We start from the raw sequence: 57,671 nt of genomic DNA, 5'->3' as shown, positions 1-57,671 counted from the left end.
TGTGCTTAATTTCCAATCGGGACTGGCGACGTTAGTGACGCGCAGGGGTCCGACCACTTCCGGCTTGCTTGATACGCATACCAGAGCTTCAAGCTCATGACGGTTGGCCAAGCTCTCGCAGATATGCTTGAAATACGTATTTAAACCGCCGGGCTGAGCGGACGGCCAGCCCATTCCGGTGCACAGAATCCGCAAATTATTGTAGGGTTGCATAAGCTTTTCCCTCCTTGATCGGCCCGTCTTGGGACTGCTTGACACGTTTGCGGGCAAGTCCAAGCTCGTATTGTTTCATGCATATGAGGAATTCGTACACACCCCAGAAGAAAGCTACTGCAAATCCGGGAACCCCTTTCTTATACAGGCCATGAACGATATATTTCTGCACGAATCGTAAGGGAGGACGAACGAGCATCCGCAGCAAGCTGAATCTTTTGCCCATGGCTACCGAGCCTTCCGCTTCCAGGTCGGTATATTTATTAAAGCGCTGAAGATGATCGTGGATGCTGCGGAAACCGTAATGCCAGAGTACGCCCGGCACGAATATGATATCTTCGCCCGCCACATCCGGCGTTTCGTGTACCAAGCTATCCCTATATTGAATCTGCGTACGATTATACAGTCGGACAAGCTTCTCGCCTTTCCCCATCCAGCGTCCGAGGAAGTCTCCGATCCGCAGAACCGAGTACGCTTTGGACGGATCGGCCAATTCCCTCTTCAGCTTCTGAATCGAGGCCGACAGCTGTTCGCTCACCACCTCGTCCGTATCAATGACGAAGATCCAGTCATAGGCGGCACGATCGCTGCCGTATATACGCTGCTTGGCATAACCCGGCCAAGCGTTCACATACACTTTGCAGCCTAATTGCTTGGAAACCCGGACGGTTCCGTCCTTGCTCCCGCCGTCGACGACAACGATTTCGTCTGCAAAAGGCTTGCAGGAGGCGATCGCATTAGCTATTCTCGATTCATCGTCTTGCGCAATGATGACTACAGAAATTCGATTCACTCCCACAGCGTCACGATAGTGACTCATTTCGTTCGCCCCTCCCCCAATGTCCAATTACTTGGTTTTATACGCTGATATTGCTGATAGTAACCAACGAACATCCTCTTTATTCAGCCATAATCTTGGAAGTCTCGTTTTCAAAGTGAATTTAACGTTAATTAGAATAAAGATGAATCGCAGTATACCCGATGACAAAATGGCCATTCCCGCTCCGGCTAATCCGAACTTCGGAATCAGTACCGTTAACAAAGGGATGACGATGAGCAGCCCTAAGCCTTGCAGGATCGTAACAATCTTCGGCTTACCCAAGGCCATGAACGATTGAGCTAAGACCATGGTTCCGCCGGAGATGGACACTTCGAGCAGAAGCATGCGAAACACGCTGATAGCTTCTTTGAAATCAGGTCCATACAAGAGCGGCATGACGAAGGGAGCAACCAGCATAATCATCAGGGAGCAAAACAAAGCTACACAGGTGCTGATCCTATAGACACGGAACGTCATTTCAACCACTTGTTCTTTGGGCAATCCCGAAGCTTTCGGGAACAGCACGACGATAATCGATGTCGAGAAAATGTTCACCACACGCGACAAGCTCACCGCTACCGCATACAGCCCAAGTTCCGCCGGATTCAACAGGCCGATAATAACAATCTGATCGATGTAATAGGAGACATTGCCCATCAGATCGTTGCCGTAGGAACCAATCCCATATTTGATCAACGTCTGAAAGGAGTGAAAAACATCCTTAATCACCCATTCGTACTGTTTAAGCAAACGGACAGTCGTCCATATGTAAAAGGGAACCGCCGGAGCGAGATAAGCGACTGCTGACATGTAAGGCGTCATGGTCTTGGTAACAATTAGCAGGACAAGGCCGATGAGCGTACTTAGCGGAATAAGGAACCGCAGACGATTGAAAAGTTTATACTCGCCTCTTACCTGCATCATCGCATTATTAATCTGCGACAAGACGATCAGAGGTACGATCACCATGGACCATTGCGAGAAAAGTATGACGTTGTCCGAATATGAACGGAGCCAATAAGGCAGAACCAATATTCCTAAGCACATCGCCAGCAAGCCTGCTGACAGCCCCATGAGTACAGCGGTCGAATACAGCTTGGCGGAATCCTTCATGTTCTTTTTCACGTTGTAAATAATGGCGGAAGGCAAGCCGAAGGTGAAACTAAAAGCCAGGAATTGTGACCACAACACCATAGCCGCCTGCTCCCCCCGGCCGGACGGTCCAAGAAATCGTGCCGTAAGTATGCCCGTAAGCATATTGATCAATAAGATAAGCACACTGATAAACATCGTTTTGACGGAAGATGACAAATGACTTTTGCTCGAAAAGAAAGCCTTAATGAAGCCGAACAGTGGCTTTATGCGAACCAATTTCAAGTTGACTGGCTGCTGCATCTGGCATATGCCTCCTCTCTTGAACGACCGTTCGATGCGCCATGATGCCGATGCCTACGATCATCCACAGCAGAAAGCCTTTCAAGCCCGTATACCCATTCTCAAATACAAGACAAACGATACTTCCTTGCAAAGCGGAAAGTCCCAGCTTGCCGTAAGCGGTAATCCCACCCGGCTGATTCTTCTGAGCCAACAAATAACGGGTGACAAGCCATAACGCCCACAGGAAGACAAAGCCTCCTAGAATGCCAAACGTTAGAAAGATGGCAACAAATCCATTATCGAAAATCCCATATTCCCCTAATGCACCATCGTTGCTGAGCTTGGTTCCGACACCGATACTGCCCAGCCCTAATCCTTGCGGCGTAGAGAACATCATCGGGAATACCGTATGGAAGAAATCAAGTCTTTCATTATACGAGTGGTCTTCCTGGATCGCGGTCATCGTATCCAACCGGGCTATGAGCCCCTCAGCCCCAGGCAGCTTAGGAATAATGATATACATGGCAGCAATAACGGCCGTTAATTGAGCGATCAGCTTCCACTTCTGTTTGCCTGCCGACACGGCCGTATAAATCGCAATATCGATGAAAAGCATGACCCAAGCTGATCGGACTAACGTGATCAGCAGCCCGACCGTAACCAAGATGACGCCAATCCAGCCGAGCGGTCCCCGCCACTTTTTCTCCAGAATCATTGGCGCCAGCGCCGTACCCATATACATTCCCGCAGGTCCAGGGGAATTCAGCGTTGAGAACACCCTGATTTCTAAGGGAAAGGGACGCCCGATCGAAGTCATTTCCACGTGATTCATCCAGAACGAGTCCCAAGGGGGGACGACGATGTACTGAATAATGCCGTACACAGCAACTAAAATGGCTGTGTTAGAGAAGGTTACAACAAGTCGGTCCAGCGATTTGTTATCGAAATTGGATAAGGCGGCATACGGGATTAACAGCAATGGAATCACATAGTTCGCCAAATCATAGAAGGTTCCGCTCCCGTTCTTGGTGATGCCGATTAAACTTCCATACAGCAGCACGACCGCCAAATAAATCAGCAGCTTATACATTTTGGATTCCATCTGGTGAAACTTGGACAGAATCGGAATGATAAGCACAGCGCTGGTTAACAGAGGTGCTATGCTCAACAGCGAGACAGAATGATACGTGCCTTCCGCCCAATCCTGAATTCTTCGGATCTCCGGACAAATAACCCAAACCAGCAGCATATACGGAATTAAGCGCCGTGAATCCATTAAAGCCAGTACGAATGCAGGAAATAGCAGCGCAGACAGGATTGCAATTTGCATGCTGAGATCAGGATTCAGGTTTGCCGCCGCATAACCGATGACGACGGAGACGACCAACGCCATCCCGGCGAACAGCATCGTCATCCGATTGCTTCCTGACAGGATCCAGGGAAGCCTATTTATTTTGCCGAAATCATCCACTATTGATTCCCGTCCCCTCCCGTTTCAGCTTGAACTGCTTGACAATCTCTTGCCATAGCAGGACCGCAAACATCGCATCTTGAACCAAGTAACGCTTCCAGAGCCTTCTAGGTTCTTGCGCCAGCCGCCAAAACCATTCGAAGCCTGTCTTCTGCATGATATGCGGAGCCCGCTTGACCGTACCCGAGATGAAATCGAACGTGGCGCCGACGCCGATCGATATCGGCACTTTATACTGCAAATAGTTTTGATAGATCCACTTTTCTTGCTTTGGCGCACCTACGCCGACGAACACGATATCCGGCTGCGTATCGATCAGCATTTGCACAATGTGTTCATTCTCCTCTTTTTTGTTCTCGAAGCCATAGGAAGGAGAATAGCAGCCGACGATATTCAGATTGGGAAATACGAGCTTCAGATTTTTGACAGCCTGCTCCGGGATGCCGACGGCTGAGCCTAAGAAGAAAAGCCTATATTGCCGATCGGCGAAAGCTTTGCCTAATTTGGCGAACAAATCGGAGCCGGATACCTTCTGTTTCAGCGGTTTACGCAGCATCCTCGAAGCCCAAATAATGGGCATGCCATCCGCCACAATCGCCCCCGCATCCGAATATACTTTCTGAAACTCGGCATCTTTTCTGAGCTTCACTAAATGATCGACATTGCAGGTTAAAATGTAAGAATGTTGATTCTGGCGAATGACCTCATCCATGTAGGCTAATAAGTCCAGAAAATCATAATTGTCAAAATGAACATCGAACATAGTCACTCTACTCATCAGATCACTTCTTCTTTTTTCGAATTTGTCGTCGACAGAATATATAAACAATTCAAATACCAGCAGAACGGAATGATGAATTGAACGGTGGACAACGTGTTATCCGACAAGGAGTACAGGAAGAACGCCAGGATGAAGGCTCCGTAATAAACCTTGATTCTCTGCGGTATAATGCGGTGAATCATTCGAAATAAAACGAGCAAAGACAGGAACAACAGGATACAACCGATATATCCGGAATCATAATAGAAGCGTATGTATTCGTTATGCGGGACCACGAAGCCGGCATACAAGCTCCCGTCATTCGCTACAGTAACCGCACCGAGCCCTCTGCCCGTGAGCGGGTAATCTTGCACTCCTTTTAAGAAATAACTCCATGCTTCCGTCCTTCCCGATAGGTCGATGCCTGTGCCCGTTTGGCGTTCGAATGAACGTTTGGTCATATTATCCCACTGCACATAGACGGCCCCGCCAATCAGTACCAAGGAACAGAGCAGCGGAATCAATAAGATAAGCTTGCCCTTGATATAGTCCCGGACCATATCGAAGAAATAGTAGGCGGCCATGGCCAGCATGGCGAGTATAGGTCCTCTGGTGCCCGTCGCGATGAGAATGGCGAAGTTCGCCGCAAGCGTACCGTAATAAAATTTGGCGGTCAGCGGATTACGCTTGGTTTCCATTAAAGCAATGGTAATGCCTAGAAAAGCCAGCATCGCCAAATGGGGGGCAATATTCGCCCCTTGCACCCGAATCGCTCCCGTGAACTCCACATTGAGAAACGGATACAGATGGGCCAACTGAAGAATAGCCCCGGTCGCCACACTGACAATCGGAAGCAGGCAGATGATTCGGATGTGCTTTTGCGCCGTTGCTTCTTTCCATTTGATCATGAGAAAAAAGAAGGGAAGCGTAAGTCCGATGAATGCTTTCAACGTGATCGAAAGTGTCAGCCGTGGATGCCATTCCGAGAAAAAGAGCGTTAGGAACAGCATGCAGGCAATCGCCACAATCGGAGAGGCGAACTTCCATCGAAGCCCGTTCTGCAATAGGCCGGGAACCAGCAGTATGAGAATCCCAAGCTTGTAGAGCGAAAGGATCTCCAACCCGGGGACATTCGCTTCCACAATGTAATTCACAGATATGGCGGTTGAGAGCAGGACAAGATAACTCATCTTCTCCGGTTGGTAGACGGCATACAAACATAACACAAGCAAGCCTACTCCCAAGAAGCTGATGACAGGCTGATAGGCAGCTGCAATGCCCATCATCACTGCAAGCAGCACGTAGACCGCAGCGTAATACCACGGTTTCCGAAGCTGCAGGGAACGATCCGGCATCATGATTTTCACCCTGTCAATCGCACTTTCACACGATGACGCATCGTGGCTAGTGTCCCCTTAATACTTTGCATGCGGCATGCAAGCAGTAATTTACTTCCTTCCGTATGTGCTAATAAAGCACTTGCAGCGATATAGAGCATCCGGCAAGCAACGTTCCCGAGCAAGCTGAGCTGCCCCAACCAACCTTGACGCATGGAACCGTTCGTCACGCCTTGATAATAGTAACGCTGCAGGATCCATTCCTTCGTTAACCGGCTAGCGGGAATGAAGTGATCGACAACCATGGCGGGCTGATACAGAATCGTCTTCTTTTCCTTCTTCATCTGCTCGAAAAGCCATGACTCCTCACCGGACAACAGCAGCGTTCCCTTCCTTCCTAGATCTGTCGGAAATACATAGGCCTCATGAAACGACTTGCGTACGGCCATGTTCGCACCGAAAGGATGTTTGTTTACCGGAAATTCATGTACGGCTTCTCCCCGATCTACAATCGTATAGGGAAGTTCTAACGCTTGAATCAACCACGGCGGCCTCCCGCCTTCGAACCTCGGACGAATGATGCCGCCGATGGCATGAACATCCTGCCTTTGATCGAAGGTGTCCACAATCGTGCGAATCCACTCCAGACAAGGAACCGCATCGTCATCGAGATAGGCGACAATATCGCCTTTAGCCTCTCGAATCCCCCTATTGCGCGCAGCCGATAAGCCTTGGGCCGGTTCGAAAATATACCGAACGCGCATAACACCGGCATGCCGCTCCACGAACGACATGGAGATATCGCTCGTATGATCGGTGGAATTGTTATCCACAATCAAAATCTCGGCCAAATCTCTTGCAGCCAAGGCAGGCAGCGCATCCAACGTGATCCGAAGCAAATCCGCGCGATTATAGGTACAGATGACAATCGATACCCTTGGTTCCGGCTGAATATGCACCATAGCGGTACTCCTTTCCTATTTGTCTAAAAGGCGTCTTTGGAGCCGAGAAGGACCGTAACGGTCTTCGTCATGATTTTCAAATCAAAAAGAATGCTCCGCTCGCGGATATAAGTCAAATCCAGCTCGACCATTTGCTCGAAGCTGAGATTGCTTCGTCCGCTCACTTGCCATAATCCCGTGCAGCCTGGCGTTACCGCCAAACGCTTCTTGTCATACGATGTGTACTCGCTAACTTCGCTTGGCAAAGCCGGTCTAGGTCCGACCAAGCTCATATCGCCGAGAAGCACATTCCACAATTGCGGCAGCTCGTCGATGCTCGTTTTGCGCAGCACTCTGCCGATCCGTGTTACGCGAGGATCGTTTTTCATTTTGAACATGGCGCCTTCGACTTCATTCTGGCTCATTAATTGCTGCTTCAACTCTTCCGCGTTAGCTACCATCGAGCGAAATTTATACATGGGAAACAAGGTTTCATGCTTGCCGACCCGATTTTGTTTGAAGAAGACGGAGCCTTTGGGATCTTCCAACTTGATCATAATGGCCACTACCGCAAATAACGGCATCAAGCAGATTAGACCTGCCAGAGAGAGGACAATATCCATCACGCGCTTCATGAAGGAATAGGCGGTTATCCGCTTCCGTTCCTGTAATCTCGTGGCGGCGGAAGAATAGTAGCCAGATCTTGTTCCTACGTACTCATATTCCTCCGGCAGTTCGCGCAAGCTCATAATCTTCACCTCCCAAGTGCTTCAATACAGGTGCATATTGCTCCTTAATCAGCAGCGAAGCCATGGCTTCCAACACATCCAGCCGAAGATCTTTACTCTCTAATGCGAAAGCCATCGTTGTAAGAATATAACCGAGCCGCTCACCGACATCGTAGCGAACGCCATCAAATTGGTAGGCAAGGACACGCTCAATTTGGTTAAGCTTCTGAATCGCATCCGTCAGTTGAATCTCGCCGCCGGCGCCTTTCTCCTGGAGCTCCAGAAATTCAAAGATTTTGGGCGTGAACACATATCTCCCCATAATGGCAAGATTGGATGGGGCCGTACCTAATGCCGGCTTCTCGACAAAGTCCTTCACTTGGTATAGGCGGTTATTCTGTTCGCCCGGGTCAATGATACCGTAACGATTCGTAAGCTCCGGCAGCACTTTCTGCACACCGATAACTGAATTTTCTGATAATTCAAACTGTTGAATCAGCTGTTTCAAGCAAGGAACCTTCCCTGCGACAATATCGTCACCGAGCAGCACGGCGAACGGTTCATTCCCGATGAACCTTCTTGCGCACCAGACGGCATGCCCCAATCCTTTGGGTTCTTTCTGACGAATATAATGGATTTCTACTTTGGCCGACCGCTGCACTTCCTTCAAGAGCTCCAGCTTCCCGGTTTCCAGCAGCTTGCTCTCAAGCTCGAAAGCATTGTCGAAGTGATCCTCGATCGCTCTCTTCCCTTTACCAGTCACAATAATAATATCTTCGATGCCGGACTCTATGGCTTCTTCCACGATGTATTGAATAGTCGGCTTGTTGATGATGGGGAGCATCTCTTTAGGCATCGCTTTCGTTGCAGGAAGAAATCTCGTTCCTAAGCCCGCAGCCGGAATAATTGCTTTCTTCACCATTTTCATCCTTCTCATCCTCCTGGAAGTACGTATTCAATTATTGTTGGAAAACCATGCCCAGCATCCGGGCTCCGGACTGCTCGAGCTGGATTCTCGCTTGTTTCGCCCATTCCCGCTTTGTTTTACCATTCTTGGCCACCAGCAGTACGCCGTCGCTGTACTCGGCAAGCAAGCTGGCGTCTGTGTAATCAAGCGTTGCCGGCGAGTCGATGAGAATGACTTCATACCGCCGCTTCAGTTGGTTCATCAGGTCCGTCATCTGGGCGGAGCCCGCTAATTCCGATGGGTTTACCGGTTGGCCGCCAGCCACGATAAGATCGAGTCCGATGATCCCCGTCGGTGTGATGACATCGTCCAAGTCAAGCCCCTTTTGAAGGAAATGGAGCAGACCTTTGGTATTATTCATGCCGAATAAACTATGCAGCGCCGGCTGGCGCAAATTACAGTCCAAGATCACAACCGACTTGCCTTCCTGCGCATAAGTCACCGCCAGATTGGCAAGCGTCGTCGTCTTGCCTTCTTGCCCCTTGGGAGATGCCACCATCAGCACCATGCCCATCCCTTGATCGGCCGGCACTACCTTCTTGAAGCGCACCGCCGTCCTCAAGGAGCGATAAGACTCGGATACCGGCGACAGAGGATTCAATTCAGCCGCAAGCATATTACTTAGCTGTAACATAGGTTTGTTCCCCTACCTCTCTGCCACGCGCCCTCGAAGCTCTGGTTACGCCGCCCTTTTTGATCGTCCCGATCGAAGCAAGAACCGGCAGCCCCACAACAAGCTCGGCCTCTTTCTCAGAACGGATCGTATCGTTGATATTTTCGAAAAAGAAGAATACGCCAATGGCTGCCATCGCCGAGATAATAAAACTGAGCGCCAAATTGATTACGATGCTCGAATTCGCCGGCAAAGGCTTAACAGCCGTATCCGAACTGGAAAGTATTTTCACATTGTTCATATTCATCAACGCCGGCACTTCGCTGATAAATGTGTCGGCGAGAGCTTTGGTCACCGCCACCGCTTTCTCGTAGCTGTGATCTTCGAGCTCGATTTTGATAATTTGCGTTTTATCCGTAGAGGTCACCTTCAGATTCTTCAGCAGCTCCTTCTGCGTCATGCCGAATTCCGGATGACTCTGCAGAAGCTTCCGAACGATCTGATCCGACTTGATAATTTCTTTATAGCTTTCAACTAAATTCACGTTCATTGACACATCATTCAAATCAATCGTTTCTTCACTCTTAAACGTGCTGCTTACCAATACTTGTGTGTTCGCCTTGTAAACAGGCTCAACAAAAGTTTTGCTGACGTAGAAGGTGGTCAGACACGAGAGAAGAACGAACAGCGCAATCATCCACATTTTTTTGCGAATGAGCACAAAGTAATCTAGGATAGATTTCTCCATGGCACCCTCCCGAAAATAATAGTTCGCACTCAAGAAATTGTCTTGCTTTTGTCACAATTTTCAGTTAAGATGTTTGTAATGAAAGCGTTTTATTTGTTTCCTCCCCACCTATCGAAACGACATTCAATCACTCCTTTAATCAGAGCATTCTGCAATCTCAATTCGATGGCGTTAGCCTGGCATACAAGCCAATTGAGCACTCTACCATCAGAAAAGGAATGAAGAATGCCGCTTTTTGTCTTTTATTTGGTTATAGTCAAATACTAAATGAATTCCCAGAATTATGATATTACCCGATATTATAATTTTTGGGGTATATTTGGTGTATCTACCTGCGGCTATATGTAATAAAGCGATGGTATACTTTGGTACCAGAGGGGGTCGGAACGGCTTACTGAAAGCCGCTGACCAACCCTTTGGATTGCGCTAATAAAGCCGCTTGTGTACGATCGTTGACGCTCAGCTTGTTCAGAATTTGACTGACGTGCTTCTTGACCGTAAATTCCGTAACCATTAGCTTCTTGGCCATGCCTTGATTGGACAATCCCTCTCCGAGCCCGATTAACACTTCCCGCTCCTTCGGTGTTAGCTTGCTCAAGTTGTCTTCCTCCTCTTTCTTGAACAACATCTCCATGAGACCCGGATCGTAATACTTCTTCCCTTTGAAAATCAACTTAATAGCCAAGAGCAGTTCTTCCGGCAGCGCTTCTTTGAGCACATATCCGTCCGCACCTACTGCTTCCGCTCTTCGCACATCCTGCTCCGACGTCGATGAAGTCAGAATGATGCTTCGGCATGCTTTATCTTTAATATTCTCAACCACTTCAAGACCGGAGCGATTGCCCAGCTTCAGATCCACTATAGCCAAATCCGGTTTCGTTTGCTCGATTAACTCCAATGCGTGCTCCACCGTTTCCGATTCACCAGAAATTTCGATGTTTGCTTCAAGCCTTAGCACAGCTGACAATCCTTTACGTACCAACGGATGATCATCTACGATAACAACTTTCAAAGGTTCCACCTGCTTTCGTTAGAATGGGAATAGCCTGCTTGATCTTGTTAGCCCATCATCTCAAGCTCGCTGTATGCCTTATCTTCCTGTGGTTGAAATGGGAGGGACAATTGAATATGCGTGCCTTTTCCTTCCGTACTCTGAATACGGATCTTTCCGCCTAATGATTGAACTTGCAGCTGCATGTTATGGATACCTAGTCCGACTGCACTGTGCTCTGACAGCCGTTCTCTCACATTGAAGCCAACTCCGTTATCCGATATGGCAAGCTCCGCCTCCTCCGGCTTAATGCTGAGATCTACCTGGATGAGTGTGCTTCGTCCATGTCGAATGGCATTGCCGGCGGATTCCGAAATGATTCGGTACAACGCCTTCTGATATTGGACGCGCAGACATTGAGCGTCTCCTGTCACTTGCAGTTTCACTTCTACGGCGTGCAGTTTGGACATGCTGTCCAGGTGAGAGCGGACCGTTGCCATCCAGTCATCGGACCCATTTTTCCGGGTACTCAGACTATAAATCGTGGAGCGAAGCTCCTGAGAGGCCGCTACGGAAGACTCTTGGATAATTTGCAGCTGTTCCTTGATCTGGTCCTTGGTAATGTCTTTCCATTTGCGGCTCAGCGAATGCACGGCATAGACGATTCCGAACATGTACGGCGAAACATTGTCATGCATCTCATCGGCAATTCGATTCTGTTCCTCGGTAATCATCATTTGATGTTCCATCCGCTCCAGCTCGTGCCGCTCCAAAATGACGGAACATAGCTCAGATAGAAAGCTCAGCTGTTCGCCATGCCCATCCTTGTCCTTGCCCCAGCCGGACTGCTCCATGGTAACCCCCATCACTCCCCATAACCGGGTAGGCGACTTAACGGGAATGACAAGGAAATCACCATATTCCGCCAGACTTATCCCTGAACAGCCATCGAGCTGTCTGAGCTTGATCTCGTGCAAGTCAAGTACCTCAGATAGAGAAGAACCGGTAACTATGGGCGTGACACCTTGCGTGATTAGGCGGTTGTGCCGCTGGCTCCCGCCGGCATCCCAAAAGAAGGACATTTTAACCTTGGTCAATTTCAACGCGAATTCGGCAAACACAATCTTCAAATACTCGGAATCGCTATGCGTTGCCGCTTCCACGATCTGAAACAGCGATTTCATATGTTCCATGGTTTCTGTCGTCCGCGTGTTCGCCGCCTCCAACCTGTTGATGACATTGGCGACTAGCTGAACGATAAGCGTCATTAACAATAGTGCAAGATACATCCGATGATCGTTCAGTAACATCGTGTCTAAGGCATGCATTTGGTCATTGGTGACAAAGTAGGAATATGCGGTCATGAATGCGAAGTAGCTCAGCATCATCAACCAGCAGATGGCAGAGGATATATGGCTGGCAGCCATCCAGACTGGGTTGAATACGCACCACAGGAACGGGCTGTCCATACCGCCGCTTAGAAGATGGAGGACGATCATCCCTGCCATTTCCAAGCCTACGGTTATTTGAATTGTGCGAGAGGCTTTGCCGCTCTGGATATACCTGTTCGTCACCCATACAGCAAAGATGAAAAGCATCAGAATGATGCCGAACTTGGTACCTAACGGTGGGCCGCGATCTTCGATGGCGTACACGAACGAAGTTGCAGCAAGCGAAATAAACCTGTACAGGTAAAAGACACGACTCTCACCTGAGAACATCTTTACCATCTGTGCATTCATCCTTTAACCGAAATTTGTATGTGGTCTCTTCAACAATACCCAAGTTTACCATAATCATAGCAGTTAAATTCTTACAGTCAAAAGTGCACTATATGACTATACAGTTCGTTTCATTTGTAGTTTTGTGTCTCTTAATTAGGTAAAATATCGAATGACAGGAATTACGGTCTATGTCTTTTGATTACTTAGTCCTAGCCAAATGCACCAAAAAATTGTACAAGGGATTAGATAGACCATATTGAAAATCATTCTTAAGAACCATAAAATTCCTATGAAAATTTGAAAAGAAAAAAAATTAGCTTCCGCTTCCCTCCCCTGCAACCTTTTTTGCCTCCTACTCGTTTAGGATTACAAGAAAGCTCCTCTCAACCTAATGACATGCATGGAACACCATGAGAAAATATATGAGCCCGATAACATGGCTGCAGATGAAGCAATTCCATGCCAAAAACCGTCAGGATGCCCCTGACGGTTGCGAACTGTTAAGCCTATGAGGAATAAGACATCCGGATGCCCTTCTAACCGTACTGCTCCGGCAAAGCTTTAATAATCTCTTCATATTTCAGGGCGATGGCAATCTCCAGAATATGTACCGGGTTCTGATGTGCATAGGCTAACAACAGCTCTTTATTAAACTCGTCATCGTTCATTTTCAAACTTTTGCGTATTAACTCCATCATCGCTCTTTGGCTTCTCGTATTCAGCTGCTCGATTTTTTCCAAAGCCAAATTAATTTCACCTTCCATAGCCTACACTCCCAAGTTAGATTCATTTCGATGCTAACATAGTAATTCGGCTCCGCTTCGCGCTTTATGGCTTAAGCCATCGTCCGTCAGGAATTACTTTTGGGAATTAATGAATACAAATCATGATATTTAGAAACTTTTTCCTTTTTCATGCGTCCAAGTATGTGGATAAAAATGGTTAATGATTCCAGTATTACCCATTAAGGAGAGATGAGAAATTGAAATTTAGATATTGGCAGGTTAGTCAGCGTACATAAAAAAGGATAACCCCATGCTGCAGCATCAGGGTTATCCGCTCGCTTTATGCATACCGTTTATTTCCGCCAAAAGGTGGAACAGTCGGCTTTATCCGCAATATTAAACCGGATCATTTTCTCAAGCAATGAGAAATCAACCGGTTGATCCCACCGGATACGCACCAACTCCTTGGTGTACGTATAGCCTGCTTGTACGATGTCGGCCGAACAATGAATCATGCCCGCCTTCTCCGGCGCGACAGCCACATGTTGTTTGGCTACGCTAAAGCCGATAATGAATGTGCCGTGGTCGGTAAACATCGGCTGATTCCAGGCAATTTTGGGCATTAACGTTGGAAATTTCTCAGATACCCATGTCAAAATCTCTTCCGTTCTGGTCCGATGCTGCGGATTATCGATACGCGCCAAGTATTCTGCGAAAACTTCCATTGTTGTTTCCTCCTACAAGAAATATGAAGCTTATATGACCACACCCTATTTTTTATTGCAAAGCTTTAAGGACAAGTTCTTTCAGTGGTGTGTGAAATCCAATCAGCTTTTGCAAATCATCACTTGTTCTCTCCATCTTCCCATCTGCAACGGTCTTGTAAATAAAGGCCGATGCTTCAGCAAAAGCTTCCGGCATACCGGTATGAACAAGCTTGCTTCTCACTTCTTCATAAGAAACCGACTGATGGATAACTCTTTTACCAGTGACTTCCGAAAGGATGTTAGCCAAATCATCAAAATTCCACGGGTCGTTGGAAACGAGCGTGTATTCCTTATTTTCATGTCCTTCCTCGGTCAACACATGTGCCGCGGCCAGAGCCAAATCGCTGCGACTAACCGAATTCACTTTCCCGTTACTAGCATTTGTAAGGATTGATCCGTTCTTCATGTAAGTCTTTAGTAACGGGTTGACGAAAAATTCCATATAACCTCCATTACGCAAAAACGTGTACGGAATTTTCGTAGTGCGAATCGCATACTCCGTAGCCAGATGAACGTAAGCATATGGATTATCCTCGGCGAAAGCGAAGCTTGTATAGATAATATGCCTTAAATTAAGATCTCGGGCTGCTTTGACAACGTTGGCGTGTTGAACGACGCGCAGCGGGTCATCCTTCTCCGAACTTGAGATAAAAAGCAGTTTGGTTCCTTCTCTTAACGCATCGTGAAGAGAGTCAGGGATATTATAATCTGCCTGACGAATTTCAATTCCTAGTCCAGCAAGGGCTGCGGCTTTATCAAGACTTCGTGCAACCGCAATAATTTGACTTGCCGGCACCTTGGTAAGCAGATGTTGGATAACGCTGCTTCCTAATTGACCTGTTGCTCCTGTTACAATAATCTTCACCGACCGATCACCTCCAACTCATTTTTCTCAACTACTTGAGTTATAGATTTAACATAGTCTTTGTTTTCATGGGCCACAAGTGAGTTAATCACTATAATTAAACTTTCTACATAGCAGTCTATATCTTGCTTTACAATAAAAACAGAGCTGCCCGCCGGCAGCCCTGCATCCATTTATCTAATTTTCTTCTTTCTATGTTGAAAATCGATGACCAATTCCCGGTCGACATTGAACTGCAGCCTGTTACCTTGTAACAGATCAACGAATCCTTTAGCAAGAATCGCAATAAGCACCAATACGAAGAACGACTTCCAATAGGACCAATTCACCAGCTCATACATGTCAAGAGCGACAAAGATCGGTTCGCCGACGTACGAAATGACGAGCGAAGCCACGAGAGCAGCGATCAGAAAGGACTTCCAAGCCCCAAACTTCTGATAAATATACGCCATGACACAAGGTACCACGAAAAAATCAACAGTGTTTAAGTTCTCGGTAAATGGTACTAGCTGATGCGGATATCTCCACAAGTCGAAAAACTTGCCGATTTGGTCGATCATTCCGATAATTACAAAGCTGGTCATGAATGCCAATGCTGTGAGGAGTGTTCTTTTTCGATCCATAAAGATGAGCAGCAGCGCGACAAACAGCACATTGACAATGACGATAATCCACCACTGAAACGAGAAGATGTCATGTTGCAGCCACCAGTCCAGCTCCATCCGGTGTTCTTGGATGTTCATTTCTTCTATTTCGTTTGGCATTCTCTATTCACCCTATGCATTTCAAACTTAAATTCATGTTTCTTATTATGAAACATGCTAAACAAAAATATGTATCACCACCTTTAATTGCCAACCTTAAATTATGAAATCAACTCTGACTTTTGCAGAAGCCTCTGGATACTGACCACAACCTCAGCTCTTGTGATAAATGCTTTGGGATCGATCGAGTGCTGACTCTTGCCCACTACGATTTCCTTTTGCAGGCAGTCGGCCACTCCGTTCACTGCCCATTCCGAAATCTCCTTCATATCCATATATGGTTGCAGGAGAATTTCCGTTTGATTCTCGTTCAGAGGCTTCGCACCGATTCCCGTAATCTTCATAGCTTTGGCTATGACAGCCATAGCTTGTTCGCGTGTGATGGTATCACGCGGACGGAACGAACCATCTTCATATCCATCGATCAAATCATAAGCGTATGCAGCTTGAATGTATCTGCTGTACCAATCCGATGGTCCGACATCGGAGAAAGAACCCGCATAGTTTGGTAATTGGATGCCCAAAGCCCGAACTAAGATAGCTGCAAACTCCCCGCGTGTCATTTCCTGATCAGGGTGAAACTGTTGATCCTCGAAACCAGTGACGATCATCCGCGACCCCATACTGGCTACAGCATCCTTCGCCCAATGATCGTCTATATCCGTATAATGAACAGGATGCCAAATGACGGTATAGGTACTATTCGTCAAGCTATTTATCAGGGCATAATACTTGCCATCCGCCAAAACAATCTTAGTCGGTACATGCCGTACGTTCCCGTCCGGGTCAATAACAACTCCGGTGAGAATCCGGTCTGGAGCAATCCCATCCGGGATGGCAATCATTCTCTCCACATAGGCATTAAATTGAGTAATCTCAACTGTTTTATCGCCATACAGAGCCTTCACACGAAATTGGACCGGCGGGGCAACAAGTTTGAACCCCCCATTCGCAGCAGTGTCCTCCACGAATTTCATTGTATCCGTTGTCGGTGTGGCAATCTCGATACGTATTTTGATGTCTTGTAGAGCTACGCTCTCGCCCATCTCTTTGGATAACGCATCGATATTGAACTGAAGCGCGGGCAAGGTATAGGCAGCCTTTTCCGTTTTCAGTTCCATGACGGCATGCTGATTCTCCATATTTTTGACCATCTGGCCATCCAGCTCGCCGACAATTACATCAGACTTCGCACTCACCGGAATCGTTATCCGTGCCCGCTCTCCCTCAGCTGCCAGCCTTTCGTCCAATTGCTTAGCATCAACGACATAAGTTGTAATCGTTTGACCATTCAGATTGGCTGCTATTTCTTGACCAAGCTCTGTATCCTTCTGAGGAACAGGAACAGGAGCAGGATTCCTTGGGTTTACAGGAGCAATAGGCGAGTCATTATCCTTACTGTCCTTTACATCAGGCGCTGAGGGGATCACTGCATTCGAAATTTGGCTGTCCGGACTGGCGCCCACTTCATTGAAAGCTTTGACGGTAAACGTGTAGGATGTACCATTGATCAGACCTGGAATGGTAATAGGACTCGCTGCGCCGATTTCGGTAAACCCTCCTGGTGAGGATGTAACCTCATACCGCGTAATTGGACTGCCTCCATGGTCCGAAGGTGCAGTGAAGGTGATGATGGCTCGGCCATCCTGAGCTACCGCGTTAACCGCTGTCGGTGCACCCGGAGCCTTCATCGGAGCAGCCGGCGTGATGCTGATTTCATTCGAGGCAGGACTCTCTCCGCTCCCATTCATTGCTTTCACCATAAAATAATAGGTTGTTCCATTCGTCAAATTCCTAACATCATAACGATAGACGGAGCTGCTTACGGTTGCTGTCTCTGTCTGGTAGGTACCGGATGCCGTGCTTTGATAAATGACGTATCCTGTTGCGTCATCGACAGGCAGCCAATTTAACTGCGCTTGCCCATCGCCGGGAATAATTGAAGCAAGCGTAGGAGCACCAGGCAATGGAATCTGCGGAGTTGCGCCTATTTCATTGGAAGCACTGCTCTCCCCTGCCGGATAGACGGCTTTAACCACAAAATAGTACGCTGTGCCATTCGTCAACTCTTCAACCTTATAGCTGTAAACGGCATCGCTGACGGATGCTGCTTCCGCTCCATACGAGCCGCGGATCGGGCTTGCGTATAATTTATATCCCGTCGCTCCTTCTACCGTCGTCCAGTTCATAATGGCATGCCCATCTCCGGCAATGACAGACTGCAATTGCGGAGTACCTATTTTCGTTACCGTAACCGCCGCAGTCGCCTTTAATTCGCCATTCCATGTCACAGCAGTAATCTTAGCCGTACCCTCACCGATCGCGGTGACGAGACCTTGGCTGTTCACAGTTGCAACCTTGGCATTACTTGTGCTCCAGATGATCTTTTGGTTTGTTGTATCTTCGGGAAGTATCGCAGCCGTCAACTGCTCAGACATGCCAACTAACATCTTACTTGATGTCTTATTAAGCGAAATACTGTCTGCTAGTACCTCTGGCCCGTAAACCTGGAATTCCCATAGCGAGTATCCATACTGTGTCGCTCTTTTCGTACCGTACATTCGCACGTAACGGGCATTCGCTTCATTAAATGTTATTTTCTCCAGGCCGCCTTTTCCACTTGTTGTGCTGTAGACGTCTCTCCAATTCTGAGCATCATCGGATACTTGGATTTGATAGCTTGTTCCGTAAGCTGCCTCCCAATAGAGCTGAACTTCATTGATTCGTTTGCTTTCCCCCAAATCAACGTATACCCAACCCGGATCAACTCCACGCTTGGATCCGAAACGCGTCGTTAAATTCCCGTCGAAAGCCAGTGGCGCCGTATCTACCGATGTGTCATTAGATGATGCGACCGCCGGCTGATTTAATGCGTAATTTGTTCGTGGTCTAGGCTCGGTTTCCTGCACGGGTTTAATGGTGACACCGCTTTGATACTCTCTATCCAGGAAATTCATTTCATGCAGCGTTTTTGCCGGCGTTGTGCTCCCAGGCATATACACATTCTCAAATGTAAGCCCTGTAATCGGCGCCCCTTCCTGCCCTTTGATTTTCGCAAAGCTTTCACCGGCATCGCGAACGGTTATGTTTCTTACCGTTACCCCATCAATAGGCCCGACACCAATGTCTCCGCCATTCACAGTAAACAATGTCATCCAAGCGCTGTTATCCTCATTTTTACCGCTAATATCCTCGACATCCATATCCTCAAAGGTGACATTTCGGACTGCGCCTGTTCCATATTTGTGGTGGATGGCGAAACCAACGGCAGCCTTATACACAACTCCGTTTCGAAAGGTAATGTCTTCTTGATCCTGCATAACCCCTTGGCCTATTTTAAAGCCATAACACGCCGTCCAAGCAATAGCGTCCTCGAATAAAATATGGTTGACGGGCTCCGGTTTACCAGGCCAAGGTACTTTTCCTGACGCAATATCGGTATCTTCTTTCCATGATTTTGTCGAAAACGGATCATCGAGTGAAATGCCAATGGCGTTCCTGACGACGGCGTTTTGCGATTCAACGATATCGATTCCGTCATTTTCGCCCATACCAAGGCTGTTAAACATTTTTAAATTGGTGAATTCCAAATCGTTCGAGCGTACGGGCATAACAGCCCACGCAGCAGATTCGCGAATGAGAACGCCATCCATCTTGAAATTGGCAGTAGCAATTGGCACTACCAGATTGTTTATCATCCCTTTATTGTTGGTGCTTTTATCTGCTGCTAGTGCGGCTCCGTTCCCATCTAGCGTACCGCGGCCATAAATTTTAATATTGTTGGAATCAAATGCCGTAGAAAGCCACCAAGTCGCCGGTCGTCCCATCGAATCTTTGAACCAATGTTCCGTATAGTCAGCCGTCTTCCCTGTTCCGATGAAAGCTGCCCCCGGCTGCATATAAAGCGCTGTATTGCTTTTGAGCACCAAGTTACCGATATAGTACTCACCCGCCGGAATGTAGACAATCCCTTGAACGCCATTTCCACGAGCTGTCCCATAGCTGCTAGCATCGTCGATTGCTTGCTGAATGGCTGCCGTTCGCTCGGCTACCCCCGTTTTATCGCCTGTCGTTGTTACCCGGTAAGGAGCTTGCGTCACATTATAAATGCCATCTCCCGAAGAGGCAGGAACATCCGTCTCTACCGGATCTGCCGCAATGACAATCTTGGTTGTCCGCCCATTCATCATGACGATTAAATATTCATCCTTCGAAGTCGTGAAGGTTAACGTTGTCCCTTCGACCTTATCGGCCTTGATCCCTAACTTCTTAGGCGTGATTGCATATTCCGTAACCTTGGCCGTATTCAGAATCGTCAATTCATACGTAATCGGTCCCCCGGATGCCGAAAAATTCGCATAATCATAATCGTTATACGCCTTAACAACCGGGATCTCGACTCCGTTAGCCTTTAACTTATAGTTGGCCGAAGCCGCATATTTCGAAGGCTGTTGATACGGATAAATCGCTGCAGGCGCCGCCGCAAGTTGGATGGCCGGTTCTGCCGACGCGGTTAACTTAAACGAGAGCGGCGAAAGAAAAAAACCTGCAAGCATCATACACGCTACAACTGCATGAAACCACTTTTTGTGCTTTGACATGAGCATACTGCCTCCTTCTTTGTTTAACTTCTTATCGCTTATACACCTATGAAACCCCTTTCATTCTCGTGCTCCGTCAGTATATCAGATGAAGCTTGTCTGCATAATGCGGTTAATTCGATATCATGGGCAGAATTTCGTATATGTGTGTGAAAAGATAAGATACAAAGGGCATATTCCCTCAAGTTTCTTCAATAGAAAAGGCAGCCGATCCATAGATCGGCTGCCTCTGTTCTGAAATGACATTTTGGCTAATCAAATATTAACGGAAAAATAAATGTAACAATCGCCGCCCATAGTCCGTAAATCGGCAAATATTTCGTAACGGCATCCTGAACCGATGAAAGTCCGGTTCTATTCCGCAGATACTGCGAATAGGCGAGCATAATCCAAATTAAATTCGCCCAGATGAAGATGTTGATACCTAACACTGCAAGCCGGTTGGGCGTTATCCCATACGACGAAAGCCTGAACACGATAGCTGACAGAGCCACGCTGTCGATGACTAGGGCAAGAATAATCAAGGCCAAGTTAATGTAATCCGAAATGCTTTTTCGCTCATCCGTCCCGCTTTCCGTAATGGAAAAAATGGTGACGGCCAAAACGCTTAGCAGAATGCCGTTGAAGGATAGAAGGAAATCACGGTCCAGGAACGGATTTTTCCCAACCCAGATCACCGTTCCTAGGTAAACCAACAGGGTCACCAGAACAAGAGGACTAAAAATCCGGGCTATATACGGCGCTATATTTTTATAAAGCTTGAGGTTCCTCGATACCAGATAGGCAGCCACAACAGCGAGAGCGGCAGCGCCAAACACAACGACATTTTGAAAATAGAACTCGGATATATCCATTCCGACAAATCTGAACAACTGCATGGTTAAGCCCGTCAGCAGCGCTCCGCTGATAGCCATGCAGGCGTAGAGGATGCAGAATTCCCCGTTAAATTTCAGATAGGCAAGTCTCGTGCTTCCTCTGCCATAATCATTCCCCGTAAATGCAAGGCCTAATAATACCCATAAGAAAACGGGCAGGTGCAGGTAAACCAGAATAATACTATCTTTCTGCTCTAATGGCAGCATATTTAAATAGAAAGCGGAGACCAGGAACAGCGAGACAAGAGTGTACAGCACATGCTTGCCGGCCCGGTTATTGTATACAAAAAAGGCGGCAATAAAGGGAAGTATCCCAAAAACAAGGTTCACAGGCGTAATCGTTTGCTGTTCGGCAAATTGAAAAAGAATCCTGCTGCCCAATCCGGCCAGAACGGCCAATATGCCCATCGATACGAAATCTTTTTGAAGGATAGAAGTCTTCCCTGCCTTCGTTTCCTTGAAATTCAGTCTTTCATGCCAGACGGCAAGAACTTGCGAATCCGGATTTTGTTCCCAGACGCTGGAGAATGACTTTTTGAAACTTTCAGGATCTTTCCTGAACATTCGCTCCAATTCATGAGGATTGGCCATATTGCTCGTAATGAAATGGCTAATTTCCATATGCGATCCCCCTATTCATCCTCATCCATTTTGTACTCCAAAATATCTCCAGGCTGGCAATCCAAAGCCTTACAAATCGCCTCTAAAGTCGAAAACCGAATGGCTTTGGCCTTTCCATTTTTCAATACGGACAGGTTCGCCATCGTAATTCCCACCCGCTCCGATAGCTCCGTTACACTCATTTTCCGCTTCGCCAACATCACGTCAACATTGATGATTATCGCCATTATACTCACCTCAGACCGTCAGATCATTTTCAGATTTAATATCGATAGCTTCTTGCAGAAGCTTCTGGAGAACAGCGGCGAAAACGGCAATCACCATAGACGCGAATATCAAGACCAATCCGATCAAGATGATACCTGGGGCATCATCCTTCTCCGCAAGGAGATACAGGAGCGGCATCCCTACCACATACAACATGCCGAATGCGACGGCACAGTGTTTAATGCTCTTCAAAGCCTGTACGGATAGCTCCGAGAAAGCCTTGTTCTTGTCGATATAGTTCAAAAGTTGAAAGGCTTGATAAAGCGCATAGAAAAAAGGAATCGCCGTTGCATACAAATCCATGTAAAAGAGATATTTCAAATACGCCATGTCCGGATACAATTCTGCTGCAAATTCTCCGATCTTGGGCACTACAAATATGCATAGCGCAATTACCGGCAGACCAATCAGAACCAGCGCTGCCTTCAGAAAGAGAGTTGTTCCCCGTTTCATTAAAACCACCTCACATCGTTATTTTCGATTTTTAATTTAACATATTATTTATCGTTTATCAATAAATAATTACCGAATATAATTATGTTTTTATCAATAAAAAGCAATCCAACTAACATAGAGGCTTGTATCGCGTCCTCCACTTCTAAAGATGAAACCCATCGCTCACCCATCCGCCACTCCGCCCCAGCTAGGCGATACATGGAAAAACTCCCGTTATTCCGCAACCAAACTCTCTTACAGAAGGAATAGCTGGAATATCTCCCGTTAAAAACAACACCAGTTGGATAAATGCAGCAAATTTGGCGGAATTAGCAGGAGAAATTCCTGTTGTCCCGTCAGCGAGAGGGATTTTTCGTTATTTTAAAAGGAGAAATTCCAGTTACGGGTAAGGAGCTCCTTCCTTTCCTGAGCATCCTGGCTTTCGTTGAAAGCCCTTCCAACCTCCATACAAAAAAATAACGACTGCTATCCCGTTCTCGGAATAACAGTCTAATTACCACCTTATGGAATTTACACCGGCTGTCTGCTGACATAACGGATTACCCATCCGCCACTCCGCCCCAGCTAGGCGATACATGGAATCCTTCGATCGCCGTCCGTCACTCCGCCCCCGCCAAGCGATACATGGAAAAACTCCCGTTATTCCGCAACCTAACTCTCTTGCAGAAGGAATAGCTGGAATATCTCCCGTTAAAAACAACACTAGTTGGATACATGCGCCAAATTTGGCGGAATTAGCAGGAGAATTTCCAGTTATCGCGTCAGTGAGAGGGGGTTTTCGAAGTTTTAAAAGGAGAAATTCCAGTTACGGGTGATGGGTTAGGATCGTATTTCGTGCATCCTGGCTTTCGTTGAAAGCCCTTCTACCCTTCATACGAAAAAAATAACGACTGCTATCCCGTTCTCGGAATAACAGTCGTCCTCATCTCACCATATGGAATTACACCATCTGCTGCCCGCCGCCATAACGCCGTACCCGCAGATCCGCCTGTTCCTTGTGGCCCATGAAATTTTCAATTTCACACAGCCGCGAAACGTACGAGCCGACCAAGTGACTCACTTCTTCCGTACAGCGCTGGTACGTGCAAGGTTTCAGAAACTTGCCTACCACAAGCCGTCGGTATACCTGGCTGCGCCTTTGGTCGGCAGCGTGTGATTCGTACCAATCGCCTTATCGCCATAAGTGACATTCGTTTCAGGTCCGAGAAACAAGGCGCCATAGTTTTTCATATTCCCCAGGAAATAATCCGGATCCTCCGTCAGCACCTCCACATGCTCGTATGCGAGCCTGTCAGCTTCCCGAACGGCTTCCTCCTTACTATCCACGACGAGCACCGTGCCATAGTCCCGCCAGGCCGCACCCGCAACGTCGGCGGTCGGGAGTGTCAGCAGCTGCTTCTCGATCTCGACCAGCGTCTCCCGCGCAAGCGCCTCGGAGGTCGTAATGAGCGCCGCCGGGGACGTCGGCCCGTGCTCGGCCTGCCCGAGGAGGTCGACGGCCACCATCTCGCTATCAGCGGTATGATCGCGATAACGAGCACCTCCGTCGGACCCGCGATCAGGTCAATGCCCACCTTGCCGAAGAGCTGGCGCCTTCGCTTCGGCGACATAGGCGTTGCCCGGTCCGACCAGCATGTCGACAGGCTCGATAGTCTCCGTTCCGAGCGCCATCGCGGCCATCGCCTGAATGCCTCCGAGCACGTAAATCTCGTCTGCGCCGGCATAAGCCATCGCGCAAATCGTCGCCGCCGGGATCTCCCCCTTAATCGGCGGGGGGCAAGCCATGACGCGCCGGACGCCGGCGACCTTCGCCGTCAAGATGCTCATATGCGCGGAGGCGACCATCGGATAGCGCCCGCCGGGAATATAGCAACCGACGCTGCTGACCGGGATGTGCTTATGGCCGAGGATGACGCCGGGCAGCGTCTCGACCTCCAGGTCTTGCATAGTTGCGAACTGTTTCTCCACAAATCCTCTCACCTGCTGCTGCGCGAAGCGAATATCGTCCTTGACCCGGTCCGGCACACGGGCGATGATTGCTTGAATTTGTGCCTCGCTCAAGCAAAAGCTCTCCGGCGACCATTGATCGAATTGCGCCGACAGCTTGCGGACGGCCGCATCTTGGTCGGCCGCGACGTCCTGTATGACGTCTCTAACGGTCTTATAGACGGCATCTTCCATGCATGTATACCCGGCCTGAACTTGTCCCTGCTTCACATACTTCGCCATAGTCACCTCCTATATTTGTCCATCCAATTACACCAACGGGACGGCGTGATCACGTAGTCCGGCACCTCGGCGAACGCAAGCGCCATCTCCTGCAGCGTCTGCTCCCGAATGGCCTTCGTGCGCAGAAGCGCTATATTCTCGTGAACCTGCTCCGGCGACTCTGCGCCGAAGACGATGCTGGCAATCCCCGGCATATGGTGAACGTAGGAGAAAGCAAGCTCCGCCACGGTCATGCCTTCCTGTTCGGCATAGGCCTGCAGCCGGGCAAGCCAAGGCGCCGCAGGCTTGAGCCGCTCCTCCAACCTCGCCGGATTCTTGAAGAATAATCCCTGCAGATATATACTGCGAACGAATAACCGCTTGTTCGAGTCCTTTAACCGCGCGAAGGTTCCGTTCGCAAACATCCGGCGGTCGAGCACCATCGGCTCTCGCCATGCGGCCGAGCATCGTCCGGTACCCTATGGAAGAATGTATTCTTTTTCCATTGTAGAAACAGGTGATGTATTCAAAGATCTTGTATTTCGCTTCTGCCCGCGTTTTGAACTTGTTTAAATAAATAAGTTCTTTCTTCAAAATGCTATGAAAAGATTCAATGCAAGCGTTGTCGTAACAATTTCCCTTACGACTCATGCTTCCTTTCATCTTGTAGCTACGAAGACGCTTCTGGTACGTAATGGACGCATACTGACTCGTGTTAGCCTGTATGGATGGCGGCAGGAGAGCAGCCGCGAGATGGCTTTTCATCGGAACGCTCTACCGCCGATCTGCGGATCCGTTACGTTGGAGATTACCCGATGCCAGAATACGTTTGCTTGCTCAGAAGACGATTTACTTTCTCAGCACAGATCATCATCAGAACAGTAAAAGCAAGCACAACAATCGGGAATAAAGCAATATCCGTCCGAGCAGCCAGCCATCCGAAGAGCGGAGGCAGCAAGGTGGTTCCCGTATAGGCGACAGCCATCTGATATCCCATTAGCTTGGCGGAATTTTCCCTTCCGAAGCGCGCCGGCGTTTCATGAAGCAGACCGGGATAGATGGGGGCAAGCCCAAGTCCGATACAAATGAGCCCTGCCATGAAAAGTTGAGGCAGAGGAAGCAGCACCATGATACCGCCCGCAAGGGCAATGATCTGACCGGACCGGATCAGCACGCGATTGTGGATTTTCAGGGTAATAAAGCCGGTTACCAGCCTTCCAAGTGTGATGCCGCCATAATACAATGCAATCCACCCGGCAGCTGTCTCGGCTGTCATATGCTTGGCCCCGACTAGATAGCTAGCCCCCCACAATCCTACCGTGGATTCAACCCCGCAATAGAACAGGAAGGCGAAGAGCGTATGTTTAACCCCTTTGATCCGGAGCACGTTAGCATGTTGGGCACTGTCTTCAATTATCCGTTCGGGTCCGGCATCACCTAGTGGAGGCACATTGTTCGGCTGCTCCGTCTTCCTGATTGCAGCAACACGTTTCCATAGGGGAAGTGTAGCCAACAAGAGGACAGCTAGTGAGAACTGGATGATGGATACCGCCGTATAACCCTCTCTCCAAGAGTAATGTTCCTGCATATAAAATGACATGATGATGGGCCCTATCGTAGCCCCTACTCCCCAAAAGCAGTGCAGCCAGTTCATGTGATGAGCCTTATAATTGTCAGCTACATAATGATTAAGCGCCGCATCAATAGCCCCTCCGCCGATGCCAAGCGGAACGGCGGCAACGATAAGCCAGACCACCGACGGCGCCATAGCGAAGCCGAGCAGAGCGCCTGCCGTAAGACAGCAGCTGATCAGCGTAATTTTACCGGTCTCTATTCGACGCACCAGACTCCCGCTGAGCAGGCTGGACACGATGGTCCCTCCGGCCACAATCATGGACAAGACTCCCGCGAAGCCGAAGGAAGCTCCCATGTCGGACCGCATCACAGGCCACGCCGAACCCAACAGAGAATCCGGAATTCCCAGGCTAATGAATGCCGCATAAATGATGATTAAGAACACGGTTGCCATTGTAACACTCCTTCGCAGACATTTATTGGGATTGGACTTAAGATCTGAATTCTAGCAACAATCCGTAATCATCAGATTAAGCGCTAATTGCTCCAAACCGGTCAAGTAGTCCTGCCGCCAATCGCTCATCAGGAGCAATGGCAAATGTTCTCGCGGAATATAGGCTGCACTTCTGTCCGCAATCCTGTTCAGAAGCGCTTCATCCACCTCATCATCGCAAAAAACGACCGCCCTAGGGTTAAGGATGGCGGCGAATGCGGCAACTAAGCGGGCGACCGCATCGATCTGGTTGTCTCCGGCCAAGACAAGCCGGCCATCGCCCGCTTCCCTCTGCAGAGCTTGAGCGAAGGAGCGATTATCGTACTGCGGCACGAAGGATATCTCACCCGAGAAAGATGTGCTGCCTCGCACGACATCGCCATTGATCATAATGCCGGAGCCCGGCCCGTTCTGCCCGAAATACAAATAAATCAGCGATTCGTTCTCGATTTCGAAGTTCGACGCATAGCCAAGCACCGAGGCATTCATATCGTTTTCGACCACGACCGGTATTTGAAACCGGGATTCAAACTCTTCTTTCAAATCATAGTTAACGAAATGCTGATACGGCGGGATGAAAATAATTTTCCCATTGTTCACGGCGCCAGGCACCCCGATCGCAATGGAACGAAGCCTTGGATATTTCTCGATCAGCGTTTCGATAAGGTCCGCCAGCAGATCCGCATCTTGCTGAAGGACACTTGGCTTCGTTCCCTGCTCCTTAACCTCTCCCACACAGTTAAATATCGAATAATTCGTCTCGTTCTTCTCAATAAAAACCGCCAACCCCAACATGTATTCCGGATCGTACGCATACCGTTTGGCTCTTCTGCCTCCGCTGGAATCATCATCGCCTGTATAGCGGATTTCTCCGTCCTTCTCCATCTGAGCCATAAACTTGCTGATCGTGGGGAAGCTGATTCCCAACCGCTGACTGAGTTCTGCTTTCGTTGCGCTTCCCATTGTGATAAGCCCTGCGCGGATACGGTAAATCAGCGGTTCCCTCATCTCTTTCGGCGTTTTAAACGTATTGGTCATGTCGATCAGAGCCTCTTTTCAAAAAACGTGTCGAACTTATTAAAATATTTTAATAAGTTTAGTTTATCTTAGCAGAAGTTGCCTCCGAGAGCAATGCCTCCATCCCCAACAGATCCCGTTTAAAACGCGAAAAGGCAACCGATATCGCCGGTTGCCTTATGCCTCTATGAATGGAGTTGCTTCGCCAATTCGATGACGGATTGGATGAAAGGTGCTTTCATTTCCGTATAAAGCGCTCTATCTTCCGAATATAAGCTTGCAAGCTGCTTCTTCAGATTCGCATATTCCAATAATTTGTCAGGATGGGTTCTAAGGTAATCACGAAATAACAGGTTATGGGCCCATTCCACACCGGATACCTCATAGACGTGAAGGTGATGTGTCCCTTTTCTCCATTCGCCTTTACGAAAAAAACGGCGGTTGGGAAACTCCGGTTTCGGAACATATTCATAACCGAGCTTACTTAACGGTTCTATCCAAGAGTCTGCTTCATGAAGCCGATTCACGCCAACCGCAATATCCAGGATGGGCTTAGCAGGTAATCCAACTACCGAGGTACTTCCAATATGTTCGATAGAAACGGCTTTGTCTTGTAAAGCGAGGCGGATCTCCTTGTGCTCTTGTTCATACGCTTCCAGCCATTTGGGCGTATATTCTTGAATCGTAACTTCCTGGGCCATATCGTGTCCCCTCCGGTCCTTACTCGCCACACATCAAAAACCCGCGCAAACACGCGGGTCTGTTATTCGCCGTCTAACCTTGACCGATCCAATCTTCCTGGGCAACCTCTTGCCATCTGCTGCGAATAGCCTGATAAGCTTCTTGAGACAGATTACCTTGTTCAAGCAGTTTGGCGTTGGCCAACCACCGGTCAGGATTCGCTGTGCCGACGATGGCGGTGTGGACACCCGGTACCGTTAACGTGAATCGTAAAGCGGTGGCTACAGATTCATTCAGCTCACCTTGCAAAAAATCGTAGTTCAACTGCTGCAACCGGTCCCAATAGGTATGATGATAGCTGCTATCCGGCCTCTGTCCCGTCTTCCAAGCCGCATTGGCAATCGGCCGTTTAACAACGACGCCCATGCCTGCTTGCATGGCTGCAGGAATCGTTAATTCGATGGCTTCCTGATCCGCAATGTTAATGGAAGTTTCCAGCGAATCGAATGCGCCTGATTGAACCGCATACAAGCCGGCTTTATGATCGCCGCTGTAGCCGATGAAACGCGTCTTCCCTTGTTCCTTCGCACGCTGCAGCACTTCGATCACCTCACCGCGCCGAAGGATGGCTTCCGAGCAGCTATGCAGATGTATGACGTCTACGTATTCCGTTCTCAAGCGTTTTAAGCTGCGGTCGATGCTCAGCTCCAACAATTTCGGGTCCCAGTCCGGAAGCTCAAGCCCCGACGCATGGCCGCATTTGGTGAATAAATAGTAATCGTCACGCCGGTGCGAGACCGCTTGACCGATTAACTCTTCGCTAATGTTATAGCATTCCGCGGTATCGATCACGTTAAGGCCGGCATCGAGCGCACGGCCCAGCAGCTTATCCACGCTGTCCGGCGATGCACCCGAGAACCCGATCTCTGCGCCTCCGAAGCCCAGAACACTAACCTGCATGCCCGTCTTGCCATAAGCCCGTTTGTCCATGATGACTGACTCCTTCCTTCAGCTTACGAATTAGTCATTATCGCTTCTACGCGTTCCAGAACATCAGCGGATAAGGTGATCTCAGAGGCTTTCACGTTCTCTTCCACCTGTTCCGGACGGCTTGCCCCTACCAGTGCGCTAGCCACATTAGGCTGACGCAAAATCCACGCAAGCGCCAAGTTCCCGATGGACATGTTCAGCTCTGCGGCCACAGCTTCAAGCCGATTCACTTTCGCGATGTTCTCTTCTGTGAGACCTTTGCGGAAATTGTCCAGCTTCGCCGCCCGGCTATCTTGCGGAATATCGGCAACGGACTTGTATTTCCCTGTCAGCAGGCCTTGTGCCAACGGCGAGAAAACCACCTGACCGATTCCTTGCTGCTCGCCAAGCGGGATCACTTCTTTCTCGATATACCGGTTGAAAAGGTTATAAATAGGCTGATTGACGATGATTCGATCCAGCAAGTACTTATCGGCCACAGCCAAAGCCTGCGCCATTTGGGCTGCCGTCCATTCGCTCACGCCGACGTAGAGCACTTTGCCTTGTGTGACGAGGTCGTCCAGCGCACGCAGCGTTTCCTCGATCGGTGTTTCTTTATCATAGCGGTGGCAGTAATATACATCCACATAATCCGTATCCAACCGTTTTAAGCTCGCATGCAGCTGCTCAAAAATATGTTTGCGGGAAAGCCCCCTGTCATTCGGCCCATCGCCCATCTGGCCAAAGACTTTGGTCGCCAGCACATAGGAGTGCCTCGGATACGCTTTCAGAACCTCGCCGACGACCTTCTCCGCCTCACCGCGCTCGTACACATTCGCTGTATCAAAAAAATTAATCCCCAATTCATAAGCTTTATGAATGGAATTGACCGCATTCTCACGTTCTACATACCCGCCATAAGTCAACCAGCTACCCAAGCTGATCTCACTGACTTTTAATCCGGAAAGCCCTAATTTACGATATTTCATTTCGGTGCTACCTCCTAATATTTTCAATTTCAGGCTCTACTATTATAGCAATCGTATATGATTAAATGAAAGTAGTGAAAAATTTCTCACATAATATCCAGAATGAAAGTAAGTTACCTAGATGTAACTTACTTTATCACTTGCTTGCACGATAGGTTGGCGATTTGGCGATTACAATGACACATCCGTCCATTTAAAGGAATCTCACTTCTTTTGTCCAATTCATTTAAAGGAAACTAGTGTAGATTAGGGGGCTGTCTGGTTTGGATTTCTCTCAAGCAGAAATATTGTCTCAAGCATTCGAATATTCTACAGAGCAATTGGAGTTTTTTATTGAAAATAATGCGGACGCCATTTGGATCATCGATATTGAGGGGATCCTTATGAAAGTGAATCCTGCGTTCGAAACGCTGTTCGGATGGACTGCTGGAGAGATAAAGGGGCAGCAACTGCCCATTATTCCTGACTTTCTCCAAGCTTCAATGGATAAGATACATCAAGGGATCAAAGCGGGAGAAACGGTTGTGGGCTTGGAAACCACGCGCCAGCGAAAAGACGGTAGTTTCATCCATGTGAACGCCACGTTATCCCCGCTTCGCGATCGTGCCGGAACGATCATCGGCATCACAGGTATATGTCGGGACATTTCGGATCGCAAGCGTGCCGAAGAGGAGCTGCAAGCGAAAACAGAGCAATTGGAGTCCTTCATTGAAAACAATGCGGATGCCATCTGGATGATAGATAGAGAGGATACCCTTTTAAAAGTCAATCCTGCATTTAAAACATTATTCGGATGGTCTGCCGAAGAGATTACAGGCAAGAAGCTGCCTATTATCCCTGACCATCTCAAAGCTTCCATAGACAACGTCCATCAGCATATAAAAGCGGGAGAAACGGTTGTGGGTTTGAAAACCACCCGTGAGCGAAAAGACGGAGTTCTCATCCAGGTAGAAGCGACGTTATCCCCGCTTCGAGATCGGTCTGGTGAGATTATCGGGATCACTGGCATATGCCGGGACGTCACGGATCGCCAGCGTGCGGAAGAGGAGCTGCAAACGAAAAAAGAGCAATTGGAGTCTTTTATCGAAAATAATGCGGATGCCATTCTATTATTCAACTCCGATGGTGTTGTTCAACGCGTTAACAAAGCATTCGAGCATATATTCGGGTGGTCTAAGGAAGAGGTCGTTGGCACCGAATTGCATAAACTTCCGTTCATTCCTGCTGATCGTGTCGACGAGTTCAAGCATTTGCGTGAACAAGTGAAAGGCGGACAGCCGATCATCGGCGTCGATACGATCCGTAAACGTAAAAACGGGGAAGCTTTGAATGTCATTTTAACCGCTTCGCCTACACTCGATAGTAAAGGGAATCAATTGGGGTGGTCCGTCACCATCAGGGATATTACAGAGTGGAAAATTGCCCAAGATCACCTGCAAAATTCTGAAAAGTTAACGGTAGCTGGGCAGTTGGCTGCAGGGATCGCCCATGAGATCAGGAACCCGATCACCTCCATCAAAGGGTTCATCCAATTCATGAAATCCGGATTCGGAGAGAAACAGAAATATTATGATATCATCACCTCCGAAATCGAACGGATAGAATTGATTCTAAGCGAACTGCTGATCCTTGCCAAACCGCAATCGATTAAGTATGAGAGAAAAGATATCCGGGTGTTATTAAGCCAGGTGATGACACTTTTGGATTCGCAAGCGAACCTTAACAATATTCAATTTTCGTTTGAATTCAAGCCGGGCGCTACGCATCTGTATTGTGATGAAAACCAATTGAAACAGGTTTTCATCAATTTTATTAAGAATTCCATCGAGTCCATGCCGGAAGGCGGTAAAATAACGATTGAAATCTTTTGTGATCATGATCAAGAGATTGTGATCCGTATTACCGACCAAGGCTGCGGAATTCCTCCGGAAGTTCTCTCCAAATTAGGACAACCCTTCTATACGACCAAAGAAAAAGGAACCGGATTGGGCTTCATGGTGAGTAAAAAAATCATCGAGAATCACTCCGGGAACATTCATGTTGAAAGTGAAATCAACAAAGGCACGAGGATTGAAGTGACCCTGCCTATCTCCAATTGAAAAAAACAGGGAGCTGCTGCCGCGCGGCAATCTGCTCCCTGTTTCTGACTATTCTATGCTGCTGTCATTCAACCGCTTTGTGTACATTCCCGCTTGGCATTCGCGCCGTCAGGGCAAGCATTAGCAATCCAAGGACCGCACATGTCCATGCCATGCTGTGCAGATGAGGGGTCGTAATGTTTTTGCCGAAGAGTGCTGCGAGTAAACTGGATGAAAGAATAGTACCGATGAACCGGGAAGTCATGAAAAGCCCCGAGGCAATGCCGGTTTCTTCTTTCGTTACGAAATGGTAGAGCGCTGTCTGCATCCCCAAATTATTAAAGCCGTTTGCGATCCCCAGCACGCATAACACCAGGAAGATCGTCACTGCGCTCGCCTGGTCCTGGATGACTAGCAGAAGCAGGCTTCCTCCAACGACCAGAGCTGTGCCGGCGATTAGCGGCGGCTTCGAGCCGGAGCGGTCGATCCACCGGGCGACCAAGGGCGTAACCAATACGCTGACGCCGGCGATCGACAGCATCACGAGGCCTGTTTGCTGCGGGTCCATCTTCTGAACACGCTGCAAATAAGACGGAATACCGAACATAATGGAATAGAAGGCTATATTCGTCAAAATGAACTGGGCGTAAATACGGGTGACCGTCATATTATTCCGTAAGAAAGTAACATTGATGAAGGGCTTGCTATGCCTGCGTTCATACCGGTACAGCAGGACTGACAATCCTACCCCAACCAAGAGTTCCCATATACTTACCCGGTCTGCCAAAGACAAGAAGAACAGCAACCACATGAAGATCGTTGCAGAGAATAACGCTACCCCCCACCAATCCATATCCGCCGCACGTCCTGTCGTTTTCGGATCTCTTGGGAAAAGTTTCCAGGCGAGCACGAATGAACCGATAATGAAAGGAAAGTTGCAGAGGAAAATAAGCGGCCAATCGCCATAATGCAACAAGAATCCGCCAAGCGAGGGACCGAATGCCGCGGAAGTGCTTGAGAATATCGATAGTATGCCGAGCGCCTTCGCTTGATTGGACGTGATTTGACTGCGAATCATGCCCATACCGGATGGGAACAATGCCGAGCTGCCCAGAGCCTGAATGATCCGAAATCCGATCAGCCAACCGAAGCTGGGGGACAACGGAGCGAGACTCGACGATAAGGTGACGAGCAGCAGCCCCAGCATGAACACTTTCTTGCGGCCGAACAAGTCGCTCCACTTGCCCATTAGCGGCTGTCCGATCGCGCTGGCCAAATAATAAGTGGAGATTAGCCACGATACATCAGCGAATGTAAGCTGGAAATCTTCCTGCAAACGGGCCAAAGCGACCGAAATCATGGTCGTATTCAGAGGATTCAGCAGAGTGCCGAGAGCTACCGCAGTAATAAGCAATATTTCTTTTCGTTTCATCGCTGTTTCTTTGACAGTCATGATCCTACCTCCCGGTTACTCTACTGAAGCAGTACATGTTCTACGTAGCGGAGTTCATTTCCTTCATCTCCGCTTTCTCAGCGCGGCGCGCAAACCAGGTCGCCAACAGCGATCCTGAAATGTTGTGCCATACGCTGAAGATGGCGCTTGGGACCGCAGCGATCGGGCTGAAATGAGCCGATGCCAATGCAGCGCCTAGCCCCGAATTCTGCATGCCTGTCTCGAACAGAACGGCTTTGCGTTTGCTGTAATTCATGCGGAACAGCTTGGCGAACCAGTACCCCAACAAATACCCGAGACCATTGTGCAAAATAACGACCGCAAAAATGAGCAATCCGCTTTCCACAATTTTGGCTTTGCTGCCGCCAACTACGATTGCGACGATAATGACAATCGCCACGGTGGAAACGAGCGGAAGTGCAAGCACACTTGCTTCCGCCTGCTTTTTAAACAAGCTTTTGACGATAACACCAAGAATAATTGGGAAAATAACAACCATCAAAATGTCTTTAATAAGAGCTCCGCCGTCAATCGGCATCCAGCGGCCTGCCAGCAAGCTGATTAACGCAGGCGTTGCCAGAGGTGCGATCAACGTGGAAACGGAAGCGATGGAAACGCCAAGTGCGACATCCCCTTTGGCCAGCAGCGCCATGACATTGGAGGAAGTCCCGCTTGGGCAGCAGCCGACAAGAATGACACCGACAGCTATTTCAGGGGGAAGCTTCAACAAAATGGCCAGCCCGTATGCGAGCAGGGGCATAATCATATAATGGCCGACAACGCCGATTAACACTTCAAGCGGACGGCGGAATACTTCACGGAAATCAGCGGATGACAGCGTAAGCCCCATCCCGAACATGACGATGCCTAGAAAAATCGAGATATAACCCTTTAGCGGTATAAATACCTGAGGGAAGAAAAATCCCAGACATGCGAAAACGATCACCCACACCGAAAATGTTCTTCCTACAAAACTACTTACTTTTGCAACAGTGTTCATGCTTTCAGTCCTCACTTATGATGTAATGTACAATTCATATTGCAGCCGCTGCCGCGGGATGAATATTAGTACATAATAAGACAACTAAGCTTTATTCGTCTAATATATGATCGATATAGACCTTATAGGTAACACCTATATACCTATTCCTCTCTACTCTACACCAAATAAGAAGAGCCTTGCATCCCTGTGCAAGACTCTCCTTGTGTACCGCTGCTAAAAGCGCCGATTTGTCTTATGCGGCACCGCATCCGCCGTTTCTTGATAGAAGGTCAGCAGCCGGTCCTTCAGTTCGGCAAGAACGCCGGCATAGGAAGGATCGTCGATCCGATTGACTGTTTCGCCCGGATCGCTTACCAGATCGTAAAGCTCATCCGTTTCATATAGCCGCCTCACATACTTGTGCGTTTGGGTGCGGCACATGACAGCCTTCGTATGCTCCGCCCCTTCGCTTTGCTGCAAGCCCACTCTGGGCCAATATAAGCCGGTTGGCGTCGTTTGGGCGACGCTGTCCTTCTCCATGCAGTGAGTCTCGCCGTGAATTCTCCCGCCTTCGCAGAAGACCGCGTCGCGATGTTCATCCGTTTCTCCGGCCAGTAGCGGCAGAAGCGAACGTCCGAAATGGGTATGCTCCGGCTTCAAGTCAAGCAGAGCCTCGACCGTTGCGGGGAAATCGACCAGCTCCACCAAAGCTTCGCTGACACGCGGTACGACGGGAATGTGCTTCGGCGGCTTAATAACGAAGGGGACCCGGGTTAGCGTATCCTCGAACGTATTCTGAGTTTTCTCCACGAGCCCGTAATCTCCCGTGAAATCGCCGTGATCGGAGAAGAAGAACACCGCCGTATCGTTATATATGCCGGCTTCCTTCAAAGCATCGAGAAGCAAGCCGAACTGATGATCCACCCGGGCGCACATCCCGTAATAGGTCGCCCGCAGCTCGTCCCAGCGTTCCTCCGTCCACGCTTGCAGATGCTGCCGTTCGTAAATCCCCTTAAGCAGACTTGGCTTGCCGTCCCAGTTACCGGGTGCAGGAATTCTTGGCGGCAGCTTCTGCCTGTCGATCCGGCTGAACCAAGGCTCCTCCACGCCATAAGGCGGATGAGGGTAAAGCAAGGGTAGATAAAGACAAATCGGCTGGTCCGCAGGAGCATTCTTGATAAATTCGATGGCCCCCAGCACATTCGCCCAGTCGTTGTCATAATAAGCTTCCTCAGCCGGGTCTTTCTCCAGCTTGCCGGCGTAGAAGGAGTAATAATTGTCCCCTTCGGGCTCGCCCCTCCACTCATCATGCCCATGGAGGTTCGTTTCCGGGCGCGGCTGCTTCTCTGGGTTATATTTGATATCGCAGTAATCGTCATACCCGTTCTCGGCAGGCACCAAATCGTTCTTCCCGCCCCACCATACGGAGTAGCCCTGTTCCTTCAACGTGCGAAGCAGAACCGGCTCATCCGGCTGCATCATATGGAACATCGTGCGATGCCCCCGGACATGCGGATACCAGCCGCTCATGAACGAGCATCGGCTCGGCGTACATACGGGATTTTGGCAAAAGGCGCTGCGGAACGAAACGGCCTCGGTTTCGACCAGCCGGTCGAGCACCGGCGTTACCGCCGCAGCGTTCCCGACATGACCGAGGACGTCCCCCCTCCACTGGTCAGGATTGAAAATGACAATATGCGGTTTGTTCTTCATATCGAGCAGCCTCCTTGGTTAAATTGTTTAGCCTTTGACTGAGCCGGAAATACCTTCGATGAAATATTTCTGGAATACAATGAAGACAAAGATGACGGGCACCAGCGAAATGGATGCGCCGGCAGCCATACCGGACCAATCGATCGTATGCTCGCCCGCGAACGAAAACATACCGACTGCAAGCGTTCGCAGCTCGGGTTTATTCAATGTAAAGACGAGCGGCACAAAAAACGAATTCCATGTCCATATGAACTGCATAATGATCGTTGTCGCGATAATCGGCTTCGACAGAGGCAGCATAATCTGCCAAAAGATCCGCAGAAACCCGCTTCCGTCCATCTCCGCGGACTCCTCCAGCTCCTTGGGCAAGCCATGGAAATAAGCCATGAACAAGAGAATGAACAGCACATGGGCGCCGGACGATTCGGCCAAAATAATACCGGGCATCGTGTTAAGAAGGCCCAACTGCTTCACGATCATATATACCGGGATGATGGTGTATCCCTTAGGTATAAACATGGTAGCGCTGAAGACAACCACGAGCAGCTTCCTTCCCGGGAATTGGACACGCCCGAGCGCATAGCCGGTCCACATGCACAGCAGCGTAACGATAGCGACCGTAGACACCGTCACGATGACCGAGTTGATGAAGTAATCCGAGAAGTGGCCAACCTTCCATGCGCGCACATAGTTCAGCCACTGCATAGACGCGGGTAGGAGCTTCAACCCCGAAGTGATATACTCCTGATTCGTCTTCAGAGACGAGAAGATCATCCAGATGAAAGGATAAATCCAGATGAAGCCGAGGACCGTCAGCACGATATGAAGCAAACCATCCGCCAGACGAGCTTTGTGTCTTGTTATCATCCCCTGCCTCCTGACCGCTGCAGCCGCTTCGCGATGAGACCGAGAAGCGCTGTCAACAGGAATATCGCAACGCCAAATACAATGCCCGCCGCCGACGCATAGCCGATCTGCGGGAAGCCGCTTGTGCTGAATGCGAAATTATAAATATACAGATCCATTGTCTCGGTCGCGTAGAACGGCCCTCCGCCCGTTAACGTTTTGACTAAATCGAATACATGCATGCCGTTGACCACCGTCAGCAAAAGAATCACGGCGGCGACCGGCGCCAGCAGCGGAAGCGTAATATACCGCAGCGTTTGCAGTCCGTTCGCCCCGTCCGTCTTCGCCGCCTCGTAAACGTCCTTCGGCAGGGATTGCAGCCCGGCGAGCCAGTAGACCAGTACCATGCCGAAAAATTTCCACGAGCCGATGAGGATCAGAACGAGCATGGCGGTACCGGCCTGACCGAGCCACGGGATCGGATCGGATAGGGCTCCCAGCGCTATCAGAACCTCGTTGACCAACGCATTTTCGTTGCCGAAAATGAATTTCATCACGATGCCCACCGTCGACGTGGTCGTAACGACCGGTAAAAAGTACACCGTCCGGTAAATGACCTTACCTTTGAACAAAGCCCGGTTCAGAATGAGTGCGAGCAAGAGCGAAGTCGGCATCAGAATCAACGTCTTGGCCGTCATGTAGATCATACTGTTGCGAAACGCATTCCAGAACGCATGTTCATGGACTAGCTTAATGAAATTATCCCAACCGATGAAGTTTTCGAGGGGACCGAATCCGCTCCATTCATAGAAAGAATACACGTAGCTCATCACGATCGGATACACGGTAAATGCAAGGAAAAAGATGACCTGCGGACCGATCAGTACGTAGGCCCACAGGTAACGGATTCGCGTCCGCCGGGAAGCCGGCCATCGAATCATGGATGCAGTGCGACTCACGGATGTTCCTCCTTCCGGGCTGCAGCCGGCCGCAGTTCTCGGGCAGTCTCGGGCGTAAGCCTTGCCGCTGCCCTCCTGCTTGCTGGCTCGCGCTTATTTGCTCAGCTCGTTATATTTCTCTGTCGAATACGACTGAAACGGTACCCAGTTAGGGAATTGGTAATCCGACTGCCGCACGGGCGTTCCGGACTTGTTCACCTTGTCGATCGATTCCTGCAGCGCTTTGTTATAGCCTGCAGTCAATTGTGACAGCTGGGCCTTCACATCCTTCACTTGCCCCGCCAAATATCCTTCCATAATTTTACCGACCGTTTCCTTCGGCTTCTTCCCGTTGAGCTCCGTATTCACTTGAACCGCTGCACGGGTGCGCGTGTACGGATGAGGCGAGAGAATAAACGTTTTATCCTGAATGTTCTGTGCTTCAACGAATGGGGGGTTGTCGATCTTGACCGTTTTGTTTTGTTCAATAATCGGTGACCCCTCGATGCCAAGCTCCAGCTGTTTGGCGTAATAGCGATCCATGTAGAACTGCAGGAACAGCTTGACTTCCTCATAATGCTTCGTGTTCTTGCTTACATGCAGCGTCGCTTTCGTTTCCCCCTGGAACGCATAATATTGTGGCTTACCGTCCTTCGTCGGCAGCGGTGCAACGCCAAAATCATTAAATTTGTTATTCTGCTGAAGCTCCGAGGACAGGAATGTGCCGTCGATGACGAAGGCCGCCTTGCCTCCGGCAAACAGACTGGACGCTTCCCTGTAATCGATGACCAGACTGTTCGGATGAAGCAGCTTCTCGTCCTGAAGCTTTTTAATAAACTCAATGCTCTCCACGTACCCAGGCGAATCGAATTCATATTGTCCTGTTTTCAGATTAAAGCCGTCATTGGGAACAACCTCCGGCTTAATCGCCGTCCCCATCTGCCCCAAATAACCGCTCACCAGCCAGTCGGTTTTAATGCCCAAAATTAACGGATATACGTCGCTGCCGCTTTGTTTGATTTTGGCCCCGACCTTAACGAAATCATCCCAGCTCTTAGGCACGTCGTTCTCGGATAAGCCGGCGTTTTTCAATACATTCTTGTTGTAATAAAGTACGTGAGCGTAACGGCGCGGTGTGAAATGAGGCAGTGCATACACCTTCCCGTTCAACGTGGTGAAGCCCTCGGTCCAAGTGCCCTCATAGAACTTATCCTTATAGCCCTGTACCGCATCGTCAATATCGCGAATGAGGCCAAGACGGTTTAATTGATCGACGGGAACCGCGTTGCTATTAGCGAAAATATCCGGCAGGTCATTGCTCGCTACAGCCGCCTGCAGCTGGGTGGAATATTGGGAGGAGGCGATCGCCGGCAGCTCCACTTTAATATTCGGGTATTTTTGCGAGAATTCTTGGATCGCCTGCTCCAAGGCTTGCTGGGACTCCGGCCAGCGGTGCCAAAATTTGATCGTAACCTGCTCTTTGCTCGGTCCTTCAATCTTCTGATCCGCCGCGCTTGTCCCGTTATTCGAGCAGCCGCTGATCGCCGCGCCTGCGGCTAGCAGCAAAGCCAAACCGGTTAATCTTCTTTTTTTCATAGATCCTAACCCCTCCGACAAAAGTTTTTGCATCGCCGGTTTTCCGGTAGACATCCATTAAAATCATATTGGTATACTTGGTTTTAATGCAATTTCATCATACGGCATCCGTAAGCTGTTAACAGCGAGAAAAATTTAGCCCGCAGGTGAATTTTTTAGCCGTTTATTTGTTCCCGCAGCCCGAACCATGCAATTTGCGGAAGTCCCCCGGCGTCATCCCCCACTCATTTTTAAATAAAGTAGTAAAATAACGATGGTCCTGATAACCTAAGCTTTCGGCCAGCTTCGTAATCGGCTGATCGCCGGATGCCAGCAGCCGCTTCGCTTTCTCCATGCGCTTCTTGGTCAAGTACCTGATAAAGCTTAATCCGGTTTGCTGCTTGAACATTCGGCTTAGGGTGACCGGGTGCACACCGGCTTCCGCCGCCAGCGATTCCAAGGTGATGTCCATATCGGCGCGCTGCTCCAGAAGACTGAGCGCCTTATCGAACCAATCCGCGGAGCCTCTCGTGACGGAGGCCGGATGCAATTGATCGAACCGCCTCATCACCCACTCCAGCAACCAGGTCTTCAGCTCCTGCCAGCTCGGAAAGCGCTCCGCTTCCCGGAGCCAACTCTCCTTAGGACCGTGCTCCAGAATACGAAAGGTCTGCCCTTCGGTTAAGTCCGAATCGAGCAGCGTAACGAGCTTCGCGCATTCCTCCCGAACCACATCGGCCTGAAGCCTTTGAAGCTCCTGCATCCATACGGACAAAGCTTCATCCAGCTTCTCCCGGTCCGCTGTCTTCACCGCTCGGACAACACTCAGCCTGCAGCCGCCTGCCGAATCCGCATTCGACCTGTAGCGTCCGCTATGCAACGCTCCGTTCCCGTAAAAGCGCTTCGTCTCCCAGGCCTTCCACTCCACCGGCCAGATCCGGGACAGCTCGCCCGAATCCCGGAAGCTCCCCCCTGTGTAAGCCGGCTCCGCCGGAACAATCAGGACTCTCTGCCCTTGGCAATCAAATCCGCATATGGCGTTGGGATGCGATTCGGTATGATTCGAGCCGTCCTCAAATACAATCGACTTCGGCACCCGGTCATCAAACCATGGAGAAACGTTACCAAAGAACGTCCCCTGAATCTTCGTTGTCCCCTGGCCACCGCCCTGCAGAGCGCCGCTCAGCTCAATGGCCAGCTGCTCGGACAATCGGTCATAGGCCGTATGCACGAGCTGCTTTAATTCATCGACATCGGCGGGTTTAAGCAAATAGTCGGAGGCGCCGTAATGCACCGCTTTCTTCGCATACTCAAAGTGACTGTAGCCGGTCAGCATGACGACCTTCGTCTTGGGCAGCGCATGCATCACCTTCGCCAGCATATCGAGGCCATCCAGTTCAGGCATCCGGATATCCAGGAAGACGAGCTCGGGACGTATAAGCTTGATTTGCTCCAACGCCTCTAACCCGTAGCCTACATCGAATACGTTCGCATGGGGGTGCGATTCCGATAATTTCACAACGATGCTGTGCCGAACTTCCTGCTCATCGTCCGCTACGCAAATTTTCATATGAATCCACCTTGTCTGTATGTTTTATTGTAAAATAACAAAATACATCTCATGCCCCGGAAGGAGAATGCACGATGCGCAGCCCGCTCCGAGCTCTGCCGCTCTCGCTTAAATACAAAATACTAGTGATCGTGCTTATTATGACGATCGTCCCGATCTTGCTCGCCAGTCTGAGCTGGCATTACCAAATGGTGCGCTCCAGCCTGCTTCATTCGTCTGCGGTATCATCGCAATTCGCCCGCTATGCTGCGAGAGAAGTCTCGCAATCCCTTCAAGAAATCAACCAAGCGCTGGATCCGCTTCTAATTGATTCGAGCTTCCAGAAGTACATCAAGATTCCCAAGGACGATATCGTCAGCCAAGCCGGCAGCATTCTGACGTTCCGGCCCAAGCTCGACCCGCTGCTCCAATCCCATCCGGAAATTGAGGGCATCGTCTATTATGATAGGGAAGGTAAGATATTATATAATTCCAATCAGAAAAGTATGAATTATACCTATGACTTTACTTCGAATCCGCTATTTCAGCAAGCGGTATCCGTAAATAAGCCGGTACTGAGCCAGGTTCATCCAACCGATTATACGCTGGGCAATCCGCAGGAAAGCCTCTCTCTGATCAGGCCGGTCACTTACTTGATCAGCGGAGAAATTGAGGCATGGTTAATCGTTGACATTAAAGCCTCGCATTTCCGAACCCTCGTGAATGGAAGTTATGAGGCAGGCGACGGTCAAATTGTATTATACCATCCCGCTAGCGGACACATCATATCCAAACAACCGCTTCCCGGCGCGCTTCATGACGATCTCCATCTTGCGCTTCAAACAGGAGGAGCACCGGGTGAAGAGCTCTTGTTTGAATCCCAGGGTGAACACTTCGAGGTTATCGCGCAAGACATGTTTCCCTCCGGCTGGCAGATGGTGCTGTTGACCCCCTTCGATGCCATAACGCAGGGCGTGAAGGAATCCAGACTGTGGACGCTGCTCATCGCTTTCCTCAGCATTGTTGCCGCCTGTTTCATTGCATTTCCCTTGATCTCCGGTCTGCGGCGGGTCGAACACCAACTGTACGAATCCAAGGTGAAGGAGAAGGAGAAAGAGCTGCTGCTGCTCCAAGCGCAGATCAATCCGCATTTTCTGTTCAATACCTTGGAAACGATCGAATCCTTGGCCATGAAGCTGAACGGCGAAGCGGTCCGCAGTATGGTGCAGAGCGTATCCCGCATGATGAGATATAACGCGAGGAGTGACCAGGGCTGGTCCAGTTTGCGCGAAGAAATCGCGTTTGTTACGCACTTTTTGAAAATTCACCGCTACCGTAACGGCATTGAAGTCCCGTGCCAATGGCATGTCAGCCCGGAGCTTATGGATGTGCCGGTTATGAAGCTCGTGATCCAACCGTTCGTCGAGAATGCCCTTAAATACGGCTGGACCCCAGCCATGAAGCCGGACGAATTCACACTAGCCGTTCACATTCATCGGCAGGACGCCGGGCTTGTCGTCCGCATTGCGAACACAGGAATCTCTATCCGTGATGCGGACTTGGAGAAGCTCAACAGGATGCTTAGCGGAGAGCTCGTCAAAGGCGACCCTTATTTTCATGAGCACACCGGGGTGTTCAATGTGTACCAACGGCTCGTGCTCTCCTACGGCGACTCGGTAAGGATGCATGTTTCCAAGCTGTCTGACGGAGGAACGATCGTGGAATTTCAAATTCCGCTCCTTGCGGATGCTAACTAACTTGAAATTGTTCAACTAGCCGAACGCTTCCCGCCAACAGGGGCTTGTTTTTCCACCGGAGCGGAGGAATATTGAGAGAGTAACCAAACTTGATAAGGCGGTGTTCGACTTGGTTCAATTGGGCGCAGGCATTACAACGATTCCGCTAGGAGCGGCAACCAACAGCAATCCTTACATCCCCACGGTCCTGTGGGATGAGCAAGACGTCATTCTCATCAATACCGGCATCCCCGGCCAGCTGGAGCTGATTCGTGCCGCATTTGGGCCCATAGTGAATAATGAATAGCAGGAAGAAGAACCTCCGCCTACACGGTTGTGTAGGCGGAGGTTCTTCTCGTGCAACGGCCGCTGCTTCCTCTTGGACATGAACCCGTTAATCCTTCACGGACCCTTGCATGAGCCCGGCAATAAACTGACGGCTGAACAAGGAGAACACAATTATAAGCGGTAAAGTAGCCATCAAGGTAGCTGCCATGACCATTGAGTAATCCGTGCTGTAAACACCGTTCATAGAAGCGATCAGCATCTGAATCGTGAACTTTTCCTGCACCGAGATCACGACTAACGGCCACAAGTAATCGTTCCACGAACCTAGGAAGGTAATGATTCCGAGTGTCGCCAGAGCGGGCCGCAGCACAGGAAGCGCTACCAGCCAGTACAGATTGAAGGAGTTACAGCCGTCGATGCGGCCGGCATTGATAAGCTCGTCGTGCACGACGGAGGCCGTATACTGCCGCATCCAGAAGATCCCAAATGCACTGGCCGCCCCTGGGACGATGAGTGCTTTCAAATCATTGATCCAGCCCAGCTTCTGCATAATAATGAACTGTGGGATTAAGCCCAGCTGCTGGGGCACCATCATCGTGGCCAAGAGAAAGAAAAACAATGGCGTTTGGCCTGGAAACTGAAACTTGGCAAAGGCAAACCCCGCTAAGGAGCAGAAAAACAGAACCAGCAGCGTATGTACGCCTGCGACGATGAGACTGTTGCCGAAGGAGCGGAAAAAACCTACATGATCGAGAACCTTCCCGATATTCACAAGCAATTGGTCTCCTGGCAGAAGCCGAGGCGGGAAACGGAACATATCCGCAGTCGTCGCCGTCGACATGACGAGCAGCCAGTAGAAAGGGAATAGAGAGAGAAGCGCCCCGATCCCCATCGCGCAATGGAGCCAGAAGGTGCCTGGCGCCCTTGTCTTCTTCACGGATGCTGCTGTGAATACTTGACCGATGGACACTTTGGAAGACGACCCAGCCATCAGACTCCCTCCCCTCTTGAGACGAATTTCCAGTTCACGAATGAGAAGATGCCGATGATCAAGAAGAGCATCCATGCAACGGCTGAAGCATATCCGAACATTTGATTGCCGAAAGCTTGATTATACAGGTAAAGCACAAGCGTCAGTCCTTCTTTGGTCGCTCCGCCCGTATTGCCGACCAGGATCAGCGGTTCCGTGAACAACTGCATCCCGCCGATAGTCGAGAGGATCACGGTGAACAGGATGATTGGCCTCAGCAGCGGCAATGTAATGCTGATGAACTGCTGCGTCCGGCTGGCGCCATCAATGGTAGCCGCCTCGTACAAATCATTCGGAATGCTCTGCAGACCGGCCAAATAAATGATGGCATTATAACCCGACCAGCGCCAAATGACCATGAGCGAGATGGCCACCTTCACCCAGAACGGATCATTGATCCATTCGATCCGGGGCAGACCTACGGCCTGCAGCAGCCCGTTGATAAGACCGAATTGGCTGCCGAAGAACGAGCCGAAAATAATCGCAACGGCCACGATCGAAGTAATATTCGGGAGGAAATAAACCGCCCGGTAAAAGTCCTTAAACCGCATGAAAGCTGCGTTAAGCAAAAATGCGATCACCAGTGCAGCGAAAAGCTGCGGTACGGTGGAAAGAAACCAAATGATGAAGGTGTTGCCTACCGACTTCCAGAACTCCGGATCATCGGTCAGCAAATTACGGAAATTACGGAACCCTACAAATTCCATCGGTCCCAGCCCGTCCCATGAATGAAAAGCCAGATACAGCGAAAATAAGATGGGAAACAGGCTGAACACGATAAAAAGAATATAAAACGGAGAAATCATTACGTAGGGCGCCAGATGGGCTTTGAATTTGTTCATCGGCTCCACTCCAATCCTGTTCGAGTATCCCATAAGGCGGCAAATGGGCTCCTATCACCCTGCCGGGCATAACCGATTTGCCGCCTGCCGGCTGCTATTTATTTTTGAGCTTCGTCTTGGCCTTCTCGACAAGCGCCCAGAACTCTTTATCGGGATCCTTCGTTTTATCCACCGCTACGGCCTGCATGCCGTCCCCTATGATATCCGCAACCGTTTGATAATTCGGTCCTTTCCGCTGCACTTTCACGTCCTTTGCCACCTCGGAGTACAGCACGCCTAATTTCTGGTTGCCCCAGAATTCATAGCCTGTCTCCGTGAAAGCCTTATCCCCATAAATGGAAGGGGTTGACGGGAAATTACCGGATATTTTGAAAACTTCAAGCTGCTGCTGCGGAGAAAGCATCCATGTGATGGCGGTATAAGCTTCCTTCGCGTATTTCGACTCTTTCGGAATCAGGAGGAACGATCCCCCCATGTTGCCTGTGCCTTCCGGGATTTTGGCCGCCCGCCATTTGCCTTTGGTATCAGGTGCGCGCGTCTCGACGTGCCCACGGCCCCACGCCGCCGATATGTAAGTTGCGATTTTGCCGGAGTTCAGGGCGGCGGAATATTCCTGCAGCGCATTTTTCTGGTCATAAGTGCCGGCGATCCCCATATCGCGAGCCTTCTTGAAATAATCCAGCGCTTTCTTCACTTGCGGATTCGTTTCGATGATTAGCTTATCGTCCTTATCGAAGTACAATTCATCGCCTTGGTCGCGGATAGCGCCGAATAACTCATTAGGGTTGGACAAAATATCAGCGCCCGTTTTCTCCTTAAGCGTTTTGCCGGCAGCCAGGAAGTCGTCCCATGTCTTGATTTTGGCCGCAACATCGTTCGGCTCTGAGGGCAATCCGGCTTGCTGGAACAAATCCTGGCGGTAATAAAGCACCATAGGACCGATGTCCGTAGGCAGCCCGAGCTGCTTATCGCCAACCTTCGATTGGTTCCACTTCCATTCCAGGTAATCTTTCGCCAAATCCTTGGCGCCAAATGTATTCAGATCGTTAAATTTATCCGGATATTTCAAGAACTGGTCCATCTGCGAAATGTCGATCATCGCGATATCAGGAGCCCCCGATCCGGCGGACATAGCGGTCAGAAGCTTTTTATGAGCGTCCTCCCATTTGTAAATTTGCGGAATAATCTCGATGTTCGGATGTGTGCGATTGAACTCGGGGATGATTTTTTCGAATGAAGCCCCCTGCCAAAACCACATTTGCAGCTGTACTTTTTTGCCATCGCTTGCTTTCGCATCCGTTTTGACTGCATCCGGCGTTCCTCCGCCACTGCTGCAAGCACTAAGAAGGAGGACGGAAGCCATTAGCATACCTATGGCCTTACCCTTTGATACGTTTTTCATCGACAAACGCTCCCTTCAAATTTCGAGCCTATCAAGAAAGCCCTTACATTTAGTATAAACAGGGGTAGCCGTACCGTATAGGTAACACATCTTCGATTTCTTGGACTTAAATTAGGTAAGTTCCGTCAACGTTCTCGATAGACACCCGGGGCTACGCCTTCACATGTTTTGAAAATACGGCTGAAATAGGCCGGATCCTTGTAGCCCACCTTCTCGCACACCTCGTACACTTTCAAATTCGTTTCCCGCAGCCATCTCTTGGCTTCCGTCAGCCGGTACTGGGTCAAGTATTGAGTGTATGTCATCCCGGTTACTTGGTGAAACAGATTGCTTAAATAATTCGCATTGATTTGGTACTGCTGGGCAAAATCAGAGAGGTTCGCAGCTCCCGCAAACTCCTTGTGAACATACCCGAGCAGCGCCCGGATGATTGGCGGGAACGATTCGCCGCCGCTTTCTTTGCGCGTTATTTCGGTGAAGCCCAGGCTCATCATGCTGCGAATATACATCAAGCTGAGATCCCCGATGTCTTTGGTCGTACCCCCGTCCCCCGTCTTCACCTCGATCCGCAGCTTCGCCGCCATCCATTTGGCCGTCTCCTGCACTTCCCTTTCCCAAGATGCCTGATCGCACTTCTCTGCAAAGAGCACCACCGTAACAAGACGGTCTTCCAGACAAACGGCGGCCGTTCCCAGACGGCTGAATGCTTCGTGCGCGCATTCCCGAATAAAATAGCGCACGGAAGCTTCTCCCAGCGATCTTAAGTCCTTCGTTGAGAAGGATACTAGCATCACCTTCTCATAGGTTGGAATTAACCCTGCGTCGAAGGTTGGAACCGGAACGCCTTGGAGCAGATCGTGCAGACGCTTCTCCAGAAGCGCCCGTTCCCGAATGACGCTAACTTGTTCGGAGGCTAACCGGCGGCGGTGCTTCTCATAGGAGGCGGCGTACACCTCCTGGAGCTTGGCCTTGGACAACGGCTTGAGCAAATAGGCCGTTACTCCGTGCTCCATCGCCTTTTGCGCATAATCGAACTCCGCATGTCCCGTCAATACGTAAACATCGGTCTCCGGAGAATGCTCCCGGGCGAATTGCGCCAATTGCAAGCCGTCCGCCGTCGGCATGCGGATATCTGTAATGAGGAGCTGGACATTCCGCTCCGTAAGCACGGTCATCGCTTCAACTCCGTTCGAGGCATCCAGCACCTCACCGATCCCATCGAAGCGAGCGAGGGTCCGGCATACGGGCTGGCGCACATTGGCTTCATCATCGACTACAAGTACTGTAAACATCCACATCACCTTTCTGTTCGCATCTTTTCGAATTGGCGGACGATGTTCTTCCACGTGAGCTCCGGATCGGCCCCTTCGGCTTCAACATGCCGCAGCCCGTCCTTAATCAAACGTTCGATCCCGGCATATTCGAAATCATCATACGCCGCTTGGTAGCGAAGTGCCGTATAGGAATAAATTTGGCCGACAGGCGCTTCGTTGAAGAAAGGGTCCCGCACCTCCAGAAACTCTCTCGACGAGTAAGATTCCGGCGTAGAAGGGAAATTCCCGCTGCCGATGAAATTGTCCAGCTGCTGAGGCGGTGCCGTCAACCACTGTGCAAGCTCGTACGCCGCCTGCGGATTCCGGCTCGTCTGGGGAACGGCCAAACAGGATCCCGACCAATTCGAGGGCAGACCGGGAGCCCGCGTCAAGTCCCAGACACCCGCAGTCGCCGGTGCAATTTTCTTGAACGTCCCATGAAGCCAGGAAGGTGCCAGAACGACGGCAAATTTGCCTTTTACTGCGGCTTCCGCCCAAGCGGAGGATTGCGATTGAACGCCCGCGTTCAGCCCCAGCTTGTGGACATGGACGGCACGGTCCCATGCCTCTTTCACATGCGGATCGAGTTCGCTTGCCATAGGTGTCAAATAATGACCGTCGAACTGATTCAAGTAGCTCATAAACATGTTGGCCAAATTATCGAACAGGTAAGCGCCCGTCTTCTGTTTGATGAGCAAGCCTGCCTGCTCCAATTGTTCCCAGCTATCCAGCAGCTTGGCGACCTCCTCCCGATCTGTCGGAAGCCCCGCCTCCTGGAACAAATCACGGCGGTACGCCAGGGCGACCGGACCGATATCGACCGGCATCGCGAAGAGGAAGCCGCCATTCTTGCTTTCCCCTTGACGCCATTTCCACTCCAGGAAGTGCTCCCTCTCATCACCGTAATCATAGAGATTGTTAAATTTACTTTGGAAGCGCTTTACTTGATTCAGCTGCGACGCTTCTAGCAGAACCAGATCCGGTGTATCCGATTTAGTTGCGAATGCCGTCATGAGTCCAGGCATAATATCATTAATTTGAAATGTGACGATTTCCACATCCACCTCAGGATGCTCCGCTGTATACTTTTTCACGAGCCGTTCCAGTCCGCTGCCAGGCCAAAGCCATATCCGCAATTTAACGACCTTGGACGTGCTTTCGCCTATATTAGGCATAGCCGTTACAGGGACGCATGAGGTTAGCATAAAGAAACTCAAGAGCAACGTCATGAACCGAATAGCAAGCGCAAAGCGTTCGTTAAGCAGCGCCGTCACCCCCTCTTTTGGAAAGAATCGGCGGCACCGGAACCATCTCCGAAGCGTGAAGCGGCAGCAGCAGCATGACCTGCAGCCCGCCCATAGAGCTTATGGAGAGGCTGATACCGCTATTCGGCCCGAAAAACGCCTGCAGCTGCTTATGCAGGTTGATCAGCCCGATCCCCCTTCCCTTCTTCTCGAAGCCGTTCTCTTGATGGATGCTTAATTCCAACGCCTTGAGCGCTTCTTGCGTCATGCCTACGCCGTTATCTTCGACCGAGCACACCATCATGCCGTCATCCCGGTAGATCCGCACCCGGATCTGCCAGCCGCCCTCCGCTTGCTGCTCCAAGCCGTGATGGAAAGCATTCTCGACAAGCGGCTGCAGGATGAGCCGAATGACACGCTGTTGTTCCAGTCCCTCCTCGACCTCAATGCTCACCTGGAATTTCTGGCCGTACCTCGCACGCTGCAAGAGCAAGTAACGATCCAGCTGTTCCAAGTCTTCTCCCAGTCTTACGAGATCCGTAGAAGGGTGAACGCTATATCGGAGCAGTTCGCTGAGTGCAAGCGTCATGGTCTGCGCCTGGTCCGGCCGTTCGTCTTCAATAGTCCAGTAAATCAGATTCAGCGAATTGTATAGAAAGTGCGGCCGGAACTGCGCTTTGAGCGCGACCAGCTGAGCCCACTGGGCGGTGATCTGCTGTTCGGACAGCCGCTCCACGACCTCTTCCAGTTCCTCGACCAATGCGTTGTAATTGGCGTACAAGCGAGTGATTTCGCGGCTGGCGAAGGGCTTGTCGATCGGTTTGACCCCCTCCTTGCGCAAGCGGTTCATCCCGTCGGCCAGCAGCCGGATCGGCTTCGTCAGCGTCCAAGTGAAATAGGTCACGAACGCCAGGGCAATGAGGATGCCTGCGCCCATCGTGATCAAGGCATGCGTCCAGATTTGCGAAGCATCGCTGTTGACGGCCTCCGGTTTGAAGTAAGCAATTGTCGTCCAACCGCTGTAAGAAGACTTGGCATAGGTCACGAGTACCTGGCGCTGGTCTTCCCTTGTCTTCCACTCGAAGAACGGTTGGGCATTCATTCCGAACTTGCTGAAGAGTCCTACATCCGCAGCGGTGCCGATCTCGCGCGGGACCGTTGAATACACGATGTTGCCGATGGAATCCATCACCTGCACCTTCCGTTCGATGCGCTGGCCCATTTCGCCGATCATGCGATTGATTTTATCGACCGGAAACACCACGAACACATCCCCGATCGGCGTTAGCCGTGACGGGTCCATTAATTTGCGGGCCCCGATGATCGCCGGGATCTCTCCGTCACGCCAGGCGGGTCCATACACCCATAGCATGTGTCCGTCAAGCGCTTCCATTTTGCTGTACCAGCTTACCGCACCTACATCGTCCGCCTGCCGCCAGAAGAGCTGCAGCGATTCATTCGAAGAGTAGGCCTGTCCGTTCAGATCGAAGATATGCAGGAGCATGTCCCCTGCAATGTAGCGTATCTTTTCAGCCAAATAGCGGTTCAGCTCCATCGAAGCCGAGGGTTCGGCTCCCTGCGCCGCTTTTAATACCGTCAGCACTTTCTCATCGAACGCGACCATCTGCGAAGCTTGATCATATTGACGCAGGAGAACATCAATTTTGGCGGATAACTGCTCCACGGATTCTTGGGTATAGCTTGCGGTTCGATTGAGGACGATCTGCGATGTCATTCTGTAATTGAGCAAGTTCGTAAGAGCGATCGCCATAGCGGCAATCAGGAACATGCCGGCCAACAGCTGAATGAAAATTGGAACGGGGCGACACAGCAATGCGCTTACCTCCATTCTTCAAGTGTAAAATAAATTGTCATTTACCTTTTTCTACCGATTCTATCCATCCCCTTTCTGGACTCGCCAAAATCCGTCTTACGAACTAGTCCTTCGACGAATAACTGCCTTATTCGATTTTTTTCGATAGAAAAAAGCACTCAGACTGAGTGCTTTCATTCGTCTATATGCGTGCTAGCCTGCCTCTCCTTGTGCGAACTGATGCTGATACAATCCCGCGTAAAAGCCGTTCAACGTGAGCAGCTCCTCGTGCGTCCCCTGCTCCTTGATCTCGCCGTCGTTGATCACGAGAATCCGATCCGCCTCGCGGATGGTGCTGAGCCTATGGGCAATGACGAAGCTCGTTCGGCCTTTCATCAAAGTTTTCATCGCCTCTTGGATGTGAAGCTCGGTGCGGGTATCCACACTGCTCGTCGCCTCGTCCAGAATCAGGATGGACGGATCCGCCAAGACCGCGCGGGCGATGGTCAGCAGCTGCCTCTGTCCCTGGCTCAAATTGCTGCCCTCCGCATGCAGATAGGTGTCATACCCGGCCGGCAGCTTCCGGATGAACGCGTCGGCATTCGCCAGCCATGCGGCCTTCTCCACCTCTTGGTCCGTGGCGTTCAGACGGCCGTACCGAATATTGTCCCGAATCGTCCCGGAGAAGACGTACGCATCCTGCAGCACCAGGCCGATCTGCCGGCGCAGCGCCGATTTGTTCATATGCTGAATATCTTCCCCATCGATGAGAATGCGCCCCGACTGAATGTCGTAGAATCGCGTCAACAGATTCATGATTGTCGTCTTCCCCGCCCCCGTCGGGCCAACCAACGCGATCATTTGACCCGGTTTGGCGTGAAGCGAGACCTGTTTCAACACCGCCACATCAGGTTTATAGCCGAAATTCACGCGATCAAATATAACCTCGCCCTGAATGGGTTTCACCCGCGCGCCTGCAGCATCCACCATCGTTTCCGGCTCCATATCCAGCACTTCGAACACTCGCTCGGCCCCTGCCACAGCGGCTTGAAACAAATTATACTGGTTGGCGAGCTGGTTGATCGGCTGGCTAAACTGGTTGGCATAGTTCAAAAAACTGACGATAATCCCTATCGTAATGATCTCATGATAAGCAAAAATGCCCCCGAACACCGCAATCACCACGAAGCTTAAGTTGCGCATTGAATTCATGAGCGGTCCCATGGACCCCGACAAGCTTTGGGCTTTCACGCCGATGCTGCGCAAGTTCTCATTCATTTCGCGGAATTGCTCGATCGACTTGGCTTCTCTGCCGTAGACCTTCACCACCTTGAGGCACGCAATGTTCTCTTGAGCGAAGCCGTTCACTTCGCCAAGCTGCTTCTGTTGTTCCGAGAAATATTGGCGGGTGTACTTGGTAATTTTTTTGGTCAAAAAAGCGATGATCGGAACGGTCAATACCGTGACCAATGTCATCCAGAGGCTCAAGCTCAGCATCATCGCCAAGCTGCCCACCAGCATCAGAACGCTGGAAATCAGCTGCACAACCGTCTGATTCAACGTATTGGACACGTTCGTCATATCGTTCGTGGCACGGCTCATCAGCTCGCCGTGGCGCCGCTGATCGAAAAACGGAAGCGGCAGCCGCTGATACTGCTCGAACAAGTCCTGGCGCATCGCTTGAACGGTGTTCTGCGAGAGGCTGGAGGCCACGTACTGCTGTATCCAGGTGAATACGGCCCCCAACACATAGACGCCAAGCAAAACGAAGCCCATTTGAGCCAAACCGTCCAAACGTTGCGGTACAATGTACTCATCGATGATTTTACCGATGTAATAAGGACCTAACAGCATGAAAACGGATGTTAACGCCGTGCATGCAATAACGATCCACAACGCCCGGCGCTGCTGCTTCAAATAACCCCAAATCCGCAGCAATGTGCCCTTGGTGTTGTGGGACCTCACCTTGGGAACCACTCCATGATGCGGCCCCTGCCCTTGGCGGAAGCCCATTTGTTCGAAATTCGCCCGCGCGTTATTCACTGGTGTAGGTTCGGATGGTTGACCGGTAGCCATAGTCGGACGCCTCCTCTCTGCCGAATTGCGATCTGTATATATCCTGATAAACTCCGCACGTGGCAAGCAGCTTCTCGTGGGATCCGCTGCCCACAATAGCCCCCTCATCGATGACCACGATCTTCTGGGCTTCCATGACCGACGAAATTCGCTGCGCGATCAAGAAGGTGATACTGTCTTGAGTCAGCTTCTTCAGCGCCGTGCGCAGGCGCTTCTCGGTTGCAAGATCCAATGCGCTTGTACTGTCGTCCATGATGAGAATCGACGGCTTCACGAGCAGCGCCCGCGCGATGGAGATGCGCTGCTTCTGCCCGCCGGACAAGTTAACGCCCTTCTGCCCGAGCATCGTGTCGTATCCGCTTGGCAGCTTCGCGATGAACTCGTGCGCCTGCGCGATTGTCGCGGCTGCTTCAATCTCCTCCTGCGTCGCGCCAGGCTTGCCGAAGGCGATGTTATCCCGGATCGAGCCGGTAAACAACAGCGATTCCTGCATGATCATGCCGATGCTGCTCCGCAGCGCTTTCAGCGGAATGTCGCGGATATCCCGTCCGTCGACCTCAATGGCACCGGACGTCACGTCGTACAGCCTCGGGATTAATTGGACGAGCGAAGATTTACCTGACCCTGTCGCTCCAATGATGGCGACGGTTTCCCCTTGCTTGGCTTCCAAATGAATGCCCTGCAGCACCAGGCTCTTGGCGTCCGGCGTCCCCGAGTAGGAAAACGAGACATCGCGGAATGTCACTTGCTTCGCAGGAATCGACGTGACGTTTTCTTGTTCCACGCTCTCAATACGCGGCTGTGTCTTCAATACATCTTGAATCCGGCGAGCGGACACATTGGCTTGGGAGACGTTCATCAGCAGCCCGCTGACCATCAGCAAGGAGGCGAGCACCTGAGCCACATAGTTGACGAAAGCGACCAAATCGCCGACCCGAACAGAGCTGTTCCACACCAGATTGCCGCCGTAGAGCAAAATAATAACCAGGCAGCCATTCATAATCAGCGTCACGATCGGTGAATTCAGCGCGATGAACCGCGCCGCTTTGATCGAAATATGCGTATATGCGCCATTAACCTCTTGAAATTGCTCCGTCTCATAATCCGATCGGACGAAAGCTTTCACAACCCGAATGCCCGCCAAATTTTCCTGAATTCTCGTATTGACGGCATCGAGCTTCGCTTGCACACTCGCAAACAGCGGGGAGGAATAACGAATGAGCACGAAGAGGACCGCGCTCAGGACGATTAATGTCCCCAGCAGAATTAGCCCCAAACGCATATTCATCAGCATCGCCATCACTACGCTGCCAATGAGCAGGCTCGGCGAGCGGACTAAACCTTGGAGCATGATTTGCATCAAGTTCTGCACTTGAACGACGTCGTTCGTCATGCGAGTAATGAGCGATCCCGCCTTGAACGTATCCATGTTCTCGAACGAGAAGGACTGGATTTTCGTGAATAGAGCCTCACGAATATCCGCTCCGAAATTCTGGGAAGCGCGGCTTGCAAACAGGTTGCACCCTACGCCTGTGATGAGCGACAGCAGCGTCACCACAAACATCGTGATTCCTGTGCGTTCGATGACGCCGAAGTCGCGCTCGACGACCCCGAAGTTCACAATATGTGCAGCTAAGCGAGGCTGCAGCAAATCAAAAAACACCTCAAAGATCATGAAAAGCGGCCCCAGTATCATAAACTTCCAATACGGCTTGATATAGGCTCTTAATCCCCACATGGCTATTGGTTTCCTTCCTCTTCCTCAGCTTGACCCTCTTCGCCTTCGATTTCTCGAATTTCAAAATGCTGCGTATACTGATCAATAACACTCTCAATTGCCTTTAATTCGCCAAGCAGTATCGGCCTGATTTCTTGAAACTCCGCTGCATCGAGCTGCTGCTTGATCGTGGCACGATTCACTTTCAGCCGTTCAAGAAACTCGAGTGCCCGGCCTCGGCGGAAAGTTTGCGCACCATGGTGATGGTGCCGCCCCTTATGGCCTCCACCTCGATGCTTATCGCCTTTCATACGGCCATCTGGATCCTTCACGGATACACACGCTCCTTTTCGTATACAAATGTATACATCAAACTTAATTTCACTGTATACATTTGTATGCGAAATGTCAATATAAAAAACCGTCGGGAGATATCGTCCGGACGGTTATACCCTATTATTGAATGCCTGCAGTTCCTCGGTCCAATACTCAATTTACGAATGTTCGACTAACTCTTGTTGATCTAAGAAAATAAACGACCCAATAGATAAAGAAAACCAATATTGCGCAGGGAAGATATGAAATCGGATGACTCACTCGTGTCTGACAGACACAGTCAAGTATCTTCGGATACACAACGTATTACTCACTCGTGTCCAGTTTTGAAAGGTGAATCCTTTCAAGGCAAGCTTCGGCGATTAACGGTAATTACTACCGCTATTCTGGAGATTCAGCATCGTTTTGACGGGTTAACGGGAATTACTCCTGTTATTTTGAACGAAATGGCGATGGGATCTCGCTTAAAGGCGAAAATAACGGGAGGTTTTCCTGTTAATGAGCAATTTAAGCTGATAAATTCAGAATTAGAGGGAGAAATTCCAGTTAAGACGAAGCGGCTTCCAAATTGTTGACAACCTACATCGCTTCACGCATGTTACGGCTGCAACATTGTTCCTTGAATAATTAAGCATAATAATTAAATACAATAATAGCCATCCGCCGATGCGAACTGGATCATCCTCTTGCATGTGCGTATACGACTCCAAACTCGTTCCTCCAGTCCCATTCCCACCGTGGTGTCACGCTTAATTATATTCCCCGCTTCTCCATAACCGATGCATTCCACTTATTTTGGCGATACTCGGTCGGCGTAAATCCCATATGCCGTTTAAACATTTTAGAGAAGTGCACGTAATCCGAAAAGCCAACTGCAGCGCTGACTTCATAGACTTTATCAGCCGATTCAGAGAGCAGCTCCGCCGCTTTATTCATCCTGAATCTGATCAGATATTGGCTGAACGGGACGCCAAGCTCTGTTTTAAACATATAACTGAAATTCGCAGGCTTCACTTCAAGCTCCTGAGCCATTTTAGTCAGCGTGAGATCCGGGTCGCCAAAATGCTTGTCCACATAAGCGATCGCCGATTGAATGAATTTGCCGTATCCCCAGTTCCTTGTGCCCCGAATCGTTTTCATGACCGCATACACATGGGCCGTAAATGTATCGATGTGTTGAGTGACTTTGTCCAAGCCTCGTGAAGCCGGCAATTCTTGCCCTGCAACATTTCGAAATTCGTCTTCCAATAATGCGATATATCCTGTAAGTTTTCTCTCCATATCATAGGCGGTGTGACTGTTTGCCATAAGTTCATGCTGTAAGGAGTTCAGCTCTTTCTCTATTTCCAGTTCACGGAGATTCCATAGATCGCTAGCCAGCTGTTTGGCGCTCGTTTTGAAAGACCATAGCTGCTCCTTATTATCATGAACAATGCGTGCTTTCTCCCGTTGGATCTTCTCCCGTAAGGCGTTTAGCGTCGGCAGCAGGTTATCCTCATTGATCGGTTTCAATAAATAATCGGCGGCGCCTGCCCGCATCGCTTGCTGGGCATAGGCAAACTCCCCGTAACCGGAAACGACGATAACCGAAGAGGCGATCCCTTCCTGCCTAAGGGCCGTCATGAAGGTCAACCCGTCCATCTGAGGCATACGAATATCCGTAATAATGATGTCCGGCATATGCTGCCTTGCCAGCTCCATCGCCTGCAGCCCATCCTCTGCTTCTCCCACGATCCTGACATCCTGTGCTTCCGATTCTATAAGAGCAATAAGCCCCATTCTGACTATAGATTCATCTTCGGCAACGATAACCGTCAACATCCAGACTGCTCCTTCCGGTATGGCATTCTAATCTCAACAATGCTTCCGCTGTTTCCTGAACTTAGAATGGAAAGGCCATAAGGTTCGCCAAATTCAAGCCTCAGTCTGCTGTGGACGTTCCACATGCCCATACCTCCGAATGGAGCGCTTGCTTGCAGCATCTGTTCCTCCGACATATAAGCGAAAGCCTGGTTATACGTCTCCACTAGATCAAGCGGCATCCCCTTGCCTTTATCTATAATGAGAAGTTTTACACCGGAATCGTCGAAACTGGCCCGGAGACCAATGTATTCCGGCTTTAGCGAATGATCTTCGTAGCCATGAATGAAAGCATTCTCAACAATCGGCTGCACGGT

Annotated in this window: 50 protein-coding genes and 2 pseudogenes (2 of these 52 running past the window's edge); 3 read left to right on the top strand and 49 right to left on the bottom strand. The window is 50.0% G+C overall.

The window, feature by feature from the left end; genetic code table 11:
* The 31 genes and pseudogenes from PUT07_RS09355 to PUT07_RS09210 form a co-directional block, all read right to left on the bottom strand.
* Nucleotides 1-213, bottom strand: the 5' end (the start) of a protein-coding gene (locus tag PUT07_RS09355) for a glycosyltransferase family 4 protein (RefSeq protein WP_274467689.1). Its footprint begins 1,050 nt before the window's first position; only the first 213 of its 1,263 coding nucleotides appear in the window; it begins with the start codon at nucleotides 211-213; the stop codon falls past the left edge of the window.
* Nucleotides 197-1,033, bottom strand: coding sequence for a glycosyltransferase family 2 protein (locus tag PUT07_RS09350; RefSeq protein ID WP_274467688.1), 837 nt, complete (start codon nucleotides 1,031-1,033; stop codon nucleotides 197-199). The genes PUT07_RS09355 and PUT07_RS09350 overlap by 17 nt, the downstream gene beginning before the upstream one ends.
* Before the next feature lie 27 nt (nucleotides 1,034-1,060).
* Nucleotides 1,061-2,428, bottom strand: a complete 1,368-nt coding sequence (locus tag PUT07_RS09345) for a lipopolysaccharide biosynthesis protein (protein WP_274467687.1) — start codon at nucleotides 2,426-2,428, stop codon at nucleotides 1,061-1,063.
* Nucleotides 2,370-3,824: an O-antigen ligase family protein gene (locus PUT07_RS09340; RefSeq protein WP_274467686.1), complete on the bottom strand. Its 1,455-nt coding sequence runs from the start codon at nucleotides 3,822-3,824 to the stop codon at nucleotides 2,370-2,372. The genes PUT07_RS09345 and PUT07_RS09340 overlap by 59 nt, the downstream gene beginning before the upstream one ends.
* Before the next feature lie 49 nt (nucleotides 3,825-3,873).
* Nucleotides 3,874-4,659, bottom strand: a complete 786-nt coding sequence (locus PUT07_RS09335; RefSeq protein ID WP_274467685.1) for a WecB/TagA/CpsF family glycosyltransferase — start codon at nucleotides 4,657-4,659, stop codon at nucleotides 3,874-3,876.
* Nucleotides 4,659-5,999: an O-antigen ligase family protein gene (locus tag PUT07_RS09330; protein WP_274467684.1), complete on the bottom strand. Its 1,341-nt coding sequence runs from the start codon at nucleotides 5,997-5,999 to the stop codon at nucleotides 4,659-4,661. Before PUT07_RS09330 ends, PUT07_RS09335 begins: the two co-directional genes overlap by 1 nt.
* Before the next feature lie 5 nt (nucleotides 6,000-6,004).
* A complete protein-coding gene (locus PUT07_RS09325; RefSeq protein ID WP_274467683.1) occupies nucleotides 6,005-6,940 on the bottom strand; it encodes a glycosyltransferase in 936 nt (311 codons plus the stop codon).
* Nucleotides 6,941-6,963: 23 nt separating this feature from the next.
* A complete protein-coding gene (locus PUT07_RS09320) occupies nucleotides 6,964-7,668 on the bottom strand; it encodes a sugar transferase (protein WP_274467682.1) in 705 nt (234 codons plus the stop codon).
* Nucleotides 7,637-8,575: a UTP--glucose-1-phosphate uridylyltransferase GalU gene (gene galU / locus PUT07_RS09315; RefSeq protein ID WP_274467681.1), complete on the bottom strand. Its 939-nt coding sequence runs from the start codon at nucleotides 8,573-8,575 to the stop codon at nucleotides 7,637-7,639. Before galU ends, PUT07_RS09320 begins: the two co-directional genes overlap by 32 nt.
* Nucleotides 8,576-8,606: 31 nt before the next feature.
* Nucleotides 8,607-9,248 (bottom strand): CpsD/CapB family tyrosine-protein kinase, encoded by a 642-nt coding sequence (locus tag PUT07_RS09310; protein WP_274467680.1) that lies wholly within the window; start codon nucleotides 9,246-9,248, stop codon nucleotides 8,607-8,609.
* A complete protein-coding gene (locus PUT07_RS09305; protein ID WP_274467679.1) occupies nucleotides 9,232-9,975 on the bottom strand; it encodes a YveK family protein in 744 nt (247 codons plus the stop codon). Before PUT07_RS09305 ends, PUT07_RS09310 begins: the two co-directional genes overlap by 17 nt.
* A gap of 391 nt (nucleotides 9,976-10,366) precedes the next feature.
* Complete coding sequence (locus PUT07_RS09300; protein ID WP_274467678.1) at nucleotides 10,367-10,987, bottom strand: response regulator; 621 nt, start codon at nucleotides 10,985-10,987, stop codon at nucleotides 10,367-10,369.
* Between the two features lie 47 nt (nucleotides 10,988-11,034).
* The gene (locus tag PUT07_RS09295; protein WP_274467677.1) at nucleotides 11,035-12,696 is read right to left on the bottom strand and encodes a sensor histidine kinase; all 1,662 of its coding nucleotides are present in this window, start codon (nucleotides 12,694-12,696) and stop codon (nucleotides 11,035-11,037) included.
* 530 nt (nucleotides 12,697-13,226) lie between these two features.
* Nucleotides 13,227-13,454 (bottom strand): hypothetical protein, encoded by a 228-nt coding sequence (locus PUT07_RS09290; protein ID WP_274467676.1) that lies wholly within the window; start codon nucleotides 13,452-13,454, stop codon nucleotides 13,227-13,229.
* 314 nt (nucleotides 13,455-13,768) lie between these two features.
* Entirely contained in the window at nucleotides 13,769-14,140 is a 372-nt protein-coding gene (locus tag PUT07_RS09285; RefSeq protein WP_274467675.1) for an iron chaperone, read from the bottom strand.
* A 52-nt stretch (nucleotides 14,141-14,192) separates the two neighbouring features.
* Nucleotides 14,193-15,047 carry an SDR family oxidoreductase gene (locus PUT07_RS09280; RefSeq protein WP_274467674.1) on the bottom strand — a complete coding sequence of 285 codons (855 nt, stop codon included), beginning with the start codon at nucleotides 15,045-15,047 and terminating at the stop codon, nucleotides 14,193-14,195.
* Nucleotides 15,044-15,220 (bottom strand): hypothetical protein, encoded by a 177-nt coding sequence (locus PUT07_RS09275; protein WP_274467673.1) that lies wholly within the window; start codon nucleotides 15,218-15,220, stop codon nucleotides 15,044-15,046. Before PUT07_RS09275 ends, PUT07_RS09280 begins: the two co-directional genes overlap by 4 nt.
* The gene (locus PUT07_RS09270; RefSeq protein WP_274467672.1) at nucleotides 15,221-15,811 is read right to left on the bottom strand and encodes a CBO0543 family protein; all 591 of its coding nucleotides are present in this window, start codon (nucleotides 15,809-15,811) and stop codon (nucleotides 15,221-15,223) included.
* A 101-nt stretch (nucleotides 15,812-15,912) separates the two neighbouring features.
* On the bottom strand, nucleotides 15,913-20,412 hold the full coding sequence (locus tag PUT07_RS09265; protein WP_274467671.1) for an S-layer homology domain-containing protein: 4,500 nt from the start codon (nucleotides 20,410-20,412) through the stop codon (nucleotides 15,913-15,915).
* Nucleotides 20,413-20,663: 251 nt separating this feature from the next.
* Nucleotides 20,664-21,908, bottom strand: a complete 1,245-nt coding sequence (locus PUT07_RS09260) for a DUF4153 domain-containing protein (RefSeq protein WP_274467670.1) — start codon at nucleotides 21,906-21,908, stop codon at nucleotides 20,664-20,666.
* Nucleotides 21,909-21,919: 11 nt separating this feature from the next.
* Nucleotides 21,920-22,135, bottom strand: coding sequence for a helix-turn-helix domain-containing protein (locus PUT07_RS09255; protein ID WP_274467669.1), 216 nt, complete (start codon nucleotides 22,133-22,135; stop codon nucleotides 21,920-21,922).
* A 10-nt stretch (nucleotides 22,136-22,145) separates the two neighbouring features.
* Entirely contained in the window at nucleotides 22,146-22,628 is a 483-nt protein-coding gene (locus tag PUT07_RS09250; protein ID WP_274467668.1) for a DUF2975 domain-containing protein, read from the bottom strand.
* A gap of 943 nt (nucleotides 22,629-23,571) precedes the next feature.
* On the bottom strand, nucleotides 23,572-23,742 hold the full coding sequence (locus tag PUT07_RS35420) for a hypothetical protein (RefSeq protein ID WP_338000748.1): 171 nt from the start codon (nucleotides 23,740-23,742) through the stop codon (nucleotides 23,572-23,574).
* Nucleotides 23,736-24,812 (bottom strand): annotated as a pseudogene (gene hisD, locus PUT07_RS09245) (histidinol dehydrogenase). Before hisD ends, PUT07_RS35420 begins: the two are co-directional and overlap by 7 nt.
* A gap of 50 nt (nucleotides 24,813-24,862) precedes the next feature.
* Nucleotides 24,863-25,282 (bottom strand): aldo/keto reductase, encoded by a 420-nt coding sequence (locus PUT07_RS09240; protein ID WP_274467667.1) that lies wholly within the window; start codon nucleotides 25,280-25,282, stop codon nucleotides 24,863-24,865.
* Nucleotides 25,283-25,307: 25 nt separating this feature from the next.
* Nucleotides 25,308-25,547 (bottom strand): annotated as a pseudogene (locus tag PUT07_RS09235) (integrase core domain-containing protein); the annotation flags it as partial.
* 100 nt (nucleotides 25,548-25,647) lie between these two features.
* Nucleotides 25,648-26,868, bottom strand: coding sequence for an MFS transporter (locus tag PUT07_RS09230; RefSeq protein WP_274467666.1), 1,221 nt, complete (start codon nucleotides 26,866-26,868; stop codon nucleotides 25,648-25,650).
* A gap of 51 nt (nucleotides 26,869-26,919) precedes the next feature.
* On the bottom strand, nucleotides 26,920-27,945 hold the full coding sequence (locus PUT07_RS09225; RefSeq protein WP_274467665.1) for an ROK family transcriptional regulator: 1,026 nt from the start codon (nucleotides 27,943-27,945) through the stop codon (nucleotides 26,920-26,922).
* Nucleotides 27,946-28,109: 164 nt separating this feature from the next.
* Nucleotides 28,110-28,625, bottom strand: a complete 516-nt coding sequence (locus PUT07_RS09220; RefSeq protein ID WP_274467664.1) for a GrpB family protein — start codon at nucleotides 28,623-28,625, stop codon at nucleotides 28,110-28,112.
* Between the two features lie 73 nt (nucleotides 28,626-28,698).
* Nucleotides 28,699-29,595, bottom strand: a complete 897-nt coding sequence (locus PUT07_RS09215) for an aldo/keto reductase (protein ID WP_274467663.1) — start codon at nucleotides 29,593-29,595, stop codon at nucleotides 28,699-28,701.
* Nucleotides 29,596-29,618: 23 nt separating this feature from the next.
* Nucleotides 29,619-30,563 (bottom strand): aldo/keto reductase family protein, encoded by a 945-nt coding sequence (locus PUT07_RS09210; RefSeq protein WP_274467662.1) that lies wholly within the window; start codon nucleotides 30,561-30,563, stop codon nucleotides 29,619-29,621.
* 263 nt (nucleotides 30,564-30,826) lie between these two features.
* Here PUT07_RS09210 and PUT07_RS09205 point away from each other — a divergent pair, with 263 nt between their 5' ends.
* A complete protein-coding gene (locus PUT07_RS09205; protein ID WP_274467661.1) occupies nucleotides 30,827-32,662 on the top strand; it encodes a PAS domain-containing sensor histidine kinase in 1,836 nt (611 codons plus the stop codon).
* A 64-nt stretch (nucleotides 32,663-32,726) separates the two neighbouring features.
* On the opposite strand, the gene PUT07_RS09200 is transcribed toward PUT07_RS09205, so the two are convergent.
* From PUT07_RS09200 to PUT07_RS09170, 7 genes are all read right to left on the bottom strand, one after another.
* Nucleotides 32,727-34,094 carry an MFS transporter gene (locus PUT07_RS09200; protein WP_274467660.1) on the bottom strand — a complete coding sequence of 456 codons (1,368 nt, stop codon included), beginning with the start codon at nucleotides 34,092-34,094 and terminating at the stop codon, nucleotides 32,727-32,729.
* Between the two features lie 40 nt (nucleotides 34,095-34,134).
* Nucleotides 34,135-35,094, bottom strand: coding sequence for a bile acid:sodium symporter family protein (locus PUT07_RS09195; protein WP_274467659.1), 960 nt, complete (start codon nucleotides 35,092-35,094; stop codon nucleotides 34,135-34,137).
* Between the two features lie 216 nt (nucleotides 35,095-35,310).
* Nucleotides 35,311-36,789, bottom strand: a complete 1,479-nt coding sequence (locus PUT07_RS09190; protein ID WP_274467658.1) for a sulfatase-like hydrolase/transferase — start codon at nucleotides 36,787-36,789, stop codon at nucleotides 35,311-35,313.
* 27 nt (nucleotides 36,790-36,816) lie between these two features.
* Nucleotides 36,817-37,656: a carbohydrate ABC transporter permease gene (locus tag PUT07_RS09185; RefSeq protein ID WP_274467657.1), complete on the bottom strand. Its 840-nt coding sequence runs from the start codon at nucleotides 37,654-37,656 to the stop codon at nucleotides 36,817-36,819.
* The gene (locus PUT07_RS09180; protein ID WP_274467656.1) at nucleotides 37,653-38,594 is read right to left on the bottom strand and encodes a carbohydrate ABC transporter permease; all 942 of its coding nucleotides are present in this window, start codon (nucleotides 38,592-38,594) and stop codon (nucleotides 37,653-37,655) included. Before PUT07_RS09180 ends, PUT07_RS09185 begins: the two co-directional genes overlap by 4 nt.
* 93 nt (nucleotides 38,595-38,687) lie before the next feature.
* The gene (locus PUT07_RS09175) at nucleotides 38,688-40,169 is read right to left on the bottom strand and encodes an ABC transporter substrate-binding protein (RefSeq protein ID WP_274467655.1); all 1,482 of its coding nucleotides are present in this window, start codon (nucleotides 40,167-40,169) and stop codon (nucleotides 38,688-38,690) included.
* 163 nt (nucleotides 40,170-40,332) lie between these two features.
* Complete coding sequence (locus PUT07_RS09170; RefSeq protein WP_274467654.1) at nucleotides 40,333-41,718, bottom strand: response regulator transcription factor; 1,386 nt, start codon at nucleotides 41,716-41,718, stop codon at nucleotides 40,333-40,335.
* A 74-nt stretch (nucleotides 41,719-41,792) separates the two neighbouring features.
* Here PUT07_RS09170 and PUT07_RS09165 point away from each other — a divergent pair, with 74 nt between their 5' ends.
* Entirely contained in the window at nucleotides 41,793-43,454 is a 1,662-nt protein-coding gene (locus PUT07_RS09165) for a cache domain-containing sensor histidine kinase (protein WP_274467653.1), read from the top strand.
* 109 nt (nucleotides 43,455-43,563) lie between these two features.
* Nucleotides 43,564-43,740: a hypothetical protein gene (locus PUT07_RS09160; RefSeq protein ID WP_274467652.1), complete on the top strand. Its 177-nt coding sequence runs from the start codon at nucleotides 43,564-43,566 to the stop codon at nucleotides 43,738-43,740.
* A gap of 87 nt (nucleotides 43,741-43,827) precedes the next feature.
* Here the strand turns inward: PUT07_RS09160 and PUT07_RS09155 are convergent, their stop codons facing one another.
* The 11 genes from PUT07_RS09155 to PUT07_RS09105 all read right to left on the bottom strand — a co-directional run.
* A complete protein-coding gene (locus PUT07_RS09155) occupies nucleotides 43,828-44,613 on the bottom strand; it encodes a carbohydrate ABC transporter permease (protein WP_379239761.1) in 786 nt (261 codons plus the stop codon).
* Nucleotides 44,614-44,711: 98 nt separating this feature from the next.
* Nucleotides 44,712-45,593 (bottom strand): carbohydrate ABC transporter permease, encoded by an 882-nt coding sequence (locus PUT07_RS09150; RefSeq protein ID WP_274467650.1) that lies wholly within the window; start codon nucleotides 45,591-45,593, stop codon nucleotides 44,712-44,714.
* 94 nt (nucleotides 45,594-45,687) lie between these two features.
* On the bottom strand, nucleotides 45,688-46,995 hold the full coding sequence (locus tag PUT07_RS09145) for an ABC transporter substrate-binding protein (RefSeq protein ID WP_274467649.1): 1,308 nt from the start codon (nucleotides 46,993-46,995) through the stop codon (nucleotides 45,688-45,690).
* A 125-nt stretch (nucleotides 46,996-47,120) separates the two neighbouring features.
* Nucleotides 47,121-48,287 (bottom strand): response regulator transcription factor, encoded by a 1,167-nt coding sequence (locus tag PUT07_RS09140; protein ID WP_274467648.1) that lies wholly within the window; start codon nucleotides 48,285-48,287, stop codon nucleotides 47,121-47,123.
* A gap of 5 nt (nucleotides 48,288-48,292) precedes the next feature.
* A complete protein-coding gene (locus PUT07_RS09135) occupies nucleotides 48,293-49,513 on the bottom strand; it encodes an ABC transporter substrate-binding protein (protein WP_274467647.1) in 1,221 nt (406 codons plus the stop codon).
* A 52-nt stretch (nucleotides 49,514-49,565) separates the two neighbouring features.
* A complete protein-coding gene (locus PUT07_RS09130) occupies nucleotides 49,566-51,386 on the bottom strand; it encodes a cache domain-containing sensor histidine kinase (RefSeq protein ID WP_274467646.1) in 1,821 nt (606 codons plus the stop codon).
* 192 nt (nucleotides 51,387-51,578) lie between these two features.
* On the bottom strand, nucleotides 51,579-53,441 hold the full coding sequence (locus PUT07_RS09125; RefSeq protein ID WP_274467645.1) for an ABC transporter ATP-binding protein: 1,863 nt from the start codon (nucleotides 53,439-53,441) through the stop codon (nucleotides 51,579-51,581).
* Nucleotides 53,401-55,179, bottom strand: coding sequence for an ABC transporter ATP-binding protein (locus PUT07_RS09120; protein ID WP_274467644.1), 1,779 nt, complete (start codon nucleotides 55,177-55,179; stop codon nucleotides 53,401-53,403). The genes PUT07_RS09125 and PUT07_RS09120 overlap by 41 nt, the downstream gene beginning before the upstream one ends.
* 2 nt (nucleotides 55,180-55,181) lie before the next feature.
* Nucleotides 55,182-55,490, bottom strand: coding sequence for a hypothetical protein (locus PUT07_RS09115; RefSeq protein ID WP_274467643.1), 309 nt, complete (start codon nucleotides 55,488-55,490; stop codon nucleotides 55,182-55,184).
* A gap of 757 nt (nucleotides 55,491-56,247) precedes the next feature.
* On the bottom strand, nucleotides 56,248-57,315 hold the full coding sequence (locus PUT07_RS09110) for a response regulator transcription factor (RefSeq protein WP_274467642.1): 1,068 nt from the start codon (nucleotides 57,313-57,315) through the stop codon (nucleotides 56,248-56,250).
* Nucleotides 57,309-57,671, bottom strand: partial view of a sensor histidine kinase gene (locus PUT07_RS09105; protein ID WP_274467641.1) — the final stretch only. It continues 1,428 nt past the right edge of the window; only the last 363 of its 1,791 coding nucleotides appear in the window; its start codon lies beyond the right edge, outside the window; it ends in the stop codon at nucleotides 57,309-57,311. Before PUT07_RS09105 ends, PUT07_RS09110 begins: the two co-directional genes overlap by 7 nt.

The organism is Paenibacillus sp. MAHUQ-63 (genome assembly GCF_028765165.1).
Taxonomy (GTDB): domain Bacteria; phylum Bacillota; class Bacilli; order Paenibacillales; family NBRC-103111; genus Paenibacillus_E.
This window is presented reverse-complemented; position numbering and strand designations above follow the sequence as displayed.

What these genes read in the sequence shown, in the direction of transcription:
- PUT07_RS09220 (WP_274467664.1), bottom strand. Translation starts at nt 28,625, where the DNA reads ATGGCCCAGGAAGTTACGATTCAAGAATATACGCCCAAATGGCTGGAA.
- PUT07_RS09170 (WP_274467654.1), bottom strand. Translation starts at nt 41,718, where the DNA reads ATGAAAATTTGCGTAGCGGACGATGAGCAGGAAGTTCGGCACAGCATC.
- PUT07_RS09310 (WP_274467680.1), bottom strand. Translation starts at nt 9,248, where the DNA reads ATGTTACAGCTAAGTAATATGCTTGCGGCTGAATTGAATCCTCTGTCG.
- PUT07_RS09240 (WP_274467667.1), bottom strand. Translation starts at nt 25,282, where the DNA reads ATGGTGCTCGACCGCCGGATGTTTGCGAACGGAACCTTCGCGCGGTTA.
- PUT07_RS09295 (WP_274467677.1), bottom strand. Translation starts at nt 12,696, where the DNA reads ATGGTAAAGATGTTCTCAGGTGAGAGTCGTGTCTTTTACCTGTACAGG.
- PUT07_RS09210 (WP_274467662.1), bottom strand. Translation starts at nt 30,563, where the DNA reads ATGAAATATCGTAAATTAGGGCTTTCCGGATTAAAAGTCAGTGAGATC.
- PUT07_RS09140 (WP_274467648.1), bottom strand. Translation starts at nt 48,287, where the DNA reads ATGTTTACAGTACTTGTAGTCGATGATGAAGCCAATGTGCGCCAGCCC.
- PUT07_RS09185 (WP_274467657.1), bottom strand. Translation starts at nt 37,656, where the DNA reads ATGATAACAAGACACAAAGCTCGTCTGGCGGATGGTTTGCTTCATATC.
- PUT07_RS09305 (WP_274467679.1), bottom strand. Translation starts at nt 9,975, where the DNA reads ATGGAGAAATCTATCCTAGATTACTTTGTGCTCATTCGCAAAAAAATG.
- PUT07_RS09325 (WP_274467683.1), bottom strand. Translation starts at nt 6,940, where the DNA reads ATGGTGCATATTCAGCCGGAACCAAGGGTATCGATTGTCATCTGTACC.
- PUT07_RS09125 (WP_274467645.1), bottom strand. Translation starts at nt 53,441, where the DNA reads ATGGCTACCGGTCAACCATCCGAACCTACACCAGTGAATAACGCGCGG.
- PUT07_RS09230 (WP_274467666.1), bottom strand. Translation starts at nt 26,868, where the DNA reads ATGGCAACCGTGTTCTTAATCATCATTTATGCGGCATTCATTAGCCTG.
- PUT07_RS09290 (WP_274467676.1), bottom strand. Translation starts at nt 13,454, where the DNA reads ATGGAAGGTGAAATTAATTTGGCTTTGGAAAAAATCGAGCAGCTGAAT.
- PUT07_RS09110 (WP_274467642.1), bottom strand. Translation starts at nt 57,315, where the DNA reads ATGTTGACGGTTATCGTTGCCGAAGATGAATCTATAGTCAGAATGGGG.
- PUT07_RS09335 (WP_274467685.1), bottom strand. Translation starts at nt 4,659, where the DNA reads ATGAGTAGAGTGACTATGTTCGATGTTCATTTTGACAATTATGATTTT.
- PUT07_RS09190 (WP_274467658.1), bottom strand. Translation starts at nt 36,789, where the DNA reads ATGAAGAACAAACCGCATATTGTCATTTTCAATCCTGACCAGTGGAGG.
- PUT07_RS09135 (WP_274467647.1), bottom strand. Translation starts at nt 49,513, where the DNA reads ATGCTAACCTCATGCGTCCCTGTAACGGCTATGCCTAATATAGGCGAA.
- PUT07_RS09165 (WP_274467653.1), top strand. Translation starts at nt 41,793, where the DNA reads ATGCGCAGCCCGCTCCGAGCTCTGCCGCTCTCGCTTAAATACAAAATA.
- PUT07_RS09120 (WP_274467644.1), bottom strand. Translation starts at nt 55,179, where the DNA reads ATGTGGGGATTAAGAGCCTATATCAAGCCGTATTGGAAGTTTATGATA.
- PUT07_RS09270 (WP_274467672.1), bottom strand. Translation starts at nt 15,811, where the DNA reads ATGCCAAACGAAATAGAAGAAATGAACATCCAAGAACACCGGATGGAG.
- PUT07_RS09275 (WP_274467673.1), bottom strand. Translation starts at nt 15,220, where the DNA reads ATGGATGCAGGGCTGCCGGCGGGCAGCTCTGTTTTTATTGTAAAGCAA.
- PUT07_RS09150 (WP_274467650.1), bottom strand. Translation starts at nt 45,593, where the DNA reads ATGAACAAATTCAAAGCCCATCTGGCGCCCTACGTAATGATTTCTCCG.
- PUT07_RS09195 (WP_274467659.1), bottom strand. Translation starts at nt 35,094, where the DNA reads ATGAACACTGTTGCAAAAGTAAGTAGTTTTGTAGGAAGAACATTTTCG.
- galU (WP_274467681.1), bottom strand. Translation starts at nt 8,575, where the DNA reads ATGAAAATGGTGAAGAAAGCAATTATTCCGGCTGCGGGCTTAGGAACG.
- PUT07_RS09260 (WP_274467670.1), bottom strand. Translation starts at nt 21,908, where the DNA reads ATGGAAATTAGCCATTTCATTACGAGCAATATGGCCAATCCTCATGAA.
- PUT07_RS09320 (WP_274467682.1), bottom strand. Translation starts at nt 7,668, where the DNA reads ATGAGCTTGCGCGAACTGCCGGAGGAATATGAGTACGTAGGAACAAGA.
- PUT07_RS09155 (WP_379239761.1), bottom strand. Translation starts at nt 44,613, where the DNA reads ATGGGGATCGGGGCGCTTCTCTCTCTATTCCCTTTCTACTGGCTGCTC.
- PUT07_RS09350 (WP_274467688.1), bottom strand. Translation starts at nt 1,033, where the DNA reads ATGAGTCACTATCGTGACGCTGTGGGAGTGAATCGAATTTCTGTAGTC.
- PUT07_RS09215 (WP_274467663.1), bottom strand. Translation starts at nt 29,595, where the DNA reads ATGGACAAACGGGCTTATGGCAAGACGGGCATGCAGGTTAGTGTTCTG.
- PUT07_RS09340 (WP_274467686.1), bottom strand. Translation starts at nt 3,824, where the DNA reads ATGACGATGCTGTTCGCCGGGATGGCGTTGGTCGTCTCCGTCGTCATC.
- PUT07_RS09255 (WP_274467669.1), bottom strand. Translation starts at nt 22,135, where the DNA reads ATGGCGATAATCATCAATGTTGACGTGATGTTGGCGAAGCGGAAAATG.
- PUT07_RS09145 (WP_274467649.1), bottom strand. Translation starts at nt 46,995, where the DNA reads ATGAAAAACGTATCAAAGGGTAAGGCCATAGGTATGCTAATGGCTTCC.
- PUT07_RS09250 (WP_274467668.1), bottom strand. Translation starts at nt 22,628, where the DNA reads ATGAAACGGGGAACAACTCTCTTTCTGAAGGCAGCGCTGGTTCTGATT.
- PUT07_RS09265 (WP_274467671.1), bottom strand. Translation starts at nt 20,412, where the DNA reads ATGTCAAAGCACAAAAAGTGGTTTCATGCAGTTGTAGCGTGTATGATG.
- PUT07_RS09200 (WP_274467660.1), bottom strand. Translation starts at nt 34,094, where the DNA reads ATGACTGTCAAAGAAACAGCGATGAAACGAAAAGAAATATTGCTTATT.
- PUT07_RS09285 (WP_274467675.1), bottom strand. Translation starts at nt 14,140, where the DNA reads ATGGAAGTTTTCGCAGAATACTTGGCGCGTATCGATAATCCGCAGCAT.
- PUT07_RS09225 (WP_274467665.1), bottom strand. Translation starts at nt 27,945, where the DNA reads ATGACCAATACGTTTAAAACGCCGAAAGAGATGAGGGAACCGCTGATT.
- PUT07_RS09345 (WP_274467687.1), bottom strand. Translation starts at nt 2,428, where the DNA reads ATGCAGCAGCCAGTCAACTTGAAATTGGTTCGCATAAAGCCACTGTTC.
- PUT07_RS09330 (WP_274467684.1), bottom strand. Translation starts at nt 5,999, where the DNA reads ATGATGCCGGATCGTTCCCTGCAGCTTCGGAAACCGTGGTATTACGCT.
- PUT07_RS09175 (WP_274467655.1), bottom strand. Translation starts at nt 40,169, where the DNA reads ATGAAAAAAAGAAGATTAACCGGTTTGGCTTTGCTGCTAGCCGCAGGC.